Origin of the sequence: Mangrovibacterium sp., from assembly GCF_041596335.1 — a bacterium.
Taxonomy (GTDB): Bacteria; Bacteroidota; Bacteroidia; order Bacteroidales; family Prolixibacteraceae; genus Mangrovibacterium.
On the sequence record NZ_JBFHIT010000002.1, the window covers coordinates 57,672 to 115,342 of the forward strand.

Genomic DNA, 57,671 nt, shown 5'->3' on the forward strand with positions numbered 1-57,671 from the left:
GGCGCGATCTTGTAAAGGAATTGTCTGTCGCCTGCAAAAAACACGGCATTCGTTTTGGAACCTATTACAGCATTATCGACTGGAATCATTCATCGCACGATATTCCTGATGCTGATGCTGCAGAAGTTGACCGCAAACGCTGGCAAAACCCAACACTTGTTGAAGGCAAAAAAGCTGAATACGTTCAGTATATGAAAAATCAGATTAAAGAACTGATTGAAAAATACGATACTGATATTTTATGGTTCGATGGAGACTGGGCAGATTACTGGACACTGGAAGATGGCGATGATCTATACCAGTATATCCGCGAATTAAAGCCTGATATTATCATAAATAACCGGGTTTCAAAACGTAAAACTTTTAAGAAGGATTTTGGAACACCCGAGCAGAATCATCCGGGCGAATCGCTCGACCATTACTGGGAAGCTTGTTATACCATGAACGATTCGTGGGGATTCAAAACAAACGATGACGACTGGAAAAGCCCGGAAGTGGTCTATAATAAACTGAAAGACATTAACGGTAAAGGCGGTAACTTTTTATTAAATGTTGGTCCCGATGGAAATGGTGATATACCTGAAGTATCAGTTGACATTTTATTGGAAGTAGGTAAAATGTTAAAAAAGGAAAGATAAAGACTCTTTAACCCAAAAAGCACAAAGGCAAAGCGTCTATTAGTGCGGGAACAGTCCCACTGATGCTGTATTTGGGTTGATTTTTTCAACCTTAATCAATGAACGATTTGAGCAAGTTCTCTTGTAAATCATTGATAATATGCTTGTAATGTTTGCCCTACTCTTGCACATCAAATCAGCAATAATCTGGTTGATTTAAGAAACCAATTATGCTAGGATTTTCTGATGTTTACATCTAGTGAAATGAACCTGAGATTTTAATTCGATTAAAAAACCAAATGAAGAGAAAAAATTTGTCAATAGTATTACCGCTCTTTTTGCTATTTTTTGTTTCGTGTACTCCTTCAAAAGAAACGGTTGTTCATCAGGACCAAAATTTTTGGGTCGTTTTAAATTCCGGTGAAACTAAATCATTTGACGGGAAATATGCATGGGATTACATGCTTAATCGCGCAGGAAATTACGATCTGCAAATTATCTGCGACGGCGAGTTGAAAATCCCGCTTACCGAAGTTAAAGTTGAATCAGCCAGTTTAACCCTAACTGAATCGCCTAAAAAGGTTTTTGTTATTGGCGAAGAGGGAGCCAGGCAAACGGTGTTTCAATTCAGCAAAAATATCGTTTTAAAGGATACAGGTTTACAAACTCTTAAAATTGAAACGGGTTCGCCTTTTGTGCAGGTTCGTTTAACTCCAACCTATCGGAATACGCTTGGTTTTGGCTCGGGCAAGTATGATGCGGAGTGGCAGAGTATGCATAATTCAGCAGAGAAACAAGCCGCTTTGAAATGGCTAAAGGAGGCAAAATACGGAATGTTTATCCATTGGGGGCTTTATTCGCAGGCAGGCGGAATTTGGAATGGCGTTAAAATGGAAGATTCCGGAATTCCCGGCCCGGGAGTGTCTGAATGGCTGATGTATAAATTTCAAATTTCACGCAAGGAATATGCCGAGCTAGCGGCAACGTTTATTCCAGATAGATCATTTGCTCAAACCATTGCCAGGTTGGCCAAAGATGCCGGAATGAAGTACGTGGTGATTACTTCGAAACATCACGATGGTTTTGCTTTGTTCGACTCGAAATGTTCCACTTTCGATATGGTTGATGCAACACCGTATAAGGCCGATGCCGTTAAAGAATTATATGATGCCTGTTTGGCCGAAGGGCTTGATTTTGGCGTTTACTATTCGCACGGAAACGACTGGAACGACGGAACAGACGGCAATTACGCCAATGTGAAGCAAGTAAATGACTCGCTTGGAATTCGTTCGCATGCTCAGGGAAAAAATACTTGGGACCCTAGTTCGAACACACATGCAGAATACCTTGAAAGCAAAGCATTGCCACAAATTGAAGAACTTTTGCATTCGATGCCACAGTTGCGTTTAATTTGGTTCGATGGCGATGGATATATTACTGAAAAACAATCTTTTCAATTTTATAAAACCATATTCAATATCAATCCAAATGTAATTGTAAACCGCAGAGTGGGGTACGATTTTGGTGATTATCTCGATGCCGGCGACAATGTAATTCCATCAGGCGACGATAAACTTTCAAAGCACTGGGAAACCTGTGGTACAACCAATAACTCGTGGGCATACAAGTCATACGACGACGATTGGAAAAGTACTGGGGAGCTGCTTTATTACCTGGTTGACATCGCTTCGAAAGGAGGAAATTATCTCTTAAATATCGGTCCCGATGGCCTCGGTCATGTTCCTGAACTAAGCGCGGGCGGACTTCGCGAAATAGGACAGTGGCTTAAAATCAACGGCGATGCAATTTATGGTACTACCCGCTGGAAGATTTCGCACGAAGGGCAAAAGGAAACGCTTTTGGAGGGAACCGGGCACCGTGCAAAGGCAGGATTTTCGCGGACCTTTTCAGCAAACGATTTCTGGTTTACCACCAAAGAAAACAAAGTTTATACGATTTCATTGGCATGCGCTGCCTCGCAAATAAGTATTAAATCACTGAAGCTTGCGGCCGGGAAAGTTGAAAATGTAAGCCTTTTAGGAAATTCATCAACAATAGAATGGGAACAAACAGATACTGCCTTAAACGTTGATTTGACCGGAGTAAAAACCGGAAGTAAAGGTTATGTGCTGGAAGTGAGCTTTAAAAATTAGAACCTTAATGTTAAAACAAAAAACATATTATTTCTGTCTGATTGCAAGTATTTTTGCAGTAGTAACTTTTAGCGGTTGTAAGTCGCAAAAAGGCACAAGTCAGCAGGCTGAAAAAGTTCCTGCGAATGGCCCGCAATGGGTGAAAAATTCGTTGACCAATGTCGGGGTTTTTAACGTTCCTGAAGTAATATTTACCGAAAAGTTCGACGAACACAAACAACACGAAAATATAAAAGGGCTGTTTTTTAACGGACTAAATTTCCACGGAAAACAAACCAACGTTTTTTGCTGGTATGGCGTGCCCGAAACGTTAAAGGATGGCGACAAAGCACCGGCGGTTGTTCTTGTTCACGGAGGAGGAGGAACAGTGTTCCCGCAGTGGGTGAAAAAATGGACCGACCAGGGATATATTGCAATTTCAGTTGCACTGGAAGGACAGGTACCCGGTCCGAAAACCGAGAAAAGCCCGCTTGAAGCAGGACATCCAAATCATAAATTGTCAGGACCATTTCGCAAAGGCTTTTTTCTGGATTTGATGGAAGAAAAGCTGGAAGATCAATGGTTTTACCATGCTGTTGCCGACATAATTATGGCAAATAGTCTTTTGCGTAGTTTCCCCGAAGTGGATACCACAAAAATTGGAATTACAGGTATTTCATGGGGTGGAATCCTTACCAATGTGGTTACCGGAATCGATAACCGTTTTGCTTTTGCAATTCCTGTTTATGGTTGCGGCTTTTTACACGAAGCGCCAACATATATCGGCCAACTAGAGGCACACACTCCCGAATCGAAACAATTTTATCTTGAGAATTGGGAACCATCGCTTTATGCACCATTACAAAATCATCCGACACTTTTTGTAAATGGCACTAATGATGGGCACTTTTCAATGAACAGTTTTACTAAAACCTACAAAGCGTCAGGTGCTTACAAATACCTTCATGTTGAACACGAAATGCAACATGGGCACGGTGCGGGCTGGAATCCGGAAGAAATTTATCGGTTTGCCGATTATGTAGTGGGACGTGGAAAAGAGCAAGTGAAATTCAAATTCAATACAGAAAAAAATACGGTGAATTTTGATGGCGAATTAAGAGAAGCTTTTGCTTACTATACAAACGACACCGCAGATTGGAGTGCCAAAAGCTACAAATGGCTCAAAGCCGATGTTCTGCTTTCAAATTCAACCAATACAATAAAAGTTGAATTGCCGGAAAGTGCTGTTTACTACTTCGTTAATGGCATCGATACTGAGGGATTAATGCATAGTTCTCCAATGGTAAAAATAGAATGTAATGAACCTAAATAATTTAATGATATGATACAACTAAATGTTAAACGTATTCTTGTCGTTTTAATGGGACTGTTTTATTCCGTTTCGGTACTTGCCCAGGAAAAGAAAGGGCAGGGGATGGACGAAATGTGGGGCGTAACTTCGGTTACGGAAGATGCTTTAAAGGAGGAGCGTAGTAAGTTGTTCGATGAGAGCAACTTCGGGATGTTTATCCACTGGGGGCTTTTCTCAAATTTAGGTGGTAAGTGGAAGGGTAAAACCTATTACGGCATTGGCGAATGGATTATGAACCCGCGAATGGCCGGCATCCCCGTGGATGAATATAAGGAGATTGCTAACGATTTTAACCCAAGTGAGTTTGATGCAAAAGCGATTGCACAATTGGCAAAAGATGCCGGAATGAAATACATCATCATTACCAGCAAGCATCACGAAGGGTTTGCCATGTTTAAATCGGAAGCAAGTTCGTTCAATATTGTCGATGCCACACCTTTTGCACGCGACCCGATGAAAGAGTTATCTGCTGCTTGTCGTGAAATCGGACTCGGTTTTGGGTTTTATTATTCTCATTATCAGGACTGGACTAGTCCGGGAGCTCATGGCGGACCAGCGGTTGATCGCAACGGAGAACCAGCATCATTCAAAAAATATTTCGATGAAAAATGTAAGCCACAGGTAAAGGAAATTTGCAGCAATTATGGCGAAATTGATTTTGTTTGGTTTGATACCCCCGGAAACATGCCAAAGGAGTATGTGGTAGAACTGGCCGATATGGTCCGCAAAATGCAGCCAAACGCGATGCTCTGCAGCCGTATTGGTCATGGTATGGGCGACTATGCCAGTAAGGGCGATATGGAAGTGCCGCCACGCAACATTCCAGGATTATGGGAAACCTGCGATACCAACAACGATTCGTGGTCGTTTGCCTGGTACGACAATAACTTTAAAAGTCCGAAAGAAACTTTAAACCGACTAATTGCGACAATTGGCCGGGGAGGAACTTACTTGTTTAACGTTGGTCCCGATAGCCAGGGGAAAATTCCTGAAATTGGCGCGAAATTCTTGGAGGAAACTGGTTCATGGATTCGAAAATATCCGCAAGTAATTTATGGTGCTGGTGCATCTCCCTGGGGGCATGCTTTGGCATGGGGTGATGTGACGACCCAAGGAAATTCATTGTTCCTATCGGTTTTTGAGTGGCCACAAGATGGTAAACTGTATTTGCCGGGACTGCAAACAAAAATCGTTTCGGCTCAAATTTTAAACGGCCAGAAAATTTCATATACAAAGGAAAATGGATGGATTGTTTTTGACGTGCCTTGCAAACCTGCCGATTCACCCGTTTCTGTGATTGAGCTAAAACTGGACGCTGCTGCTGAATCGGCAAACGTAAATTCCAATCTTGGAATCTATCCAAATATTCGAACCACCTTATTGGCTGAATTTGCTGAAGTCTCAGACGCAGAAAAAAAAGAAGTAAAATGGATGGAGAAATTTGGCGAGTGGAAACATGTCAGTCAAATTAACAACTGGGGCGAAAATGGCAAAGCAGAATGGGTTGTTGAAGTTTTTGAACCCGGTTACTATTACCTCGATTTAGTTTATAATGGTGAAGATCGTCTGGTTTGGAGAACAACCACCGACGAGGGAGTGATGGTGCAGAACCAACAGGCTGCTACCGAAAAATACCAGGAATACAGCATGGGGATTTTAGAGTTTAAGACTGCAGGCAGCCACAAAATTTCGGTTTCGTTAGTGGAAGGTAATCCGTTGACTTCGAGTCTTAAATCGGTAGAATTTAAGCCCATTCACTAGATCCGACGCAGTCCTGTTTGTCCATTTTTCAAGTGGAATTAATAATTTGAAATAATTATTTAATTATGAAGAGTCCAACTATTCTATTCGCAATTGCTGCCGTGTATTTCGGAACAATTTCATGTACAAAAACTGAAGAAAAACAGCCGCCGAATATCCTTTTTATTTTTGCTGACGACTGGGGATTTGGAGATCTGGGCTGCTATGGTAGCACAGAAGTTGCAACTCCAAACCTTGATAAACTTGCCTCTCAGGGAACACGGTATACGCAGTTTCATGTTACAAGTGGTGTTTGTTCGCCAAGCCGGGCATCGGTAATTACCGGACACTTTCCGGCAAGGCATCGGGTGCACGGCCATTTTGCGGGCAATGAAGTAAATGCCAAACGAGGAATGCCTAATTGGTTGGATGAAAATCTGCCTGTTTACTTACCCCGTTTAATGCAGGAAGCCGGTTATACTACCGCTCATATCGGAAAATGGCACCTTGGTGGTGGTGGCGAACCCAATGGCGATCTATCGGCTCCCCAGCCAAAACTTTACGGTTACAATGAAACACGGGTGTGGAATGGGAATGGCCCAACCTGGAGCGGAGATCAGCTTTGGCCAACAACTCGTTATATGGATAGCGATACGCTTTGGGTGCAGAGCTCGAGTCGGATTGCGGTTGACGCAACCATCGACTTTATGAAACGAAATAAGGGCAAAAAGCCAATGTTTATCAACCTTTGGCTTAAAGACCCGCATACTCCGCTTTGGCCATCGGATGAACAACGTGAGCCATACAAAAACAAAAACCTGGATCCCGACAAAGAAACCTATTTTTCGGTGCTGACCGATGCCGATCTTCATATTGGACGATTGATGGATGCCTTAAGCGAAATGGGACTGGATGACAATACTCTGGTACTTTTTAGTAGCGACAATGGCCCGGCCCATTATCCACCCGCTTTAATAGCGGGTTCAACCGGTGGCTTAAAGGGACGTAAAGCCGATATTTTTCAGGGTGGGGTAAATGTGCCGTTTATTGTTCGCTGGCCGGGGCATGTTGATGCCGGTGAGGTTGAAAACGAAAGTGTGCTTTCAACAGTCGACTTATTGCCTACTTTTTGTGAGTTAGCACAGATCGATCTTCCTGAAAGCTATCTGCCCGATGGCGAAAGTTTTAGCTCGATATTTGAAAATGTACCTTTCGAAAGAACTAAACCGTTGTTCTGGGATTGGCATTTTGGTCGAGTCAGTGACAACCCAACTCAGGTAAATCAATGGCCCGAAAATGCTGTTCGCTATGGGGAATGGAAGTTATACTACAACTCGAAAATAGAGCGAACTGAACTGTATAATATTAAGTATGATCGATTTGAAGAGAATGATCTCGCTGGAAATAATCCTGAAAAAGTTGCCGAGTTGATGGAACTTTTGGTAAGCTGGAAGTCTGGTCTGCCGATGTAGTGTTTTGTCTTCTTCCGGCAATCTTCAAGTAACGAAATAGACAGAAACATAAGACTCTTGTCTGGGAAAGCAAAAAGCCGCAGTTCGTGTGGCTTTTTGTCAGTAGCGGGGGAATGTGGGAACGCTTTCGATCGCATGGTCGGTTATGATCCAACTTCCTTCGCTTTTATGGATTTGTGCCGATTGATGATATTCCAGGGTAGTTTGTAATTTCTCAAACATAATTGTTCCATAAAATTTACTAGTTACCAATAAAGTTCTATTTTTGGAGCGACTAAAAATAATAAGTAAGTTACGTTATGAAAGAACTTTTAGAAAAAATCAATGCTGAGATTGCTTCTTTTCAGGAGAATGCGAATTCTCAAATGGAAAATAGCAACAAAGCTGCTGGAACTCGTGCTCGTAAGAATAGTTTAGAGTTGACGAAGCTTCTGAAAGAATTCCGCCAGGTTTCTTTAGAAGAATCAAAGAAGTAAATCCATTAACTCCCTGCTTGTTTTTTTCGAATCAGGCGGGGAGATTTATTTTCAAGCTCCTGCCTGAGTTATTCTGCTCTTTTCCTTCAAATTCATAGCAACTCAGTAACCGAAAAATCTTTTCTCTACCCGTCCGTTTTTACCCACCGTTTAATCGGATATTAAAGTCCTGATATTGTCACAAAACCGAGGGGAAAATCCTGGCCGGAACAGAAGTGTTCTAGGCTCAATCCAGATGATTGATCCTGCAGAACGAGCTTCCTGGGCCATCTCTATAAGGTTAATTTTCACCTCTGGGAGGGCTCCCATAATACCGATTGCGTCATCTTCATTTTTTGCTGAAATGAAACGGAAACATCCGTTGGCTGCAACTATGTTTCACGCCGGGAGTCTACCAGTCAACCTATCTTTTAGCATGCGGAAGATCTAAGGTTTGCCTAATTATCAGCCTGATTTTTGCTCAATTTTCTTAAGTTTGTGCTTCAGAAAAATCGAAATTATGGCTGCTAAACATAAACCACTATCATCGGTATTAATTAAACCTTCGGGACCGGATTGCAACCTGAATTGTACCTATTGCTTCTATCTTGAAAAATCGGAACTGTTTGCGACCCAGAAAGTTCATCGGATGAGTGAAAAGGTATTGGAGGAAACCATTCGTCAGGTTATGCAACAATCGGGGCAAAGTGTATCCATTGCCTGGCAAGGTGGCGAACCTACTTTGATGGGACTCGATTTTTACCAGAAGGCAATTGATTTTGAGATGAAATACGGCCATAGTCAAACGGTTGGTAATGGCCTGCAAACGAATGGTTTATTGCTGAATCGCGATTGGGCCAAATTTTTGAAAAAGTATGATTGGCTGGTAGGTTTGTCGCTCGATGGTCCGAAGTTTATTCATGATCATTTTCGATTTGACCAGGCCGGCAAAGGGACACACCAAAGGGTGGAAGATAATGCCAAAATGTTGTTGGATGAGGGAGTTGCCACAAATGCCATGTGTTGCGTGACCAGCCATTCGGTGAAGTATCCCGAGGAGCTTTACAACTATTACAAGTCGCTGGGCTTAACTTTTATGCAGTTTATACCGGTTGTTGAAACGGATAAGAATGACCCATCGAAAGCGGCTGACTTTTCTGTCTCGGCACAAGATTACGGTCATTTTCTGAACAAATTGTTCGACTTGTGGCTCGCTGATTTCAAAGACGGCCAGCCGACAACCTCAATTCGACATTTTGAATCGGTATTTTACAGCTATGTGGGCTTGGAAGCTCCTGAATGTACAATGCATAAGGAGTGTGGTCCATATGTGGTGATTGAGCATAATGGCAATGTATATAGTTGCGATTTTTTTGTGGAGCCCAAATGGAAGCTCGGCAATGTGCAACACGATAAGCTGATCAATATGCTGAACTCGAAAAAGCAAACTGTATTCGGACAGGCGAAAGCGGTATTGCCGCGCGAATGTCGTCAGTGCACATGGTTAACCAAATGCTATGGCGGGTGTACCAAAGACCGGATCAAAGATCCCGAAGACAATAGGAAGCCTCGTTTCTGTACTTCCTATAAATTATTTTTCAAGCATGCCGATCCTGTTTTGAGTGATATGGCTGTGCAATGGCAACAAAATCAGCACGACATGAGTCAAGCGCAACAAAACAATGGTTATTACAACGCGTTCAACGATTTCATGAAGTAATATTTAATTGAAATCGGTTGACGAGATATAAAATTTATTGAGGCAAGCGGATCGAAAGCTTATTCGTTTGTTCCTCTTGCCTCAATGTTTGCACTTCGATTCCGAAATAAATAGTCGATTTTGGTTTTCACCGAACGTTGGACCTGAGGGAAAAACATCCTAAAATTTCAAGCCGACATGATTCAACAAAAAGAAATAACACTTCCCGGTTTTCGTCGTGGGTACCATTTAATTACCCGGACCATAGAAGCTGAATTGCCTAATTTGCCCGACGCTGGCTTGCTACACATTCTGGTTAAGCATACCTCGGCAGGAATTACTTTAAATGAAAATGCTGATCCGTCAGTACGTCAGGATTTTGAAGGTTTTATAAATGTGATGATTCCGGAAAATCATCGCGTTTACACACACACCTGCGAAGGGAGCGATGACATGCCGGCGCACTTAAAATCATCGGTAATTGGTGCCGAAATCACAATTCCAATCACTCGCGGACGGTTGAACCTCGGAACCTGGCAAGGCATTTATTTTTGCGAATTTAGAGACTACGGAGGCTCGCGTCGGTTGGTACTAACCGTGTACTCGTAGCGGCTGTTTGCATCAAGCAACTAGGCTTACGACTCTGTCGGGATTAATAAAATCCGGGGGTTGAATCTTCAACCAATACAATTACCTTTTTTTGGAACTTATTACTTTGTCTTTCAAGTGTCAGATGGAATTCACCTATTGCTGAAAATTATTTTCGGTGTTTGTGTTCGTTTCATTCATCGTTTTGGTGACACTGAATTTGTGACTGGGAAATCCGGCTGAAAGTTAGCCTTATTGGTTTAAGCTCTGCTGAATTTTAAGCGGTGTTCGTATCGTCGGATAAACTGCGTAGAAATGAGCGAACAACTTGCAATAAACGCTCCGGCAATAAAGGGAATCCGCCAGTCGATTGTCCAAAGTATACCACCAACAACCGGGAGCACAACTGCTGAGATGTGATTGATTGTAAAGCCAACAGCCATCGATGGTGCAATATCAGCGGGATCAGCATATTTTCTGAAGAAGCTGTTAATTGCAATCGCAAAGCTGAAAAACAGGTTGTCGACCAGATAAAGTCCGGTGGCAACATTACGGTTCTCCACCAACGCATAGCCCAGAAAAACGAAGATTAAGCTTGAATATTCAATGGTTAACATCTGTCGTTCGCCAAAGTGATTGATGGCTTTGCCGATGTAAGGAGCTATAAAATAGGTAATTATATTGTTCGCAATAAAGAGAGTAGTGATGTGGCCAACTGAGAAGTGGTATTTTTCAACCAAAATAAATACCGCGAAGACAACAAAAATCTGTCTGCGAGCTCCACTCAAAAAATTCAACACATAGAATAGCCAGTACTTTCGTTTTAAAATCAACTTTTTTTGTTGTGCGGGAAGGTTTTTATCTACCGGATTTCGGGTAAGTGCATATGTTCCAAGTATTATTACGATAGCACCGATGATGTAGAAAATAGTATGAAGCTCGAAGTATTTGGAGACGATCCAGATAAAGCCACCAACGCCAACGTTGGCCAGGGCGCCAAAACTCTTAAGTTTAGCGAGTACCTGCGGAACTCTGTCGCCCTGAAAATATTGCAGTGAAAGCGATTGGTTACAGGTTTCGAAAAAGTGAAAGCCGACCGACATAAGAACGATCGTAAACAGAAGCCCTCCAAAACTCGGGAATAAGCCGGTGAAAAAAACACCAACACCCAACAGGATGATTGACAAGGCTGCAAATCGGTGTTCGGCAAAAATTAGCAACAAATAGACTACAAAAAATGTCAGAAATCCGGGGATTTCACGAACCGATTGAATAACGCCGATTTGGAATGAATTAACTCCGACAACATCAACAGCGAAATTATTAAATAGGGTACGCCATCCTTGAAACCCCATAGCTGCAGCGGCAACCAATAAGATCAGATAATGATACATCGGGTTTTCCCGATAGGTTCGGTATGGGGTCATGATTGGAAATTTATCAAACTTAACAAACAAGATTGTGTCTGTTTGCTTTCAGTTTACTTTTGATAGAAAGCTTTATGTTTTGGAAATATGACGTACTGACCAGGCAGCCTAAAGATAAAACTGTGGTTCTTTCCTTTCGCGGCAATTGGTAAAAAGTCGTTCCCGTATCGATTGAATGATTTCATGGTCAAAGTGTCGGGCCTGCTCCGGACATTTTTTGACACAGGCACAGCACCAGATACATTTTTCGGGATCGGTCACGATTTCATCTTCCAGATTGATTGCTCCGGTCGGGCAGCATTCCACACATAGACCACATTGAGTACAGTCTGCATGACTTGTCTCCGGAATTATGAGCGGATATTGTTTTCGTTCGACAAAGGGGCGGTTGCCCGGAACTTGTATAGTGCTTGCCGCATTCTTGAGTTCCGTTTCATCCAGCTTTTTCCGAACTAAATCTGCGAAGGTCGCGATATGATTGAGATCTTGCTGGTCGGGACGACTGTGGGCAATTGGTCGATCGGTGGTGGAATAAGAGTGCTCGCCCACAAACGCAGCTGCAGCAATCACCCTGAAGTTTGCTTTTTGGGCCAGCTCAGTCAGTTCAAGCAATGCATCATCGAACTCTCGATTTCCATAAACAACGATAACAATTGCAAGCGATTGGTTCCCATTTATCGTCTCAAAACGACGAATGGCTTCCATAGGTAATCGTCCACTGTAAACCGGCATCCCAACAATTGATAGGGAACTGGAATCTATAGGTTCCGGTTTATTGCTGGTGCCCGGTAGAGTAAGATTGAAATTGCAGATCTTGACTGCTGGAAAATTAGCAGCCAGGTTATTCAGAATGGTTTCGGTAGTACCCGTTGGCGAAAAGTAAAAGGTGTTGATTTGTTCAGTATTCATGAAGGTAAAATTAAGAAAATATCCGGCGACCATTTGATCAGTTTTAACGTTTCTGATCGATCCAGTCGCCGGATAGTTCCGAAAAAAATGCATACGAATGAAGCGCTTATTTCTCTTTTTCAAAAGGCCAGCCGGCAATTCCACCTTCCATAACCTTCACGTTTTTGTAGCCATGAGCCTTTAGCAACATTGCTGCTTCGTAGCCACGCAGAGATATTTTACAATAGGTAACAATGGTTTTGTTTTTATCGGCAGGCAACTCATTCATTCGCTTACGGAGAACGCCCAGTGGAATTAAACTTTCGCCAATCCCGAGTCGTGTTTCTTCGTATTCGTCGGCACCACGAACGTCCAGTATAAATAGGTCTTTACCCTGATCCACCATACTTTTTAGGTCGAGTGCAGAAATGCCATCAAATAAGCCATGCATTTTATTCTGGATGATGTGAGCCGTTGCAATGCTATGATCAATGGCCAACGAAAATGGAGGAGCGTAAGGAAGATCCGCATTTACCATATCATCGACCGTGAGTTTTCCTTTAATTGCAGTTGCCCAAATTGCCAGTTGCTTGCTTACGTCGCCCGGCCCCAAACATTGTGCGCCTAACAAACGGCCAGTTTGTCGCTCGGCCAATAGTTTCGTAATTAATAGCTTTCCATTCATGAACCCAGGTTTGTCGGGACTGGCATTAACCGCTTTCACATAGTCGATTCCGGCTTCAATCGCTTTTGCTTCGGACAAGCCGGTTATTCCGACTTCGTAATCAAAAATTTTACACGCTCCGGTTTGAATTGTTCCCGGAAATATGGCTTTATGCCCATGAATAACGTTTTCGCCAACCACCCGGCCTTGAAGATTCGCCAGATCACCGTATGGAGCAAGAACATTTTTGCCGGTAATCAAATTAAGTATTTCGCAACAGTCGCCGGCGGCATAAATGTTCGGATCGCTGGTTTGCATATGCTCATCAACCAGAATTCCACCAAGCTTGCCGATTTCCAGACCTGCCTCTTTGGCCAGATCAACCCGAGGTCGAACACCAATAGCCACAACGGCCAATTCACACGGAATTTCGGTGCCATTCTGTAATTTTACACCAACTAATTTTCCATTTTCACCCAAAAATTCAGCCACGCCGTTTTTGGTAATCACATTTGCCTTGGTTTTCAAATAATTCTCAACCAATTTAGCCATTTTCCAGTCCAGAAAAGTTAGCAGTTGGGGCAGGAGTTCGATCATAGTTAGTTCTATTCCAGCCAAATGAAGGGCTTCCAGCGTTTCAATGCCAATTAATCCACCGCCAATTACAACTGCTTTGCGTATTATCTTTTCATCGTGTATTTTTCTCAGGTAGTCAGCATCTTGCATTGATTGCAACGTTGTAATTCCACTCAGATTTATTCCCGGAATTGGAGGCATATTAGCCGAAGCACCCGTAGCAATAACAAGCTTGTCGAATTCCTGAATCCCGGTTTCTCCAGTAATCAGATCCTTATATTCGATGCATTTTTGTTCCCGGTTAATTTTCGTGACTTCAGTATTGATTTTACAAACGATACCTTTTGCATTCCAGTAAAATTTTGGGTCGCGAACGACTCCGGCTGGAGTACAAAGCAATTTGTTCCGGTCGTCGAAAAATCCACCTACGTAGTACGGAAATCCGCATGATGCCATCGAAAGATCAGGGCCCTTCTGGAACATTGTAATTTCCGCGAATTCATCCATCCGGCGAGCTCGGGCCGCTGCTTTGGGGCCTGCTGCTGAGCCACCAACGACGATTATTCTTTTAGGAGTATTCATTTTCTTTATGGTTTTTGATTAGAATTGAAAAATCTGTCCGGTTTTTACGAATTGGGTTTGAAAGATGGGCTGGAATGCTGCCAGCGCAGGTAAATCGGTACAATGCGAGGGGAGAATGGTCGCAATGTTTTCGCGCTTAAAGTAATTAATGGTTTCTTGTGTTTGTGTATCATTGCGCTTGAGGTGAAAACCACCGATAACCGCTTTTATTTGTTCGATTCCGGTCGATTTTTTGGCGTATTCGCAAATGTTACAAATGCCTGAATGGCTGCAGCCGGTAACAACAACCAATTCGTTGTTTTGTATGAAAACCAAAGCCGAGTCATCCGGTACAAAATCATCCTGTCCGTTTTCGTCGACAAAAGCGGTTGTTTGCGCTTCGAACTCATTGGTCCGTGGAATTTCGCCTAAAAACAGAATGCGCTCGGTGATTTGCACTGGCTTTGCAGAGACTGTTACATCGAAGCGGAATTGAATTTTTGACTGCGAAAGGCAAAGACCCAAATTCGTTTGATCGCGTTTTCGAAAGCGTTTCATAAATGAAGCCGGGTGGGTGAGTAGCGGTTTATTCTCAATATATTTCAACCCATTTCCGTGATCCCAATGTCCGTGGCTCAATACAATCTGATCAACCTCTTTGTCGAGGTTTATTGCGAGACGTTCAGCATTCACTCTAAACACATCTGTATGCCCGGTGTCGAATAAAATGGTTTTGTCGTCATGTTGAATGAGATACGACAGACCATGTTCTGCGAGAAAATTCCCACCGGCAATATTTTCGGTCAGTACAGTTAGTTTCATACCATTGCAGCGATAAAAAGTTCGTCCATTTTCTCAGCGATGAATCGGGGAGTACGCATCGGTTTTCGACTTTGGCTATCGACAAAAACGACGGTTGAGTCAGCCGAACAAACCAGTTCGTTTTGTTCGTTTTTTACTTCAAACTGAAAATTAAACCGAGTAACGGGTTTTTCAGCAATCAGTGTTGTAATGCTCAGCAATTCATCGTATTGAGCAGCTTTATGATAGCGTAAATTCATGCTGATGACAGGCATCATGATGTTTTGAGCCTCCAATTTTCTGTCTTCAATCCCAAGTTCGCGCATGAGCTCGGTTCGGGCTTGGTGAAAATAGCTTACATAGTTTGCATGATACACATATCCCATCTGGTCGACCTCGCCGTAGCGTGGTCTTATCGTCATTTTTCCTTTAATCATACTTCGTCTCAGTTTTGTTTTACGTACCTGAATCCCCAGGCTTTGTCGCTCACTTTTTGCTGAATTGTTGTGGCCAGTTCCCGAAACTTTTCCGCCAGAATCGGATCTTTGCTAATACTAAATGTTTGAGGTGAGTCGACTTCGGTGTCGCAAATTAACGGTAGTTGGGCAAGCAAAGGCACGTTTAGTGTACCAGCCAATTGTTTGCCGCCACCAGCCCCAAAAACAAAATATTTTTCGTCGGGATGAAGAGCCGGTGTGAAATAAGACATGTTTTCAACAACACCCAGAATTGGCACATGGAGTTTATCCGTGCAAAACATATCAGCGGCTTTTTCAGCATCAGCCAATGCCAATTGTTGCGGTGTTGTTACGATCAAAGCTCCCGTAAGTGTTAATTTCTGAATTGTTGTAAGTTGAATGTCGCCGGTTCCGGGTGGGAAATCCACAATCAAAAAATCGGTTTCACCCCATTCTGTTGTCGACAATAGTTGAGTTAGTACGCCCGACGCAGCCGGTCCCCGCCAGATCATCGATTTTTTGGGCGTAACAAAGAAGCCGACAGACATGATGCTTACACCGTACTTTTTCACCGGAATGTATCGTTCGCCGGCTGCTGTCCTTACGATTTCAGGTCGTTCATTTTCAATATCGAAAAGAATTGGGGTTGACGGACCGTAGAGGTCGGCGTCGAACAAGGCCGTTTTGTAGCCTTCGCTGGCAAGCGCGACTGCCAAGTTTGCAGCCACAGTTGATTTTCCAACACCACCTTTACCCGATGCAACAACAATAATTTGCTTCACGCCATTGAGCTTAATTTTCTCAAAAGGGTTTTGATTATTCACGTGTAGATTTTTAAATTAAGTTATTGATTCTCTGTTTTTCATCTTGCCTAATACAATAGGCGTTCTGAAAGCATTCTCCTTTTATTTAGAATATTTAGAGAAGAAATATCCCCAATAATTATTGTCCTGAGTGAGTGTTGTATCGCTCAGGCTTGGGTTCATTTTTCATTAAATAGTTCCATATCGTTCTAATTTCATCGCTTAAATCTGACTCAGGAGCCCAGTCAACAATACTTTTGCAGTTGATCATTGCTTCAACCCAGAGCTTTGAAAAAGGTATTTTGCTAATTACAGGTATTTGCTTTTCCCGACTCCATCGTTCAATTTCATCGGATATTTCAGGATTAATATCCCACTTATTAATTACCAGAAATACCTGCAATTTATACTGACTGATCAGTTCAACAATTCGTTTTAAGTCATGCAAACCGGAAAGGCTTGGTTCTGTAACCAATAAAACTTTGTTTATTCCGCTCAAGGTAGAAATAACCGGACAGCCGATTCCCGGAGGCCCGTCTATTATAATTAGATCGGACTGAATATCGTGAGCTTCCCTGCGGGCATTGTCGCGAACAATATTGACCAGTTTGCCCGAATTATCTTCGCCCGGAGCCAGACGAGCATGGACCATTTTCCCGTTTATAATATCGCCGACAAACCATCGGCTTTTGTTTTGTTCAACCATTGTAATCGCGCCGTTCGGACATACTCTGGAGCAAAGTTTACAACCGTCGCAGGCTGTTTCAACAATTGAGTAACTGTTGGCTGTTTTGTTTATAGCATCGAACCGGCAATAACTTGCACAAATACCACAGTTGATGCACTTATCGGTGTCGATCCGAGCCTTTTGGCCCGAAATGTAAACTTCCTCGCGGTAGTCGTCGGGCTGAAGAATCAGGTGCAGGTTGGCTGCGTCGACATCACAATCGGCTACAACAACTTTGGCAGCTAAGCTTGCTAAAGCAGCACTAACACCAGACTTGCCGGTTCCTCCTTTTCCACTTAAAATAGCGACTTCGGTCATTGTTGATTTTGTTTGAGAATTTGGTGGTATAACGATTCAAATAATCTGAAATACTCCGGAAACTCGTCGGTAATAAGCTGTCCGGAAGCATATGCAGTTGCAATTTTTTTGTCGAAGGGAATTAATCCGAGCAGGCTAATTTCTTCCTGCTTCAAATAGTTTTCAATCATTGCATTACCCAACCCAAAACGATTAATGATCACTGTGAAAGGTTTGTTCAATTTTCGCAGTGTTTCAACCGATAGCTTTAAGTCGTTCAAACCAAAAGGTGTTGGTTCTGTTACAAGAATAACAAATTCAGCCCTTTCAACTGTTGCTATAAACGGGCAGGAAGTCCCTGGAGGTGAATCAAAAATTGTTACGGCATCATCGTCAGCCATAGCAATTGCTTGCCCAATAATTGGAACTGGAGAGTAGATTCCGATTTCAATCTGACTTTCCAGAACGTCTGCATTTGGTGCTATACGGTATTGCGTAATACTACCGGTAACTTTCTTATTTTCTGTGATTGCATCGTATTGGCACGCGTAAGAGCATGCTCCACAGTCGTGACAAAGATCTTCGATCACCTGAATTGTTTTTATGGCAGGGAGCATAATAATTGCATTATAACTGCAATACTCCTGACATTTTCCACAGAAAGTACATTTTCGTCCATCGATGACCGGAATGTGAGTGGTTGTAATAATTTCTTCCTCCAGGGTTCCGTGAAGAAACTGGCAAACGTTGGGCTCTTCGGAATCGCAATCGATTAGCCTTACGTTAGAGCCTTCCTTCTGGATGACGTTAAATAAATTTGTCGACACCAAGGTTTTTCCGGTGCCGCCTTTGCCACTTGCAATAGCTATTTTCATGAGTAAATGGTTCGATTTTATTGTCTCGCGGAACTCACATGTTGCTGAAAACTATTTTCATTTCGTGTTTGTGTTCGGAACAACATATTCGTTTCATTAATTTCGTTTATTCATTTTTACCACGAAGTCTCCTTTGTTTACCTCTAGTTTTTCTGCAATTACATGGCATTTTATCATTAGCAAAAAAGCAATGTTCGAACGGGGGTGATTCAAAAGTCCTTCAAGATTCCCTTGTCCTTTTGAGATTATCAGATCTGCCGTATCAAAATGCATTCTAAATTCGTCCGAACACAAATCAGGAAGGGTAGAAGGTGCATCATACCCATTCGAAATGATCGGCACAACTGTGTCCATTCCAACCGATTTGGCATCATCGATAGTGACATCGTTTATCACAGCTGCTCCCCGAACGGCAAAAATCAGATTGGGATGGTTAATCGTTTCAATGAATAGCTTGTCAAAAACCAGTTCGCCATTATTGTCTCCGATGTACAATATTTTAGTTGCTTTTGTAATTTCTTCGTTCAGCCTTGCTGAATCATTGATCGCAAATTCCGAGCTCAAAACATGGTCGATCGTGTCCTGCAAATTATACTCATCGCTAATTGCATAGTCAATAATATTTCCGGCAATTGCCAGACGTAAGGCAGTTTCAAAAGGATTCTTCGATTGCTTAACTTCCATTTGCAAGGAAGCATACATATCGAGAATCCTTTTGTTACTTTCTTCCTTTATCGCGCTATATGGATCAGAAACACCGGTTAAGTCCTTAATCCGGGCATGAAGTTCACGCGCAAAATGGGGTGTAGTGAACACCTCCTTGTTCTTGGCATAAAGGTCGATTAGTTCTTCTGTTAATGTGTTTGCCTGTTTCGTACTCAATTGCATTTGGTTAATGAGTTTACTGCAGGCATTGCTAAAACAGTAGAAACAACGATAGTCGAACGACATAATGACTAATGATCACATGCATTTACGCCGGTTATCAACTCGTTTTTTAACAGGTCGCTCACCAGTTCTTTGGCCAATTTGTTAGGCGCTCCCGAATGCACAACTATTTTATTCGCGTTGAATAGATTGATCGCTTTCTGTCCGATTCCACCGGAAATAATTTCAGAAACTCCTTTTTCTGCCAGCCATTTGGGGAGCAAACCCGGTTCGTGTGGCGGAGCTTCTACAACTGTTTCACTTGTAATTGAATTTTCACTAACGTCAATCAACGTAAATTGCTTACAATGACCAAAATGTGTGCTTAAAACACCATTTTCTGTTGGAATTGCTATTTTTCTCATTTTAAAATTTTTAATGACTAACATCGTCCTTTACCGCGTCCAAACCCACGACCATTTGATTGACCGCCTTGTCCACGTTGACCACCTTGACCACCTTGTCTTCTTCTGCCAAACAGAGGCCATAAACCGTCAGTTATTCCACCTTTTTGTTCGTCGGAAACTTCACTTTTAGTCGAATTTTCTGCGGTTCTTCTTCCGCATTGTCCCATTGAACGGCCAGTTCTTGGTCCTTCATTATTGGGTCCTTGTTTGTTAAATCCTGGCATGATAATTAATTTTTAATTGGAACTAATTTGTTTTAAAATGGCCTCGATTGTTATATCTGACTGACCATGGATGACCATTTGAATGTTGAGTTCGTTTAAGATGTTTTTCACTTTACCTCCAAACTCACCCGATATAATTCGCTCGACGCCCTGTGAGGCAATAAACTGAACCGATGCCGGTCCAGCACCTTCTTCATTTTCCTTCCCCGGATTGGAAAGAAAATCTGTTTTTTGCAAATCGGTATCGTAAATGGCAAAAAAGGAACAACGCCCAAATCTGTTGTCCATTTTCGATTTTACCGAATCTCCTAAAGCAGTTATTGCTATTTTCATAAATACTGTATTAATTTTTATTCTAACATATGATATTAATCTGCATGTTATAATGAACAATGGTTCATTACATGTTGCAAATATAAAGAACAATTGTTTACTATTCCGTAAATGAAATGTTAATTTTTATCTTTTACAGGTTATAAATCCGGAATGTAAGAATATGAAAAGTTGCTTGAAGAGTGCTGAATGATGAGACCGGCTCCAGCGATTAGACGGGAATGACTGCTGGTTCAGGGACTGGCAAAAGCGACCAGGCATTGATTTTCGAATGCGAAATCAATGTAAAAAAAGCGGTAATAAGAGCGATGGTTTATTTTTTTCGATTCGATGATTCCCGAACAATCAATTCGGTGGGCATCGTAATTGTCAAATGTTTACTTGAACGCGTTTTTCTTTCAATTTCCTGGATTAAAAGTTCACCTGCTTTAAGTCCCATCTTAAAAGCCGGTTGTTCGAGCGTTGAAATGGATGGTGTGACGACTTCAGAAAAAGGTTCGTTACTAAAACCGATCAATCCAAAATCCTCGGGAATTCTAACCCCAATTTTCTTAAGATACACCATCATACTTAATGCTGAAATGTCGTTACCACAAAACACAGCATCAGGAGGATGGGGCAGAGCAAGTAGTTGCTTTATAGCCTCTTGGCCGTCAATTCTGGTCAGCCTGTTGAAAATAATCAGACTATCATCAATGGGGATGTTATTCTTTTCAAGAGCTGAACGGTAACCGGCCATCCGGTCCCGATAAGTATGCAATACGGTGGGACCTGCCAAATGGGCTATTCGCTTGTATCCCTGACTAATAAGATGTTCGGTGGCTTTTACACCGACCATGAAATCATCCACGACTATTTTGTGGGCTTCCAATTCAGGGACAACACGGTCGAAGAATACGATAGGAATATTCTTTTTCGAAAATAATTGAAAATGATCGAATTCGTTTGTCTGCATGCTCAACGATGCAATTAATCCATCGACCCGGTTCGAAAACAACGAATGAACAATTTGCTTTTCCTTTTCCAATAAGTCATTCGATTGTGAGATGATAACGTTGTAACCAGATGTCGATGCCACCTCTTCAACGCCACTAATGAACGACGAGAAAAAATGGCGGTTGATTAGCGGAACCACGATTCCGATCGTATTCGTTTTTTGATTGCGCAAATTTGAGGCAATGGTATTGGGCTGATAGCCCATTTTTAAAGCCATTTCCTTTATCTTATCCTTGGTGGCCTTACTAATACGCGGGTTGTCATTTAACGCGCGTGATACCGTTGATGCTGAGATTTTTAATTCTCGCGCGATATCATGTATTGTAACTGATGCTTTGTTGTCCATAACTTACTAATCCGCTACAAAGGTGCGAATCTTTTTTTTAATCATGCGAATTTAATTCTTTTTGCGCAATCGATTGCATCTTTGTTGGAATAATTTTATATTTGCCTTGCATTAAAATAGAGTTTGGGTAAAACTGAGTTCTCTTCCGGCAAATATTTACTGAATAGATAGCGCTCGGAAGTTGAATTTTTGTTAATCGAATTTCACAACATGATTTTACCCATACTAAATATTACCAAATTTTTAAAATTAACATCTTATGGCAACTATTTTTGAAGAACGTTACGCGTATAACCCAGAGGACTTTAAAACTTATGATACCCAGCGGATTCGCAAAGAATTTCTGGTAGAAAAATTGATGGAAGCGGATACCGTTCATATGGTTTACTCGCATATTGAACGTTACATAACCGGTGGAGCTGTTCCCGTAAAGGAAGCTCTGAAACTGGAATCTGTTGACGCGTTGAAATCAGAGTTTTTCTGCAAAAGACGCGAAGTCGGTATCATGAACGTTGGAAACACAGGGTCAGTTACTGTTGACGGAAAAGAATATGTACTTGAATTTAAAGACGCTTTGTATATCGGCCGCGGTGCAAAAGAAGTAATTTTCTCATCTAAAGACGCTTCAGCTCCAGCTCGGTTTTATTTCAACTCAGCACCTGCTCACAAAGAGTATCCCACTAAGCATGTGACCTTGAAAGATGCCAATGTTCTTCATCTGGGATCGTTGAAAACATCAAACGAACGTGATATTAATCAGCTGATGATCAACACTGTTGTTGATACTTGTCAGTTGCAAATGGGAATGACCGAACTAAAGCCGGGAAGCGTTTGGAATACCATGCCAGCACACACGCACAGCCGTCGGAATGAAGTTTATTTTTACTTTAATGTACCGGAAGATCAGGCAGTATGCCACTTTATGGGACAACCAACTGAGACCCGCCACTTATGGATGACTAACGAACAGGCGGTTATTTCACCATCCTGGTCAATTCACTCAGCAGCGGGAACCAGCAATTACATTTTTATTTGGGGTATGGCAGGCGAAAACCTGGATTATACCGATATGGATGTAATTAAACCAACCGAACTAAAATAATCTCAACTGAATAATCTATCAACAACAACAACAACAACAAAATTTTAAACAATGAATGAATTATTTGATCTTTCAGGTAAAGTGGCGCTGATCACAGGCGGAACGCATGGAATCGGTATGGCTATTGGTAAAGTATTGGGAAAAGCAGGTGCAAAAATTTGCGTCAACGACCTTTCTGATGAAAAATTGGCTCAATGTAAAGAAGAATACAAAGCGGAAGGAATAGACGTTTTTACTGTGAAATTCAACGTAACCAGCGAAGAGGATGTTGAATACGGTATTACAGAAATTGAAAAAAATGTAGGAACTATTGACATTCTGGTTAACAACGCCGGTATCATCAAGCGTATTCCAATTTTGGATATGCCGGTTGATGATTTCAAACAAGTGATTGATGTTGACTTGGTTGCACCACTAATTGTTGCCAAACGTGTTGCTCCTAAAATGATTGAGAAACGCTTCGGTAAAATCATCAACATGTGTTCTATGATGAGCGTCTACGGTCGTAACTCCGTTTCAGCTTATGCTGCTGCCAAAGGTGGTTTGAAATTGTTGACAGCCAACATGTGTTGCGAGTGGGCGAAGTACAATGTACAAATCAATGGTATCGGACCCGGTTACATTGCAACCTCTCAAACTGCTGCAATTCGTGAAGGCGGACATCCGTTTAACGATTTAGTGATGACCCGTACGCCAGCTGCCCGTTGGGGTGAACCTGAAGATGTAGGTAACGCTGCTTTGTTCCTGGCATCAAAAGCTGCAGATTTTGTAAATGGTCACGTATTGTACGTTGATGGTGGTATTTTGGCCAACTTCGGATACGTAAAAGGCGAAAACGACTTATAATAGTTGGCTATGAAAAATAAACTATTCATAGCAATGGCTGTCGGCTCTCTTTTAGTGAGCTCATGTGCAAAGGAAAAACAACTTCTTGTGAACAATCCTACCAATCTCGATCGGAATGATGAGGTATTGGTGCTGGACCGTCAGGAGATTGAACTGTCTTTTCCTTCAGCAAAAGAAGGAATGCTGCCTGTGTTATTGCATGGATCTGATACCTTGGCCTCGCAGTTCGACGATTTGGATGGTGATGGTTCATGGGATGAAATGGCTTTTCTGATCAATTTAAAAGCCAATGAGCAAGCGGCTCTTAGGGTAAAATACATACCCGAAAGTGCTTTTCCTGAATTTGAGAAGCGCACCAATCTGCGTTTAGGCATCAATCAGGGAGATCACACCTATAAAGAGGTTGACTATTATATGGCTCCCCCGGCGAACGAGCCATTTAAGATCATCGCTCAGGGTGAGAGTGTTAGCTGGGAAAATGATAAGATCGCATTCCGGAATTATTTTGACTGCCGGAACGTGAAAGACCTTTTTGGGAAATTGCAACCCGGCTTAATCATCGATAAAATCCATACGGCTGAAATTGAAAACTACCACAAGCTTTCAGATTGGGGAATGGATGTTCTGCATTGCGGTAATTCACTGGGAGCCGGTGGTTTGGCGATATTGGAAAACGATTCGCTGTATCGTCTGGGTTCTACTGAAACTTACGAGTATCAGAAGATTATTGAAGGTCCGGTTCGTTCTGTGTTCGACCTGAAATACGGTGGATGGAATGTTGCCGATCAGAATCTGTCAGCAACTGAGCGGGTAAGTATTTATCCCGGGAAGTATTGGTTTCAGTCAGATGTAACAGTGTCTGGTTTCGAAGGTGAAAAACAGTTGGTTACCGGAATCGTAACGAGCTATTTGACAACCGAACCTGTCCATTTTGAAGCAGATGCAGAATATGAGGCAATTGCAACTTTGGATAAGCAATCGGAAAATAAGGATGAACTGGGAATGGCCATAATGCTTAAATCCGATGAAGTAACAAAAGTAGCCCGGGCAACTGATGTAAACTACTTCGATCAGCATCCAACGGTACCCGAGAAGAGATTCAGTAACGTGATTTCGGAGACCTATTATGTAGCTCAAAAAATTATGAATGACAAACCTGCACGGCACTATTTCTCTGCCGTTTGGGGACTTGAAAATCCGAAATGGAAAGATATGGAAGAATTTAAAGCCTATCTTTCTGTCGAGGCCTATAAAATGAGTAATCCGATTGTTTTTACGATTCAATAATTACTTTTTTCTTGAAAAATGGAGAGGTCACCGTAATGGTGGCCTTTCTTGTTTTGATGAACTTCTTTTCTTCTCTCATTTTTTGTAGCTTCACGGCTCGAATAATCAGCTGAAACCCCTGCTATGGCTTTAAATTACATTTGGATATTCTTTTTCCTGATTGCTTTTGTTGTTGGTTTGGTTAAACTCGTTTTCATGGGCGATACGGAGATTTTCACGACGATGATGAACTCCACTATGGAAATGGCGAAAACAGGTTTTGAAATCTCACTCGGCTTGACGGGGGTTTTAACCTTGTGGATGGGAATCATGAAAGTCGGCGAAGAGGGCGGTGTTGTTAGGGTTTTCTCAAAGTTGATCGGTCCGTTTTTCAGAAAATTATTTCCGGAGTTGGGGGAGAATCATCCGGCTCACGCGTCAATTATGATGAACATTGCAGCCAATATGCTGAATCTGGATAATGCAGCTACACCAATGGGATTGAAAGCAATGCAAGAGATGCAGCAAACCAATCCGCGAAAGGACACAGCTTCCAACGCCCAAATTATGTTTTTGGTGCTAAATACCTCCGGATTAACCTTATTGCCGATCAGTATTATGGTTTACCGGGCACAGCTGGGAGCTGTCAACCCGAGCGACATTTTTATTCCGATCATGCTGGCAACCTTCTTTTCAACCCTGGCAGGATTGCTCGCTGTCGCTTACTACCAAAAAATAAACTTACTCGATAGAACCATTCTCTCATACCTGGGAGGCTTGACCGCAATTATTGCCGGTATCATCTGGTACTTTTCATCGATCGAAAAGGATCAGATAACCGTGATCTCCAGTGTAGCCAGTAATCTGATCCTTTTTAGTGTGATTGTATCATTTATTCTGCTGGGTATTCGCAGTAAAATCAATGTCTACGAAGCATTTATTGACGGTGCAAAAGATGGGTTTAACGTAGCGGTAAAAATCATCCCGTACCTGGTGGCTATTTTAGTCGCAATAGGCGTTTTTAGGACCTCTGGCGCAATGGATTGGTTCATCCAGGGAATTACCTGGATTTTGGTTCATCTTGGTGTAAATACCGATTTTGTGGATGCACTTCCAACAGCTTTGATGAAGCCACTAAGCGGAAGCGGTGCACGCGGAATGATGGTAGACGCGATGACAACTTTTGGCGCAGATTCGTTTGTCGGCAGAGTCGCCAGCACCGTGCAAGGAGCTACCGACACTACCTTCTACATCTTAGCCGTATATTTTGGTTCAGTTGGGATCAAAAAAACCCGGCATGCTTTGGTTTGCGGCCTCTTCGCCGATTTTGTCGGCATTGTTGCTGCCATCTCAATGGCCTATTTATTTTTTCATTAGTCATTTTGTCGCGGAGTAACAATCAGCAGCGAATTCTCACTTTTTAGTGTTTCCAGCGTGGGCAGAAGTTGGTCTATTTCATGAGTGTACGATACTGAATTCTTTCGGGCCTTAATTAACACAATAAGATCGCTCGGAATAGTACTAATGCTTTGTAATTCGCTGGCATTTAATGACTCCATCCGTATAAAATCAATTTCAGGTTTTGCCTGAAGATTCGTCGAAACATTTTCCACTGCCAGTGCAAGATTTTTATTTCCGTAGAAGGTACATTTCAAATTTAAGTTGAAGGCAAAAATGGTGAGTTTATGGAACCACCTGGCAAATCCTGTTTCCATTTCGGAATAAGCAGGGCACAGAATTCGAAGGTGGGTCAGATTCATTACAGGTACCATTGGTTTGTAAACGAATATCTCCTGGTTTGTATTCGCCAGAATATTGTTGATCAGGTTCCCAAAAATCAAGTCAGCGAAACGCGATTTAGGGGATGATCCAATCACCAGGTCGGTCGCTGAGACCTCTTTGATTACCCTCCGAATCCCGTTTGAAATATTCTGATCAATGGTGCTAATAATATCAATTTTTCGCTCTGTCTCTGATGCGTGTTTAATCAGCTTTCCTAAAATTTCACGCGATTCGGCGAGCTTAGCCATTACTTTTGTGTCGTCGTCAACAACCGTTAACGCAAATACCGGTTCGTGCTTTTTATGCTCAGTTAAATTGAGGGCCAAATCCATCAGGTCGGTCATTGTTTGAGGATTCGAAATTGGAACTAAAATGCGATCTTCGGGTACAGTCGCATCTGGAGTCAATTTTGCTTCATGGCTTATAATCATTGCTTTACCGGCGCTTTCGGTGACCAACGACCCAATGATGCAGGTAACCAGAATTAGAAGAATAGTTCCGTTCATAATCGGCTGATCAATCAACCCCATCTCATATCCAACAGTAATTACAGCCAATGTTGCAACAGCATGAGAAGAACTCAACCCAAAAATGAGGTTGCGTTGATTGGTGCTATATTTTAAAACCTTAGAGGTGATTTGGGCAGCGAAGAATTTTCCTAAAAGTGCCGTCGTTGTCAGCGCAACAGCCACAATCAATGTTGCACTGCCAGCAAACAAGCTATTCAAATCAATGACCATTCCAACACTAATCAGAAAAAACGGGATGAACAAGGCATTACCGGCAAATTCGATTCGGCTCATCAGAGGAGATGTTTTCGGGATCAACTTATTCACAACCAAACCAGCCATAAACGCGCCTATAATTGCCTCCAATCCGGCTAATTCTGCCACAAACGCGGAACAAAACACCGTACCCAATACAAATATAAAATGCGAGTATCGTTCGTTCTCAACCCGTTTTAAAACCCAATGGGCAACCATTGGAACAAGTTTGAAAATGAAAACAAAGAAGACCGAAAAGGAGAACAGTATCGGAAGCCAATGCGTCCATCCGGATGCTCCCGAATGAGTGCCATTGATGATAGCCAAAATAACCAGGACTGCGGTATCTGTAATAATTGTTCCACCAACAGTAATTGCAACAGCTTCATTTTTAGTTAAATCCATTTTGCTGACAATGGGATAGGCGATCAGCGTGTGTGTCGAAAACATGCTGGCAGTAAGAAGGCTGGTCATGAATCCATAGCCTAAAAGATTGTAACATACCGGAAAGCCGATTAGCAGCGGAATAATGAACGTGAAGAATCCGAACAGATAACTTTTGTGTTTATTTCTGGCAAACTCTGTTAAATTAAGTTCTAAGCCGGCCAAAAACATGATGTATAGTAATCCGATCGTTGAAAAAAGCTTAACCGCATCACCTTTTTCAATCAAATTAAACCCATGAGGTCCAATTATTAATCCACACAAAATCAAGACAATAATGCTTGGAATTTTGATTTTGCGAAGTAGCAGCGGCGAAATAAAAATGATGAGTAAAATGATCGTGAAAATGAGTACCGAATTACTAAATGGCGGTGTGAATTCGTGAAATAAGCGGTCGATGATCAGTTCCATAGCTACAATTAATTTGTATAAAGTAAATTTAAATTCGCGAAACTCCGAGTTGGGATATTCGAAAATAATTAACGAAAACAATGTTTTGTTGGTTCAGTTTCAGCGTGAATCATTTTCTTTTAAAATATTGGGACAACATCACATCCTTTTTTTACTATATTTCGCTTCCTTATCAACTACAATAATGACCAATTACAGATTCAGTGCGCTTTTAATCATTTTGCTAAGTATATGCATTTCAGCACACAGTCAATATTATTCAACCGGTTCCGATCCGGCAAGTATTAAGTGGTCTGAAATAAGAACGCCTGGTTTTCAGCTTATTTTTCCTGCCGATTACGAGGCAAACGCGAAAGAGCTTGCAGGCATTCTTGATCAGGTTTATCGAACAGGCTATAAAAGTTTGGGTAAAGAGCCTCGAAAGATTTCGATCATTCTGCACACCAAAACAGTAAATTCGAATGGGTTGGTTGCCTGGGCACCGAAGCGGATGGAGTTGTTTCCAACGCCAAACCAGCAGGTTTATGCGCAGAATTGGAGCGAGCAGTTGGCCATTCACGAATTTCGACATGTTGTGCAGATGGACAAAATACAGACTGAGTTACCTCTGGTTTTTAAGCTGATATTGGGCGAACAGGCCGCCGCTGCTGCTGTTGCGGCATATGTGCCCTTTTGGTTGCTCGAAGGTGATGCGGTAATTTCAGAGACTGCTCTCACCAAAACGGGCCGCGGACGAAACCCTTCTTTTTTGATGGAAAATAAAGCTCAGGCTATTCAGAAAGGTTTGTTTTCGTACGACAAAGCGAGTTTGGGATCGTACAACGATTTTGTGCCAAACCGCTACAAGTTTGGATGGTGGATGGCAGGAGGAATCCGGGCACGATATGGTAAAATGATCTGGTCGGATGTTTTTGCGGAAGTGGCACAAAAACCACTTTCTGTTAATCCGATCAACCGAGTGCTGAAACAGCAAACCGGTAAAAATAAAGAACAATTGTACTCGTCCATATTCGATGACTATCTGAACGACTGGAAATCGGAACTAGCGCAATTGGATCTGACCAACAGTCATGCATTAATGAACGCTGAAGATTCATATCAGAATTACCTATATACGGGCTTTTCATCCGATCATGGATTGATAGCATACAAACAAAGCCGCGATGATATTGGACGAATCGTTCGTATTGAAGCTGGGCAGGAGGAAGTGATTTTCACGCCGGGGACAATTCTTGATGAATCCTTTTCTGTTGAAGGAGACTTTTTAATTTGGTCAGAACGAAGACCAGATTTGAGATGGACTCATGCAGATCGTTCAGTGATTGTTGTTTACGATTTGAACCGGAAACAAAAACGCGAATTAAAGATCGAAAACAAACTATTTGCACCGGTAATTTCTGCATCGGGCGAAGCATTTGCGGCAGTTGAAGTTGATGACCAAAATCAATATTTCATCAGTGTTTATAATCTGGCAGATGGAAAAATAAATCAACGTCATCATCAGCAACAGAATGATTTTATGATGTCGCCGGCATGGAGCGACGATTCTAAAGTGATCTATTTCATCGGATTAGCGAAGGACGGTAAGTATTTAGGAAAACTGGATTTGGGGTCAGGTGAATGGAGCCAGCTAACAGAGCCTGCGTATTTCGACTTGAGGAATTTAACGGTAAGTAACAATCAATTGTACTACACGTCGGCGGAAACGGGGATCGATAATATCTTTCGTTTCGACATTGAGACCGGCATTGCCTATCAGCTAACCAGTGTGCCTTTCGGAGCCGATTATCCGGAAGTTGATGGTAATCAGCTTTATTTCAGCAGTTACTCGGCAGATGGTTATCGCATCGAGCGATTGTTAAGTGAAGATTTCAAAAATAAAAAATCGGGGAATAAACAGCTTGTATCTAACGCATTGGCCGACACGCTATCCGTTCAGGAGGGAACAACCTTCGAATTTACACCAGCGGTAAAAAGCTACCAGGCAAAAAAATATTCGAAACTTGCCCATCTTTTAAATTTTCACAGTTGGGCGCCGGCTTATATTAATGTGGACGACTATGAGCTAAAGCCGGGCATTTCAATCTTATCTCAAAACAAACTGGGAACGGCAACGGCTGATCTCGGTTACGAGTATTTGCCTTCGGAACGGTCGGGAAAAGTTCGGGCCAAATTTGAATATACTGGCTTGTTTCCGGTTTTTAATGGTGAAGTGAGTTATGGAAACCGAAAATCAAATTACCGTCTGATTCAACAGAATGGCGATACAGTCGTTCGTTCTTTTTCGTGGCGGGAACTTTCTTATGAATTGGGAACCAGCGTACCGCTCAGTTTTAGTCAGGGAAAATACAGCCAATTAATTCAGCCGCAAATTGAATACGGGTACACGCGGGTTAGTCACAGTTCAACCACACCAGACCAATTTTATTCCGGTTTTTATCATGCACTTTCTTACCGTCTATATTTGCAGAATGTGCTCCGGCAGTCAGAATTTGATCTACTGCCAAAGTGGGGACAGATAGTTGAATTGACGTATAAAAATAGTCCTTCGGGAGGCACACAAATTGGTGATCTAAAAGCGTTGCAAACTTATTTGTATTTTCCCGGATTCGCCGGAAATCAGGGTATTCGCATCTATAATGGGCTACAAAAAAAGCACACAGATTTGGATATTTCGTTTTCTGATGTCGTTCGATTTCCTCGCGGAATTCAGCAACTAAGCAACACCGATTTATACACTTTTGGCGCCGACTATATGTTTCCGCTGGCTTATCCGGATTTAAATTTAGGGCGCCTGTTTTTTATGAAACGGCTTCGGACTTCTTTATTTTACGACTTCTCGTCGCTGAAAGGAAACGTGTATAATGAAGACGGAACGGTGTACAGTATTTATGAAAAATATCTCACTTCAACCGGAATTGAACTAAAGGCAGATGGACATATTTTACGAACAGCAGCACCTGTTTCGGTTGGACTGCGGTCGATGTATTTACCCGATACGAAAAAGTTTAGTTTCGAATTTTTATTTACGATCAGCTTTGATGCTATTTGATCGCAGCGTGAGAACTGTAATCTCTGGATTCATATCAATGCGTCCCGGAAATCCGACGCATCCGAAGCCCTGGTTCACGTATAAATACTGGTTGCCATTTTGGTACAATCCAGCCCAAAGTGGTTGAATAAAGTACATGGGACTAATGCTGATACCGGCAAGTTTGAATCCAAATTGTGCGCCATGAGTGTGCCCTGAAAGGGTCAGTGGTATTGAGGTCTCTGGAACAACTTCCGACTCCCAATGTGCCGGATCGTGCGACAACAAAATCATAAAGGCGTTTTCCGGAACGTCTGTCAGTGCCGAATCTAATTCAGCATATTGCGGAAAAGGTCTGTGTCCCCAGTTTTCAACTCCAACAATGTATAAACTGGTATCTGCCAGCTTGAGTTTTGATGATTGATTACGCAAAAGCTGAAATCCAGCGGCTCTGATCTTGTCAATTATCAGCAGGTGATTCGCTTCTTTATCGGCAGGATTTTGCCAGTTAGAATAATCGCCATAATCGTGATTTCCGAAAATGGCAAACTTACCATAGTTCGCAGTCATCCTTTCCAATGCCTCTTCAAATCCAATCATTTCCTGATGGTAGTTGTTCACCATATCGCCCGTAATTACTAAAATATCTCCGTCAAGTTCATTGATTTTCTGTTCTGCTTTCCGAAGAAATTGATCGTCATCGAAACCACCCAAATGTAGATCTGAAATCTGAATCACGCGAAGTCCATCCAATTTTTCCGGCAAATCATCCAGCCAAATTTCGAGATGATTCGTTTGCAGGTTTTTCTTGCCGACGCTTAAACCATATCCAATCGTTAGGATCATTCCAAAACTTATTATTACACTCGACAATAAAATTATTTGCGGCAATTGTTTCGAACGTAACAATTTTAGCGGTGCTGAAATAATCGTAGCGATTGCGATTAAGCTTTTGGGAAACAAATTCAGAACCGACAGGGAGATTACAAAATAGAAAAAGCCATAATCAGTTGTTTGTCTGATTTTATCCGGATTTAAAAAAGCACTTAACCAGATTAGCAAAAACGTTACCGATACCAAGCCATAAATAAAAGAAACAAGACGACGAATTTTTTTGCCATTTACTAATTGTACAATTCCCCAATAGGCAAACAACTCGATTAAAAATATAACGATAAAAAACAGGATGACACCTGAAGCTGGAATTCCTCGCATAATCGTATTTGAAAGGTTTAATCACAAATTTAGCATTCCCATTCGTGAGTTTGGCGTATTTCATCGAAACTTCACTGGAATTCGGTGAAATTTTTTTTTTCAACATCACTGTGTTTTGACTGTAACTATCAGTATTTGTGGTTACTATAAGTAGAATTTGCTTGATTTAAGTCCTTGAGAATCGCATGAATGAAATTGTGTTGCCACATGGCAGCAAATATTTAAAAATAATCGCTGGTTCCATGCCGGCAAAGATGAAAATACCGATTAGAATTTTTACCCTCGACAAAAAAACGAAGTGGATTGATTACAGTTCAAAAATCGATCAACATTTTAAATGCAAATACAGTGGGGTAAACTAATCTGTAAAATGGTATAAGAACGATTCATTTAAAGGAACGCAAATCGACAAAGATAATTTTGACAGAATTGTGAATTCTAAAATGTGAATTACAATAAAGAGGTTGTTTTATCAGTGCATTTACAAGTGTATTCATTGAAAAGGGGAGGAGTGATGACAAAAATAAACACAAAATCCTTTTCAACGGAACTATCGAATTAATTTCTGTAAACACAAATATCCCCGTTTTTAAACACATCATATCGAATCTTAAAGTACTGAATACTAGTTCGTTAACATGATTATATAAACATTTTTGCATGAAGACTGGCTGCTTTTAGTAATAAAGTAACAAATACACCAGTAATCGAATGTTTAAATAACTAATAACTAGTATTATACACGAATTAACTCAAGTTTATTTAGTGTTTATTATGGGTTGATTGTAGGATGCATGCTGTCAAGGATGTCGCACGGATTACAAATGTATATTGCCATAATTTACTTATGTGTTTTGTGAAATCAACTTTGTACTTTATATTTGTAAATAATTAAAGTTGACATAAATGAACAGCAGGATTAAGCACTTTATGGATTACAAAGGAATTAGCTCATCAGAATTGGCTGATACCATTGGTGTGCAACGATCAAATGTTACCCATGTGCTTCAGGGCCGGAACAAGCCAGGATTTCAGTTTATCAGCAAACTGCTCGAGACCTATCCGGACATAAATGCCAAGTGGCTTATTACCGGCGACGGTGAAATGCTGGTGGGACCACCGGTTAAAAAGCCTGATTTATTCGATGCTGTGCCCAAAATTGATTCAGCTCCAACGGAAATTCAACAGCCGCAGACACCAGTTGAACCGCAAAAAACAAGTGAAATAAACACGAATATCGTTCCAGAGCCTAAAATAGACGATCTCCTTGTTGCGCCCACCGATAGGGAAATTGAGCGCATTGTCGTATTTTATACCGACCAAACTTTTAAACAATACTTACCTTCGAAGTAATTTTTCTTCTATATTTGCGGGCAAATTCAACTTGGAATGAAAAAAACGATCCAAGAGCTTTTGCTCGTTGAGAATAAGAAATTAAATCATGATAATTTCCGGCTGGTATTACAAGCCGAAAATGAATTACCACCGATTTTCCCCGGTCAATTTGTAAATGTTGAAATTAAAAAGGCTACCGAGATTTTTCTTCGCAGACCTTTTTCTGTTCTGGACGTTGATCCGGAAAAGAAGCAGTTTTCACTATTGGTTAAAATATTGGGGCGAGGGTCAAAAGTATTCACCGAATACCAGGCTGGAGATAAAGTCAGTGTAATTTTTCCACTTGGAAATGGATTTTCAATGCCTGAACCAACCGACAAAGTGCTTTTAATTGGAGGAGGCAGCGGTGTCGCTCCAATGCTTTTTTTGTCGAAAATTTGCGGTCTTAAGGCAGATCAGGTGCATGTATTGCTTGGTGCACGGAGTTCGAATGACCATGTAGATGTGAGAGAATATTTGCCAAATGGCCATTTCTATTTTACAACAGAGGACGGCAGCCTTGGAGAAGAAGGTTTTGTGACAAATCACTCTGTATACAAAAGTGAACTAGCTGATTTCGATAAAATTTACACTTGTGGACCCAATCCGATGATGAAAGCTGTGGCTGCAGATGCTGCCAAAGCCGGCGTGTTTTGCGAAGTTTCGCTCGAAAACATGATGGCTTGCGGATTTGGAGTGTGTTTGTGTTGTGTGGAAAAAACAACATCGGGACATAAATGCGTTTGTACCGACGGTCCGGTGTTCAACATTAAAGAATTGACATGGCAGATTTAAGTATAAAGATTAAAGACCTTCTTTTTAAAAATCCCGTTTTAACCGCATCGGGAACTTGCGGATTTGGTCAGGAAATCGCTGATTTTGTCGACCTCTCCAAATTGGGAGGAGTCGTAATGAAAGGAACCACTTTAAAGCACCGTGAAGGGAATAACTACCCTCGGATGGCCGAAACTTCATCTGGTATGCTAAACGCGGTTGGCCTGCAAAATAAAGGGGTGGATAATTTCGTTAAGAATATATATCCAACGATAAAAGATGTCGATTCTAATTTTATCGTAAATGTCAATGGGTCTACCATTGAAGAATATGTAGAACTGACAGAGCGCATAAATGAGTTGGACAAAATACCGGCAATTGAGCTGAATATTTCTTGTCCAAACGTTAAAGAAGGTGGAATGGCCTTTGGGGTTAGTTGCCCGTCAGCTGAGGCAGTGGTAAAAGCGGTTCGTGCCGTTTATCACAAACCGCTGATTGTAAAGCTTTCACCCAATGTAACCGATATTGCTGAGATTGCTAAAGCAGTTGTGGGCCAGGGAGCCGACAGTGTGTCTCTTGTAAACACTTTTTTAGGAATGGCAATTGATGCGGAGAAACGCAGGCCGGTTCTATCAACTATAACCGGTGGGCTGTCTGGCTCGGCAATAAAACCAATTGCATTGCGTATGGTTTGGCAAGTTGCACAGGCTGTGAATGTACCGGTTATCGGTATGGGGGGTATAATGAATGCTACCGACGCTATTGAATTCATGCTGGCCGGAGCAACTGCCGTTCAGGTTGGAACTGCAATATTTATCGATCCATCGATCCCGGTTCAAATCGTGGATGGGATTCATGACTATTTAGAACGTCATCGACTAAGTTCGGTCAATGAAATTATTGGAGCTTTACAAGTATAAACTGAATTAACAATTGTAACGTGCGGTATATCAAGTATCTATTTATTATCATGGTTTTGGTTTTTAGCTACAGCTCAAAAAGCTACCATACGCGTAAGCAGATACCTCCATATTACCAACTCGAAATTCAAGGGTTGAATAACCGGGTTAGCAATGAGCTATCCAACTTCTCTTCTTCGCCATATATTGAAAGGCAAATCGAAAGGTTTATGCGGCAATGGGGGCTGGAAGGAGTTTCCGTTGCTGTTGTAAAAGATGATAAATTGGTATATGCCAAAGGTTTGGGTATTGCGAATGATCGGAACGAACCAGTAACTCCCGGCAACTTATTTCGGGTGGCCAGTGTTTCAAAATTGCTTACTGCCGTTGCTGTAATGAAATTGGTTGAAGAGCAAAAGTTAAGCTTGGATGACCGTGTTTTTGGCCCCGATGCAATCATTAAAGATTCTGTTTTCAATAACGTTCGCGATAAAAACATCTATAAAATAACCGTCCGCCAGCTATTGGCGCATTCCGGAGGATGGTCTCAACGATATGGCGATCCTGCCTTTAATTCATTGGCTATTGCTCAGAAAGTTGGTGATAAGGCACCGACTACAATCCAAAGTTATTACAAGTACATTGCCAATCGACGATTGTCATTCCCTCCCGGAAGTCAAACATCGTATTCAAACATGGGCTACATGTTCCTGGGAGAAGTTATTGCCTCGGTTAGCGGAAAATCCTACGAAAGCTATATTCAGGATAATATATTGATCCCCAACGGAATTGTGGATATGCATCTGGGAAACAGTTACCAGAAGAACCGTCGGGAAAATGAAGTTTGTTACTTTGAAACGGAAGGTAGCAGTTTGGTTCCGGAGTATAACGGTTCTGAAAAAATGGTCAGAAAATCGGATGGAGGTAATCCGATCGAATTGCTTGGTGCCGCTGGCGGCTGGATTTGTTCGTCGATTGAGTTAGCCCGCTTGCTAACCTACATCGATGGTAAAACCGGTGTTCAGGATATTCTGTCCTCGTCGAGCATATTGGAAATGACAGACAATACTTATGCTAAAGGCCCTTTAGGCTGGAAAACGACTTCAAACTACGGTAGCTGGATTCGAACAGGAAGTATGGCCGGAACATCTGCAATGATAAAACGCACAGAAGATGGTCTTACCTGGGTTTTCATTTCGAATACCAGCAGTTGGAAAGGATCGCTGTTGGCGAATGACATAAATTCGTTAATGCATAAGATCTGTTCACGGGTGAAAGACTGGCCGGAGCAAGATCTTTTCAACTATTATCCGATTCAAAATTTACAGGTTATCGCTGCAAATTAAACTCGTTTAATAAATTTTAACGTCACTATTTTTTCATCTTTCATCATTCTTGCTAATTTAGGAGGGTAATTCATGAAGGTTGAGATGAGGGTAACGATTTTATTTTGTTTGTTGAGCTTTATGACCGTTTGCACCGAGGCGCAAGAAAAATGGGTCTATGAAGCCACTCCGCTTAGTTTAGCACCGATCGCTGAATGCGAGCAAAATCAATACCTCAGCGAAGACGTACGAATGTTTCTCTCGAAGTTTAATCAGGTGTATTCCAAAAAGGTAAATATGGGAGCACCCGACTTTCAAACCTCCATCGAAATTATCAAACCAGATCTCTATTACTCAGTTCAAAAGTTGTCGAAGTATTTTTGTAAATGCATGAAAAAAGGCACGCTGGAAAAAAACGTAGCAGAGGATGAGTTTAGAAATATCCTGAAAAAATGCCTTCAAATTGTACAGAGAGATACATCACCAATCGAGGCCGAATTGAGAGCCACTAATAACCCAGCCGATATTGTAGGAGTTTTTGATAGAATAGTTATCGAGAACTGATTCACGGGTGTAATTTATCAAGAAAACATTTCTTCATTTTTTTCTGCGGAAGTATCGTTTTATCAGACAACATTTACTCTCTGTGAAGTCTGATTTTACTTGAACATTTCGAATCGCTGTGTGTTTAATGTGGTGAAAATTCCAGATAATAAAGTGTTAAACAAATAAATTGGAAAATGTCAGATTTTAAAATCCAAATGCCCAAGATGGGCGAAAGTGTTCAGGAAGCAACTATTACAAAGTGGTTTGTGAAAGAGGGAGACAGAATTGAAGAGGATGATATGCTTTTCGAAATCGCTACGGAAAAGGTTGATTCGGAAATCCCTTCACCGGTAGACGGTGTGATAAAAAAAATACTTTTCGAAGTTGATTCAATTGTGCCAGTAGGAGAAATAGTAGCCATCATCCAAACTGATGACGACGATGACGATTCCAGTTCAGCTAATGACGAAAAAACGGAACCTGCCGATACAAAAGAAAAAGCTTCAACTACAAAAACAGAAACTGTTTCTGCTGACTTTAAAGAATCGACTCGTTTTTATTCCCCTCTAGTGCGATCGATTGCAAAAGAAGAGAACATTTCTTTGGAGGAATTGGAGAAAATAGAAGGCAGCGGCACCGGTGGCCGGGTTCAAAAACAAGACGTATTGGATTATCTGGCCGGTAAAGGGGAGCAAAAAGAGACTCCTTCCAAGCCTGCAGCACCAGTAGCTGTAGCCTCGAAGCCAGCAGCACCAAAGGTTAATATTACCGTTGGCGGAGATGATAAAGTGATTGAAATGGACCGCATTCGAAAAATTATTGCTGAGCGCATGGTTCAATCGGTCACAACTGCACCTCATGTAACCTCGGTTGTTGAAACAGATGTGACAAACGTTGTCCTTTGGCGAAATAAAGTTAAAGATGAATTCCTCGCCAAATACGGGCAAAAACTGACCTTCATGCCAGTATTTATAGAAGCTGCAGCGACCGCACTTCGTGAGTTCCCAATGTTGAATGCTTCGGTTGACGGAGATAAAATAATTTTGCGTGGCAAAGTAAATATTGGTGTTGCTGTAGCCAAGCCAGACGGTAACCTGATTGTTCCCGTAGTCCGCGATGCTGATCAGAAAAACCTCGTTGGCCTGACTTCATCGATGAATGATTTGGCTAACCGTGCACGTGCAAACAAATTAACACCCGATGAAATATCTGGAGGTACCTTTAGTATAAGTAATTTCGGGACATTCAAAAACGACATTGGTACACCAATCATCAATCAACCCGAGGTTGCTATCCTGGCAACAGGAAACATCACTAAGAAACCAGCCGTGATAGAAACACCGGCCGGAGATGTGTTTGCTGTCCGTCACAAAATGTTCTTATCGCTATCGTACGATCACCGGATTATTGACGGTGCACTAGGTGGCGCGTTCATTAGACGAATTGCCGATCTTCTCGAAGAATTTGACGTTAACAGAAAAATTTAATCCAAATGAGCAGCATTTATCCCAAAATTTATACAATTAAGAACGTAGACAAGGATGTCCTTCGCCAGTGGTATACAACCTTGGTTGTAGGACGTAAGCTTGACGAACGAGCTCCAAATTACCTCAAACAAGCCATTGGTTGGTCGTATCATGCGCCTTATGCCGGGCATGATGGAATTCAATTTGCAATCGGACAGGTTTTCGATCGGAATACCGATCACTTGTTTCCTTATTACCGAGATATGATGACTTGTTTCTCGGCCGGACTGACAGCTGAAGAGATCATCCTCAATGGTATTTCTAAAGCGACTGATGTAGCCGGCGGAGGACGGCATATGTCGAACCACTTCGCGAAGCCCGAGTGGAACATTCACAACGTATCAAGTTGTACCGGAAACCACGACCTGCACGCTGTTGGGGTGGCTCGTGCATTGAAGTACTACGGACAGAAAGGTGTTTCAATCACTTCTCACGGTGAATCTTCAACTTCGGAAGGTTACGTATATGAAGCGATTAACGGAGCTTCCAGAGAAAAACTACCGGTAATATTTGTGTTGCAGGATAATGGGTATGGTATATCGGTCCCTAAAAACATGCAAACAGCCAATCGAAAAGCAGCTAACAATTTCAGCGGTTTTAAGAATCTACGGATTATTCATTGTAATGGGAAAGACATATTCGACTCAATGAATGCCATGGCCGAGGCCAAAAAACATGTCTTGGAAGCCGGGGAACCGGTTATTGTTCAGGCAAATTGTGTACGAATGGAGTCACACTCCAATTCAGACCGTCACGAATTGTATCGTAGCGAAAACGAACGTAACTATGTTCGCGTTTACGATCCGCTTGCGAAATTCACACGCATGTTGCTGAAATACAATCGTTTTACGGAGGAAGAATTACAGTCGATTGAAGATGACGCGAAAGCGATTGTAAAAGATGCTCACAAAAAAGCGATGAAGGCTCCGGATCCGGATCCGGCAACAATTTTCGACTTTGTGATGCCTGAGCCTTACGAGGCTTCCAAGTATCCGGATGGAACACATAACAACGACGGTGAAAAGATCAAATTGGTTGATGCCATTAATAAAACGTTGAAAGAAGAATTCCGTGAGAATCCGGACACGTTTATCTGGGGGCAGGATGTGGCCAATAAAGAGAAAGGTGGAGCATTCAACGTAACGAAAGGAATGCAGCAAGAATTTGGAGACCAACGCGTTTTTAGCGCACCAATTGCTGAAGATTTCATTGTTGGTACCGCGAACGGAATGAGTCGTTTTAATGATAAAATAAGGATTGTTATTGAAGGAGCTGAATTTGCTGACTATTTTTGGCCGGCAATGGAGCAATACGTAGAGTCGAGTCACGATTACTGGCGCTCGAACGGACAGTTTGTGCCGAACATGACCATCCGGTTGGCTTCTGGTGGGTACATTGGTGGAGGTTTATATCACTCTCAAAATATTGAAGGAGCTTTAGCTACCATTCCGGGGGTTCGGATCGTTTATCCGACTTTTGCTGATGATGCTGCCGGTTTATTACGTACGTCTATGCGTTCGCGCGGGATGACTGTATTTATGGAGCCAAAAGCATTGTATAATGCACCACAAGCAGCATCGTCGATACCTGACGATTTTGAAGTTCCATTTGGCAAATGTCGAATTCGCCGCCCTGGTAAAGATGTCACTCTGGTTACTTATGGAAACACACTGATTCACAGTCTGGAGGCAGCCGATAAGCTGGCAGAGGATGGTATTGATGTTGAAGTGATCGACTTGAGATCCATTGTTCCGCTGGATAAAGAAGGGATCTTGAATTCGGTGAAAAAAACCAACAAAGTACTTGTTGTTCACGAAGATAAGGTATTTGCTGGCTTTGGAGCAGAAGTTACATCGATGATCATGGAAGAAGCTTTTGAATATCTGGATGCCCCGGTTAAGCGGATTGGTTCTCCATATACTCCGGTAGGTTTTAATCGGATTCTGGAAAAAGCCATTCTACCTAATACCGAGAAGATTATGGCAGCAGCAAAAGAATTAATCGCATATTAAAAAGGATAATCATGAGCAAAACAGGTATATTTTACAGTTTCCACACCAACAAAACCTCAAAAGTCAGTGAGAAAATTGTGGAAGCCTTTGGCAGTGAAAATCTAGAAATAATCAATGCCGAAGAAGTAAACGAAGAATCGTTCTTAAAATTTGACAACTATATTATTGGTGTAGCGACTTGGTGGGATGGAGAATTACCAAATTACTGGGATGAGTTCGTACCAGCACTTGAAGACATGGATTTGTCGGGTAAAAAATTTGCCATTTATGGTTTGGGAGATCAAAAAGGTTACCCGGAAAATTTTAATGATGGTGTTGGTATTTTTGCTGAACTAATTGAATCGCTCGGAGGTAAAATAGTTGGTTTCACGTCAAACGAAGGATACAGCTATGAGTCTAGTCGTGCCGAACGTGGAGAGCAATTCTGCGGCTTATGCATCGATCAGGAAAATCAAGCTCGTTTGACTAAAGGGCGAGTTGAAAAATGGGTTGAGCAACTCAAAAGTGAATTTAAATAGATAATCTACGATAATTTATTTTAGCGAAGAGCACGATATTTTTATCGTGCTCTTTTTTATTTCTTCTGGACAACACGACCTGAGACAAGCATGCTCCCTGTCAAGCACATTTCCCGGGAGGAAAGCTCTTTCTGAATGCCCCGAGCAACGTGGAAACAGATGTTTATATTTAACTGTGACTTTACAGTTTCTTAAGAATGACATAATTTGGGATTAATCGGTCGATTGACAACAAGTTCGTATTTTTAGTTAAAAACATCGCGAGCTATGGAACAAGAAAGGTTACGAAAAATGATCAAAGCAATGTATCTGCTAAAAGATGCGCTGTTGAAAAAGCGAGATGACGACAAGGCTTTTCGCCTGAGATCAAAATCAAAAGTTGTGAGAGAAGTTCAGGATATTATCAATTTGAGTCTTGAGGAGTTCTATACTTTGAGAACAAATTAATGCACAAAATACCAAAAACCGCTCGTTTACATATGTGTATTAAGTGGTGTCAGATTTGTGGCTTCGCTAGTTTGGAATTAGATGTGATGCGATTGTATGCTATGGAACTAACTGTTTAAATGCGGTTTGTGTAGTTGCTAAATGTAAACACAGTTAGATTTACATTTGTTATCTTCATTCTTTACAGGTCGGTTTACATTTCTCTGCAAACATTTTATAAAGTGGAGTGTATAATCTGATGTCCCTTCCATATTAATCTCTTAAATGAATGATTATTCTGTATCAGCACTCACCGGATGCTAGTCGTGCTTATAGTTCCCAATCACTTTATTCTGGCTATAAAGTTGCATGAACCACCAATCTCTTAATAAAGTCGATATTGATATTACGGAAAATGAACAAAACATAATTAACTTAAAATCTTCGGCATATTTGAAACGTGGTTGCATATCGGTCGAAAATAAGAGAATATGCAGTAACTGGAAAAACGCTCAATTTCCAGGAGCAATGTCAATAAATTCGGATGCATCGAAATCAGAAGAATATTAGTAAGTTCAAAAAAGCTGGTTAAGTTCGTGGATATATCGAAGCCGTTTGTAGGTAAACATTGCCTAGAGCTAGGTAGCGCAAGGAACAATAGAGGTACGGAAAATGCAGTTGGAATAGAAACGAAGAGTAACTGGAGATTAGCCAATTTACTCAAATATACTTGTCCTATAGTTGATATTATGTTATTTTTATGTGGATAAAAAAAGAGGGAATTTAATCCCTCTCATTCTTATTTAAGATCTTCCAGTTTCTTATTTACTTCATCAAACTTGTCCATCATTTTCAAGCGATAGTACAATTGTTTTAATGATTCTAAAGAGTAAGTGTCTTCAGCATTTATCTCAGAAGCTTTTTCCATGAATGGAATTGCTTTTGTGAACTCAACATCAGCTTTTGCTTTTTCAGCTTCATACTGGTCTGGTTTGTTCGTTGGAACTGAATTTGCTACATCCAACTGCTTAACGCCTTTGTTGTAATAAATTGCTCCCAGATTATAGTATGCATCGAAATAATCGTCTTTAAGTTCGATTGCTTTTTCATAAGCAGAAATCGCTTTTTCAGTATCGCCCAATTTATCATTTAAAGCTCCTTTTGCGAAATAAAAAGATGCATTTTCCGGATCCTGCTCAATTGCTAATTCCAAATATTTCATGGCTTCATCCGTCTTGTTGGCAGTCATGTAAATGTTAATCATTTGCACTAGGATTGCACTGTTCTCCGGATATTTTTCGAAACCTTCCTGCAAAGTAGTCAATGCGCTAACCGTATCTTGCTTATTAATATAGCTTGAAGAAATAAGCTCGAAAGTACGTGCACCATTGTAACCATATTTTGCGGCTTCTTTGTAATATTCAATTGCTTTGTCGTACTTTTCAGCGTTGTACGCTGCTAAGCCAGCATTGAAAATAATTACAGTATCAACTGTTGCAGGTTCCTCAATCATTACTGGTACTTTTTGCACCTCTAAAATATCTTCAAAAGACTTCAGAGCCAGGTCATAATCATTGTCATTAAAGCCTTTAACTGCTTGATCTGTGAAGTCATTGATCAATAAAGTCAAATTGATTTTAACTGCATTTTTCATGGATCCTTTGGTGTCCAACTCAAGAGCTTTCTTAAATGATTCCAATGCCGTATTCAATGGATCTTTAGCTAATTTCTTAACATTAGCATCTTTTGATTTGTATATGGCATGGTAAATTTCACCACGAACAGCCCATGTTTTAGGCCACGGAATTGATTTTTCTGATTTTGGATTATTCGGATCAATCGCTTCGTTGATCACATCCAACGCCTCACTTAGTTTCCCTGCGTCTTTCAACGTTTGAGCGCTGGTGACTTTCCCTTTTTGGGCGTAAGAGCCAGCCACAGTAGTAATTAGTATGGCTAACAATAAAATTGTCTTCTTCATCATCATAGTTAATTTAAGATACTTTTTTGCTACAAATTTAATTTTTAATGTTATGCGAACAAATTTCAAGATATTCTTTAATCTTCATTTTCAGAAGTTTCAGCTTCATCTTCACCTTCAATCAGGTCTGAATCGCTTTCCTGAAATTCTACACGGGCAATTGACGCAATAGCATCGTCACCGCGAAGATTAATCAGACGAACTCCCTGGGTCGCGCGTCCCATAACACGCACTTCCGAAATCGGTAAGCGGATAATAATTCCATTTTCAGTAATTATCATCAAGTCATTAGAGTCAACAACACTCTTGATTGCAATCAAATTTCCGGTCTTTTCGGTTATGTTAAGCGTCTTAACTCCTTTTCCTCCGCGATTCGTAACGCGGTAGTCTTCGATACTGGAACGTTTTCCATAACCTTTCTCCGATACAACGAGCACATCCTCTGACTGGTTTTCTACAGATATCATGCCAACTACCCGATCTTGCTCATTTGCAAGGGTTATACCCCTTACTCCGGAGGCCGTACGACCGATGGCACGAACGATGTTTTCGTGGAAACGAATGGCTTTGCCGGATTTCACTGCGATGATAATTTCATGGTTCCCGTTGGTTAAACGAGCTTCAAGCAATCGGTCTCCATCGCGAACGGTAATCGCGTTGATTCCGTTTTGACGTGGGCGTGAGTAGGCTTCTAGTGAAGTTTTCTTGATGATACCATTTTGAGTACAAAGAATAATGAAGTTGTTATTGATATACTCCGGATCATCTAAACGTTTTACATTGATATAAGCCAGGACCTGATCATCTTGCTCAATGTTCAGCAGGTTTTGAATTGCCCGGCCTTTTGATGTTTTCGTTCCTTCCGGAATTTCATATACTTTGAGCCAGAAACACCTTCCTTTTTCAGTAAAAAGCAAGAGGGTGTTGTGCATTGTGGCGATAAATAAATGCTCCAGAAAATCTTCATCGCGTGTATTACTTCCTTTTGAGCCAACTCCTCCTCTGCCCTGGGTCTTAAACTCAGTTAATGGTGTCCGCTTAATGTAGCCGAGATGCGATATCGTAATTACCATATCTTCATCAGCATAGAAATCTTCCGGGTTAAATTCTTCTGCGTTTGGAACAATTTCCGTTTTACGCTCATCGCCATATTGTTCTCTGACTGCAATCAACTCGTCTTTGATGATTTGCATCCGAAGCTCCTCGTTTGCGAGGATTTCTTTACAGCGTTCGATGAATTTAATAATATCTTCATATTCAGAATGAAGCTTATCTTGCTCTAGTCCGGTTAATTGACGGAGGCGCATTTCAACAATTGCACGGGCCTGAATTTCAGACAAGTTGAATCTGGCGATTAAACTTTCCCGAGCTTCATCGGGCGTTTTCGAACCACGAATTATGGCAATCACCTCATCGATATTATCCGAGGCAATTATCAATCCTTCCAGAATATGTGCTCTTTTTTCGGCCTGCTCCAATTCATATTTTGTTCGGCGAACAACCACATCGTGACGGTGTTCAACAAAATAGTGAATCAATTCTTTTAGGTTTAGCAATTTTGGCCGCCCTTTAACCAAAGCAATATTGTTTACACTAAACGAAGTTTGTAACTGCGTGTACTTAAACAACTTATTGAGAACGACATTTGATATTTCATCTTTTTTCACATCAATCACAATCCGCATACCATCACGGTCCGATTCGTCGTTGATATTAGAAATACCTTCAATTTTCTTTTCATTTACGAGTTCTGCAATTTTTATGATTAACTCGGCTTTGTTAACCATATACGGAATTTCGGTCACAATAATTCGTTCACGACCATTTCCATGCGTTTCGATGTGTGCTTTTCCACGGATAACAACTCTTCCGCGTCCTGTTTCAAAGGCCTCTTCAACCCCTTTGTAGCCGTAAATAATACCACCAGTAGGAAAATCAGGGGCTTTGATAATTGGAATTAAATCAGCGATTTCAATCTCCCTATTTTCAATATAGGCAATTGTTGCGTTGATGGTGTCTGTTAAGTTGTGTGGTGGCATATTGGTTGCCATACCAACAGCAATACCTGAAGCTCCGTTTACTAATAAGTTTGGAATTCGTGTTGGAAGAACGGTTGGTTCATTCAGCGATTCGTCAAAGTTAGGTTGAAAATCGACGGTATTTTTATCCAAATCGCTTAAGGTTTCTTCAGCAATTTTAGCCATTCTCGCTTCGGTATAACGCATTGCCGCAGGGCTATCTCCATCAATTGAACCGTAGTTTCCTTGTCCGTCGATTAAAGGGTACCGCAATGACCAATCCTGGGCCATACGTACCATCGTCATATAAACTGACGAGTCGCCATGCGGGTGATACTTACCAAGAACCTCACCCACGATCCTGGCTGATTTTTTATATGGTCTATTGGATAAAATTCCTAACTCGCTCATTCCGAACAATACTCGGCGATGAACCGGCTTTAAACCGTCACGAACATCTGGCAGAGCACGGGATACAATTACCGACATTGAGTAGTCAATGTAGGCAGTTTTCATCTGCTCTTCAATATTAATCTTAATAATTCTTTCGCCTTCAGTCATTTAATGCTCCTTTTAAAGATTTTTACTTGTAAAAAAAACGACTTACAAAATTAAAAAAATACTGTTAAAAGCCGTGTGATTAAACGCTTTTTAATGGGGCTTAGTCAATTAAATTTCAACAAAGCAATGTTTAAAAATTACCCGGGTGCAAATAGTTGCACTAAGGGCATTTGTGTATATTTAAAAGGATAAATGCTATTTTTACATTTCAGATTGAAACAACTTTTTGGGATTGTTTTTTGTTACAGAAAAAACCACAACAATATAACTTAAATGCGTATGGATTCTCAATTCTCACCAAGAATAAAAGATGTACTTTCCTACAGTCGCGAGGAGGCGATTCGTTTAGGGAATGAACAAATTGGGCTAGAGCATATTTTTCTGGGAATTTTGAGAGATGGTGAAGGTATTGCAATAGACATTTTAAGCGGTTTAGGGATTAATTTATCAGAAGTTAAAATCGCCGTTGAAAATGAGCTCAGGACCGATAAGGAAATTGATCCGCAAGCTTCGGTACAACTCTTAAAATCAGCCGAAAAGGCGCTTAAATTAGTCTATTTAGAAGCGCGTGCTTTGAATAGCCAAACAATTAGTACAGGACACTTGCTGCTTGCCATTTTGAAAGATAAGGACAGTCAGATAGCAACAATTTTGAACGACTATCACATTAACTACTATATTTTGAAGTCGCGTCTGGAAGACTATAAGCAGCCGGAAGCGAAATCTGAATTTGGTGGTGATGATGACGACGACGCTGATGATCCGTTTTCGAAATCGCCATCGTCAGGTGCACCGAAAAAAACAGGATCGAATAAATCGGAGACTCCGGTGCTCGATAATTTCGGTGTAGATATCACTAAAGCTGCTGAAGAAAACAATCTGGATCCGATTGTCGGACGAGAAAAGGAAATTGAACGTCTGGCGCAAATTCTTTCGCGCAGGAAAAAAAACAATCCGATTTTGATCGGTGAGCCAGGTGTCGGTAAATCGGCAATCGCCGAGGGACTGGCTCTTCGCATCATTCAAAAGAAAGTTTCTCGAGTTTTGTTTGACAAGCGAGTCGTTAGTTTGGATATTGCGTCAATTGTGGCCGGAACAAAATACCGGGGACAATTTGAGGAACGAATGAAAGCCATCTTAAACGAGCTTTCAAAAGTGAATAACGTGATACTTTTTATTGATGAGATCCACACGATTGTAGGAGCAGGCGGCGCGACTGGTTCGCTGGACGCTGCCAATATGCTAAAGCCGGCTTTGGCCCGGGGCGAAATTCAATGTATCGGTGCAACAACTCTTGACGAATATCGTCAGCAGATTGAAAAAGATGGTGCTCTGGAAAGACGCTTCCAGAAAGTGATGATCGAACCAACCACTGTTGACGAGACGATTCAAATTCTGAATAATATTAAAGAGCGGTACGAAGATCACCACAACGTAATCTATTCACAGGAAGCTATTGATGCCTGTGTGAAGTTAACCTCCAGGTATATCACCGATCGTTTTTTACCGGATAAAGCAATCGACGCTTTGGATGAAGCTGGTTCAAGGGTTCATATTTCGAATATCAATGTACCGGATCGGATTGTGAAACTGGAACAGAAAATTGAAACAACCCGCGAAGAAAAAATTAAGGCCGTAAAAAGCCAGAATTTTGAGCTTGCAGCAGGTTTTCGCGATAAAGAAAAGAATTTGCTACAATTGCTCGATGACGAAAAAGAAGCTTGGGAGAAAGAACTTCTGAGCCATCGCGAGCGAGTTACTGAGGATAAAGTAGCCGAAGTTGTAGCCATGATGTCGGGAGTGCCGGTTCAGCGTATTGCACAGGCAGAAGGAAAACGCCTGATGAATATGGGGCAGAAACTCAAAGGAAGTGTTGTCGGTCAGGATGATGCGATTCAGAAAATAGTAAAGGCAATTCAACGCAACCGTGCCGGATTGAAAGATCCGAACAAACCAATTGGATCATTTATCTTCCTTGGCCCTACTGGTGTTGGAAAAACTCAGCTGGCTAAAGTTATTGCCAAATACTTGTTCGACAGCGTCGACTCTTTAATTCGAATCGACATGAGTGAATACATGGAAAAATTCTCTGTTTCACGATTGGTTGGTGCTCCTCCCGGATACATTGGGTACGAAGAAGGAGGACAGCTAACCGAGAAAGTTCGTCGCAAACCCTATTCAGTGATACTATTGGATGAGATTGAGAAAGCTCACCCGGATGTTTTCCATTTGATGTTGCAAGTTCTTGATGAGGGGCGATTGACTGATAGTTTAGGTCGGAATATCGACTTCAAAAACACCATTATTATTATGACCTCAAACATTGGTTCGCGCCAGTTGAAAGATTTTGGTCGTGGTGTTGGATTTTCGACCTCCAAGTCAGTCGAGGACGAGTCGGATCACGCGAAATACATTATTGAAAAAGCGCTAAAAAAAGCTTTTGCTCCTGAATTCCTGAACCGTATTGATGACGTGATCATGTTCAACACGCTGTCGAAAGAAGACATCTATAAAATTATTGATATCGAATTGAAAGGGCTGTATGACCGTGTTGCGTCCTTAAATTATAAACTGAAGATTTCGAAAGCGGCGAAAGAATTCATTGCCGATAAAGGTTACGATACGCAATATGGTGCACGTCCGCTGAAGAGAGCCATTCAGAAATATTTGGAGGACGAAATGGCGGAGGTGATTATTCGGGCGTCGATAACTGAGGGCGATACAGTCTCAATTGGTTTCGATAAAAAGAATGAGAAAATTAAGGTTAAAATTTTGGGCGCAGCCGAAAAAGCATAAATTGAATAAAAAGCCGGTTTTATACCGGCTTTTTTGTTTCCACTAAGTTGGGTAAAACGACACGAGTTTTTGGTAAATACTGCGGGTATTTTTCTTGTACAAAGCGAATCAATTCCTCTCTTACTTTTACGCGAAGATCCCATGCTGCGGGAGAATTGGCGGCACTCACCAGTGCTCTAATTTCCATGGTCAGTTCTTTGGCATCAGTCACTTGAAGTACATTTACTTTCCCATCCCACTCTTTGGTTCGTTCTAATATTCGAGTTAATTCTTCTCGCATCGCATCGACAGGAAATCCATAGTCAACATAAATAAAAACGGTTCCCATAATCTCAGCGGAGGTTCTGGTCCAGTTCTGAAATGGTTTGTCGATAAAAAAAGTAATTGGAACGATCAGGCGTCTTTTATCCCAAATACGCACGACAACATAGGTCAGCGTAATTTCTTCAATCCATCCCCACTCTCCTTCTACAATCACAACATCGTCGAGTCGGATGGGCTGGGTAAATGCAATCTGAAAGCCGGCAAGAAACAGTGCAATACTTCGCTGTGCAGCAAAACCGATGATAATTCCGGCGATCCCTGCACTAGCCAATAAACTCATTCCAACTTGTCTTATTTTCGGAAAACTCAGCAGCGAAACGGCAAAGGCAATCAAAAGAACAATGACGATTAGAATGCGCTCGATGACAATAATCTGAGTCTGTATTTTTCGGGCTTTCAAGTTATTTTCGATGGAGAGATCGTACTTGGCCAACACAATAAGTCTCAGACTTTTAATCGCAACAATTAGCAGCCAACAAATTATAATATTGAATGATATAGAATGCAAAATATGAAGGTCGAGTTGCAAACCAGCTAATTTATCGAAGGGAAAAAGTACGGTTATAAAGCTGAAGGTAATTAGCAAACTTAAAGGCAGACTGATTCGCTTTACAATTTTAAGCCATATATATTCATTATTCTCTTTTTTCGCTAAGCCGCGCAAAATTCGAATAACAATGATCGTTACAAGTACACTAATTAATATACTTGCCACACCGAGTGAAATACTTTGAAAATATGTCATACTTTTTGGTTTTAGATAGCACCAGAACTAAAGTTACACACCTGATTTTATTTCAAGCTGCCGATGTAACGCATGGAGGGGCGTTCAATAAAAGGTTGATAAAAAGATAATCTATAGTGTTGGTTTACCTTTGTAATGGATAACCATCAGGCTTATATCATCCGACTGATCTGCATCGCCTCTAAAATCAACTATATGATTCAGAATAATCTGAACTGACTTCTTGGCTGGAGAGTCAACCGGAATCTGATTAATGCATTGTTGCAGACGTTTAGCTCCAAAAAATTCACCATCTTCGTTTTTACAGTCGGTTATTCCATCCGAATAAAGGATCAAACTATCCCCGCTTTTTAAAAAGCCAGTATCGCCATTGTATCCTTTGGAGGAGTAGACCCCGATTGGCAGGCCGTGTGTTTTTTCGAGTGCTGTAACTTGTTGATCGGTACTAAGTATGTAGGGATAATTGTGTGCTGCATTGCAATAGTTTAACTCCCCGGTCTCAATATTCAGAATCCCCAGAAAAAGGGTAAGGAAATTCTGATTGGCGTTTTGCAAACACAATTCATTGTTAACCTGCTCTATAATTTGATGTGGCTGCAAACCGACCGATTTGCTTTTTACTAAGGTGTGCGCAACAGCCATAAATAAGGCTGCCGGAATACCTTTACCCGACACATCGCCAATGGTAAATAGCAGATGAGTTGAATCGACAAAGAAGTAGTCGTACAAATCGCCCCCAATCGTTTCTGCCGGATGGAGACTTGCGTACAAATCAATTTCTGGATGCTTCTTACTGGGTTTGAATTCAGGCGGAATAATCGCTGTTTGGATTTCCTTGGCCGATTTCAGATCTTTTTCAATTTTTCGTTTATCTTTTTTACTTTGGTTTTGTTCGTTTAAAAGCTTTGTGTACTGTGCCTGTAGGTCATTGAGGCTGGAGGCCAAAATTCGAATTTCATTTTTCTGATCGCTCAGGAAAGTACCTCCTGAACTAAGACGTTTTATTGACTTGGCCACGGCTGCCAACGGAGAGAGCATTCGCCTAAATATCAAGTATATAATCAGCAAAATAACGAGTAAGCCGACAACCGAAATCAAAATAATATTTCGCAACAATAAATCCAGTTCTGCAAACAACTGCTTGGCCGGAATAACAATGACGATTGTCCAATAGGTGTATGGTACGGTGGAAAAGTGGAACCATGCTTTTTGATAGTTGAACACAGACGGATAAGCAAATCCGGATCCCTCTTGGTGTGAGCGAATTAATGACTCGTATTTTTCTCGGTTTTCCGGGAATATTTTTTCTTGAATTTCGTAGATATTTTGGTTCATAACCCACGTTGAATTGGGATGAGCCAGAAATATTCCATCTTTGCTTAAAATAAATGAAAAACCTCCTTTGATAATATTAAGGCCTGAAACGGCCTCATTCAGGAAATTTAAGTTGATCTGTCCTGATAAATAACCAAGCAATTTTCCTTCGCCAGAATGGATTGCTTTCGTAAAACTAATCACCAACAATGACGTATCTAGCGGGCAGTAGAATGGTTCGGACCACAGACCTTCCTCTTGATTTTTTACAATTTCCTTAATCTCTTCCATTTTAGGAGAGCGACAAAACTCATCGTCATTCATAACCAGGAATTCGCCATTGCCTTTATTAAAAATTGAGAGGTATTCATTCTCCGTTTCCCCCAGTAGCTCTAATCGGTAACCCGATAGAATTGGATTTCGATGGAGGACTTCTCTTAGAAATGTTTCGAGAGTGCCGTGGCTTTTGTAATAGCTTACCTGATAGCTGACGTTTCGTGTAACTTCCTGCGCCGTAGCAACATAATGCACAATACTCCTCGTCACTTTGTCAGACTGATGAACAGCATTTTCTTCAATTTTTTGCATCAGAAGCTTATTACTGTAGTTGTAGTTTAGATATACAACTATAGCTACAATTATGGTAACTGTAGCTAAAATATAGATACTGAGCTGAAATGCAATACTTCGATTATTCATCATTCTGCCTAAAAGTCTATGGTACTACAAATTATGAAAAAATATCGATTGGAACTTCTTCCGATCCAGTTTATTGTAAAAAGCTCTCGTTCCTTTATATTGGCAAGTCGCTGACGCAAACTGACTGGCTAAATGAAGACTTTCTTTGAAATTCCGGGATTGAAGCCAGTAATAACAAAACGCCCCGTGTAAAAAATCACCGGCACCCAGGCTGTCAACGATCGGATGCCTACTCACCTGAATCTCGCTAACGACGCCATCTTCGCAACATATAATTGGCCGTTCTCCCCTACTTATAGCAATTTTTCCGATATTGTTTTTCACGAAAAAATCCAGGACTTCTTTTTCTGTATTCGTATTTGGCGGACGAAAATCTGCGGAACAAATTGCAATATCCAGATAGGGAATTACCTCAATGAGATGATCCTTCCAACTTCCCCCATCAAAAATGATTGGAATACCGATCCGTTTAGCCGCCTTGCACAATTCTACCGTCATATGCGGATAAAATCCGTCGACGAATACTAATTCCGGCTTGATTTTGTTTAATATCTCAGCTGGATTATAGTCAACGCAATGGTTTTTAGGATGGTGCGAGAGAATTGTTCGTTCACCGTTGAAATTTGTTACAACCGAAGCCATAACCGGTTCGACTTCGATTCCCGATATGAAATCAATTGTTTGAACGCCGAAATTCAAAAAATCGTTTTCAAAATATGGTCTAAATGGATGATTGCCGATAGCTGTGAGAAGATGTGAATCCCCGTTGAGATAAGAAAAAGCGACAGCAGCATTTGCTGCAGGACCGCCCACTAGTATTTCCGGCGGATCACATTTTACTTTTTGATTTGATTCCGGATATTTGTCTACAAAATATTGAATATCAATTGTAGACAATCCGGCTAAAAGAACTTGGGGCATGGTTCTTTAGTTGATTGTTTCCGGTAAAAATAGAACAAATAAGCCGGATCGAAAATCAATCCGGCTTATTTTATAAAATAGCGAAGCTAATTTTAAGTATTCATTGCTCCACAAACAGCAATTGTTTGTCCGCTAACATACGATGATAAATCTGAAGCCAGGAACAAAGCCACTTTTGCAACTTCTTCGGGTGTACCTCCACGTTTCATCGGAATGCTCGCTTCCCATGCTTTGCGGGATTCTTCCGGAATAGCGCCTGTCATTTCGGTAATGATGAAGCCTGGCGCGATTGCATTACTGCGAATGCCCCGTGAGCCAAGCTCTTTGGCAATTGATTTAGTGAAGCCAATTATGCCGGCTTTTGACGCTGAGTAGTTCGACTGCCCCGCATTTCCACTCACCCCTACCACTGAGCTAAGGTTTACAATTGAGCCACTGCGTTGTTTCAACATCACTTTTTGGGCTGCTTTGGTAAAGTTAAATACCGATTTTAGGTTGACATTGATAACCGCGTCCCACTGTTCTTCGGTCATTCGCATCAATAAAGTATCTTTTGTAATACCGGCATTGTTTACCAATACGTCAATCCGTCCAAAATCTTCAACTATTCTAGTGACTACTTCATCAGTGTCAGCAAATAGAGCTGCGTTTGACGCGTAACCTTTTGCTTTTACACCCATTGCTGCCAATTCCGCTTCGGTTGCTTTCATGGCTTCATTTTCAAATAAGTCAGTGAATGCAATGTTGCAGCCTTCTTCGGCAAATTTCATAGCAATAGATTTACCAATACCTCTGGAAGCACCAGTTACAATAGCTGTTTTACCTTCAAGTAATTTCATGTGTTTAAAATTTATTTTATTGGTTATTGAATCCTTTTTATTGGATTATTCCACTTCTATCGATTGATAAAGTAGGACTTCAATCGCCCAATTTTATTTTTGCTCGACAAATATAGTGCTTTGAGCAATGTGAGTATCAACTTGCTCTTTTTTTTTCGAGAATGTAAATACTCCAGGTTCAAATTAATAGAATCTTTGACCAAATAGTTTCAATTGTTGGCGAATGTCATCGTAAATCACTAAAAAGGATTGGTCAGTAAAAAGTTCGTTGCTTTTTGCTGAAAGAATTCAATACTTTTGCTGAAAACTTAGAATATGTTGGATCAATCGACCATTTGTGCAATCGCTACTTCTCCCGGAATGGGGGCAATTGCCACTATCCGCCTTTCGGGTGAAACTGCCATTGAAATCGCTGACCGTGTTTTTCAATCCCCAAAATCCGGAAAAAAACTTGCGACTCAAAAAGCCAATACACTGCATTACGGAAGCCTTGTCGAGGGAGATGAAATAATTGACGAGGTGGTCATCTCGTTATTTAAAGCGCCACACTCATTCACCGGCGAGGATATTATTGAAATTGGGTGTCATGGGTCGGTTTATATACAACAACGTATTCTCCAACTTCTAATTGGGCAGGGAGCCCGAATGGCACGTCCTGGCGAATTTACGCAACGGGCTTTTCTGAACGGAAAAATGGATCTCTCGCAGGCCGAAGCGGTAGCCGACCTGATTTTTTCGAGTAATGCGGCGAACCATAAAATGGCTTTGAAACAAATGAGAGGAGGCTTTTCAAAAGAGATCAGCAAATTGCGCGGGCAACTCTTGCATTTTATTGCCATGGTGGAACTTGAGCTCGATTTTAGTGAGGAAGACGTTGAATTTGCAGATCGCAAGCAACTGGTTAACCTCACAACCGAAATCGAAACGGTGCTAAGCAAGCTTGCCAACTCGTTCAAGCTTGGAAATGTACTAAAGAACGGTGTTCCTGTAGCCATTGTTGGCGAAACAAATGTTGGAAAATCAACCTTGCTCAATGCCTTATTAAAAGAGGAGAAAGCCATTGTATCAGACATACATGGAACTACCCGTGATGTGATTGAAGATGTAATTACAATTGAAGGGACAGCCTTCCGGTTTTTTGATACGGCTGGATTACGAGAAACAACCGATCAAATAGAGAATCTTGGTATTGAGCGGAGCTATAACAAGTTAGAACAAGCTGAAATTGTTTTGCTGGTAACTGATTTAACCAACCCTATCGACCTTATCAGCCAAAGAATAGAAAAGATCAGGGAACGTATTCAAAATCAATCGTTAATCATTGTCGGAAACAAAGCCGACCTGGCCGGACGCGATAAGCTGAAAGAAATGCTTAGCAACATCGACGTTGCTGATAATGAAAATCTGGTGTTTATCTCAGCCAAGCAGCAGCAAAATCTTGATGCACTGATAGATCTGCTGAAAGAAAGCATTGAGCTACAGCAAGCAGAGGGAACAGATGTCATTGTTTCCAATATACGCCATTATGAAGCTCTAACCCTCGCCCACCAAGCAGTCGTTCGCGTTATTGATGGGCTGAATAACGGTATCAGCGGCGACTTTCTAGCACAGGACATTCGCGAATGTCTTCACTATCTGGGCGAAATAACCGGTGAAATATCGAACGATGAGATTCTGGGACATATCTTTAAGAATTTTTGTATCGGCAAATAAATAACCTTCTAATATTTTCTATCAGCCTGTTTTTCTTTGAATTACAGGCTTTTATTTTGCTCTTTTTTGTTGCCCATGTACTCTTTTTTCAATAACTTTGTTGCCCAGTCGTTGCCCAATGGGCTTTTTTGGTGCCCAAAATTTGCACTTAACAATCAAAGAGAAATATTGCACCATTAAGCACCGCATGGCACCATTAACTAACTTGGAGCACAAATATGAGTAGTAATTTGCAAATTCCGAAAGTCTGTCAACTCTGCGGGAAAGCATTTGTTGCCAGAACCACCACCACAATGTACTGTGGAGGCGCATGCTCAAAAAGAGCTTATAAAATCCGAATCCGGGACCAAAAGGTTCAAGCCGCTCTCGAACAATCCCATCACGAAATGCAAAGCTTGCAAGACCCGCAATCTCTGCAGTCTTTGCAAAAATCAAAGGCGATCCCACTAAATGCGAAAGAATTTCTAAGTATCAAGGATGCCGCTAATCTAATCGGAGCAAGTCGCTGGACGATCCAACGGCTTATCAGCAGCAATAAAATAAAAGTGACCAAAATAGGCCGAAGAACCATCATTAGCCGTTCCGAAATTGACAAACTCTTTAACTAACAAACCATGAAAGTAGCACTAAGACAACGCAAGAAGGGCAACAAAATAAGTCTGTATCTCGACTACTACCATAAAGGCAAACGAGAATATGAATACCTGGGCTTGTACCTGATTCCTGAACCGGAAAAAGGCTCCCTGACCAAAGCTCAAAAAGACGAAAACAAAAAAATTGCCGAGCTTGCCGAGACTATCCGATCCAAAAGGTTCATGGAAATTCAAAATGAAACTTACGACTTCAGGGACAAAGAAAAAATGAAAGCCAGCTTTCTGTTCTATTACGATGCGCTCGCTGAAAAGCGAAAAAACAGCGCCGGTAATTATGGCAATTGGCTAAGTGCGGGCAATTATTTGAAAGCCTACGCCAAAGGGAAAGCAACTTTTAGCGCCATCAATAAACAATGGGTGCAAGGTTTCAAAGACTATCTGGATACGGAAGCAATACAAAAAAATAGTACTAACGCCCCCCTATCCCAAAATTCTAAGTATTCCTATTTCAATAAGCTACGGGCAGCTTTAAGGCAAGCGGTAAAAGACGGATTATTAAAAGCAAATCCTGCTGAGCAAATTTCCCCATTCAAACAAGGAGAACCTCAGCGCGAATTTCTAACACTCGAAGAGTTGCAACGGCTCGCCAAAACCGAATGCGAAAGCCCGGTATTAAAAAAAGCGTTCCTATTTTCTTGTTTAACCGGGCTACGTTGGTCCGACATTCATAAGCTAACCTGGTCAGAAATACAACATTCCACCGAACTAGGAAACTACATCCGCTTTCGACAGAAAAAAACGAAGGGAGCAGAAACCCTGCCTATTTCCGAACAAGCCCGTGAAATGCTTGGCGAAGCTACCATACCGGAAGAATTAGTCTTCATCGGCCTAACATACAACATCTGGTACAATGCAAAGCTCACAAATTGGATCGCCAAAGCTAAAATAAACAAGAAAGTCACTTTCCATTGCGCCCGACACACCTATGCAACACTCCAGCTAACTTTGGGTACCGATATTTATACCGTTTCCAAACTGCTCGGCCATAAAGAATTAAAGACAACCCAGATTTATGCCAAGATAATCGACGAGAAAAAAGTTGAAGCCGCCAATCGAATCAAGTTGGATTAATTTGTACATTTAACAAAATAACTAACAAAACATGACCGCCACAGACAATCAACCATTATTCGTCGAAGAGTTTGAAATGCGTTTTATCGAAGAGGCCGCTGAACACCTAAAAAAAATGGAAGAAAAATCTTCGACCTACAAATTTCACCCTAACCACATCGATGTATTCATGAAAGGGAGGCTGCTAAACGAAATGACCAAAAAGACACTTTTCAGAATGAAATCGATGACCAGCGAAGAAATTCGGCAATATCTCACCGCATCGTCAGAACAATTTATTTCCCATATGCCTTGGCCTAGAGTCGAGATTGTGAGAGAACTGTTCTGGGAAAAGTTTTGGCACCCAAAAACTCCCCCAACGTCATTCTCGGAGATGGGCCGGATGCACCA

General features: G+C 41.4%; 48 protein-coding genes (2 of these 48 cut by a window edge). 27 read left to right on the top strand and 21 right to left on the bottom strand.

What is annotated here, in order from left to right; genetic code table 11:
• From ABZD21_RS01305 to ABZD21_RS01340, 8 genes are all read left to right on the top strand, one after another.
• A protein-coding gene (locus tag ABZD21_RS01305) for an alpha-L-fucosidase (protein ID WP_372772280.1) crosses the window boundary here: on the top strand, positions 1 to 638 show its 3' portion. The gene continues 418 nt to the left of window position 1, outside the view; only the last 638 of its 1,056 coding nucleotides appear in the window; its start codon lies beyond the left edge, outside the window; it ends in the stop codon at positions 636 to 638.
• Between the two features lie 278 nt (positions 639 to 916).
• Positions 917 to 2,770, top strand: coding sequence for an alpha-L-fucosidase (locus ABZD21_RS01310; RefSeq protein ID WP_372772282.1), 1,854 nt, complete (start codon positions 917 to 919; stop codon positions 2,768 to 2,770).
• A gap of 7 nt (positions 2,771 to 2,777) precedes the next feature.
• Complete coding sequence (locus ABZD21_RS01315; protein ID WP_372772284.1) at positions 2,778 to 4,082, top strand: alpha/beta hydrolase family protein; 1,305 nt, start codon at positions 2,778 to 2,780, stop codon at positions 4,080 to 4,082.
• A 9-nt stretch (positions 4,083 to 4,091) separates the two neighbouring features.
• Positions 4,092 to 5,882, top strand: a complete 1,791-nt coding sequence (locus tag ABZD21_RS01320; RefSeq protein ID WP_372772286.1) for an alpha-L-fucosidase — start codon at positions 4,092 to 4,094, stop codon at positions 5,880 to 5,882.
• A 65-nt stretch (positions 5,883 to 5,947) separates the two neighbouring features.
• On the top strand, positions 5,948 to 7,333 hold the full coding sequence (locus ABZD21_RS01325; protein WP_372772287.1) for a sulfatase: 1,386 nt from the start codon (positions 5,948 to 5,950) through the stop codon (positions 7,331 to 7,333).
• A gap of 299 nt (positions 7,334 to 7,632) precedes the next feature.
• Complete coding sequence (locus tag ABZD21_RS01330) at positions 7,633 to 7,809, top strand: histone H1 (RefSeq protein WP_372772288.1); 177 nt, start codon at positions 7,633 to 7,635, stop codon at positions 7,807 to 7,809.
• A gap of 499 nt (positions 7,810 to 8,308) precedes the next feature.
• The gene (locus ABZD21_RS01335; protein ID WP_372772290.1) at positions 8,309 to 9,508 is read left to right on the top strand and encodes an anaerobic sulfatase maturase; all 1,200 of its coding nucleotides are present in this window, start codon (positions 8,309 to 8,311) and stop codon (positions 9,506 to 9,508) included.
• Between the two features lie 177 nt (positions 9,509 to 9,685).
• Positions 9,686 to 10,096, top strand: a complete 411-nt coding sequence (locus ABZD21_RS01340; RefSeq protein WP_372772291.1) for a secondary thiamine-phosphate synthase enzyme YjbQ — start codon at positions 9,686 to 9,688, stop codon at positions 10,094 to 10,096.
• A gap of 239 nt (positions 10,097 to 10,335) precedes the next feature.
• On the opposite strand, the gene ABZD21_RS01345 is transcribed toward ABZD21_RS01340, so the two are convergent.
• The 13 genes from ABZD21_RS01345 to ABZD21_RS01405 all read right to left on the bottom strand — a co-directional run bounded on the left by ABZD21_RS01345 (position 10,336) and on the right by ABZD21_RS01405 (position 21,385).
• Positions 10,336 to 11,502, bottom strand: coding sequence for an MFS transporter (locus tag ABZD21_RS01345; protein ID WP_372772293.1), 1,167 nt, complete (start codon positions 11,500 to 11,502; stop codon positions 10,336 to 10,338).
• Positions 11,503 to 11,610: 108 nt separating this feature from the next.
• Complete coding sequence (locus ABZD21_RS01350; RefSeq protein ID WP_372772294.1) at positions 11,611 to 12,411, bottom strand: EFR1 family ferrodoxin; 801 nt, start codon at positions 12,409 to 12,411, stop codon at positions 11,611 to 11,613.
• A 106-nt stretch (positions 12,412 to 12,517) separates the two neighbouring features.
• Complete coding sequence (locus tag ABZD21_RS01355; protein WP_372772295.1) at positions 12,518 to 14,212, bottom strand: FAD-dependent oxidoreductase; 1,695 nt, start codon at positions 14,210 to 14,212, stop codon at positions 12,518 to 12,520.
• An 18-nt stretch (positions 14,213 to 14,230) separates the two neighbouring features.
• Positions 14,231 to 15,013, bottom strand: coding sequence for an MBL fold metallo-hydrolase (locus ABZD21_RS01360; RefSeq protein ID WP_372772297.1), 783 nt, complete (start codon positions 15,011 to 15,013; stop codon positions 14,231 to 14,233).
• A complete protein-coding gene (locus ABZD21_RS01365) occupies positions 15,010 to 15,429 on the bottom strand; it encodes an acyl-CoA thioesterase (protein WP_372772298.1) in 420 nt (139 codons plus the stop codon). The genes ABZD21_RS01360 and ABZD21_RS01365 overlap by 4 nt, the downstream gene beginning before the upstream one ends.
• Before the next feature lie 8 nt (positions 15,430 to 15,437).
• On the bottom strand, positions 15,438 to 16,274 hold the full coding sequence (locus tag ABZD21_RS01370) for an Mrp/NBP35 family ATP-binding protein (RefSeq protein WP_372772300.1): 837 nt from the start codon (positions 16,272 to 16,274) through the stop codon (positions 15,438 to 15,440).
• 118 nt (positions 16,275 to 16,392) lie between these two features.
• On the bottom strand, positions 16,393 to 17,298 hold the full coding sequence (locus ABZD21_RS01375) for a 4Fe-4S binding protein (RefSeq protein WP_372772302.1): 906 nt from the start codon (positions 17,296 to 17,298) through the stop codon (positions 16,393 to 16,395).
• Positions 17,295 to 18,152: a P-loop NTPase gene (locus ABZD21_RS01380; RefSeq protein WP_372772303.1), complete on the bottom strand. Its 858-nt coding sequence runs from the start codon at positions 18,150 to 18,152 to the stop codon at positions 17,295 to 17,297. Before ABZD21_RS01380 ends, ABZD21_RS01375 begins: the two co-directional genes overlap by 4 nt.
• Positions 18,153 to 18,248: 96 nt before the next feature.
• Positions 18,249 to 19,103, bottom strand: coding sequence for a DUF89 domain-containing protein (locus ABZD21_RS01385; protein WP_372772305.1), 855 nt, complete (start codon positions 19,101 to 19,103; stop codon positions 18,249 to 18,251).
• A 5-nt stretch (positions 19,104 to 19,108) separates the two neighbouring features.
• Complete coding sequence (locus ABZD21_RS01390) at positions 19,109 to 19,444, bottom strand: NifB/NifX family molybdenum-iron cluster-binding protein (RefSeq protein WP_372772306.1); 336 nt, start codon at positions 19,442 to 19,444, stop codon at positions 19,109 to 19,111.
• Between the two features lie 17 nt (positions 19,445 to 19,461).
• Positions 19,462 to 19,710, bottom strand: coding sequence for a DUF5320 domain-containing protein (locus ABZD21_RS01395; protein WP_372772307.1), 249 nt, complete (start codon positions 19,708 to 19,710; stop codon positions 19,462 to 19,464).
• Positions 19,711 to 19,722: 12 nt separating this feature from the next.
• A complete protein-coding gene (locus ABZD21_RS01400; protein ID WP_372772308.1) occupies positions 19,723 to 20,043 on the bottom strand; it encodes a NifB/NifX family molybdenum-iron cluster-binding protein in 321 nt (106 codons plus the stop codon).
• Positions 20,044 to 20,356: 313 nt separating this feature from the next.
• Positions 20,357 to 21,385, bottom strand: coding sequence for a LacI family DNA-binding transcriptional regulator (locus ABZD21_RS01405; RefSeq protein ID WP_372772310.1), 1,029 nt, complete (start codon positions 21,383 to 21,385; stop codon positions 20,357 to 20,359).
• Between the two features lie 259 nt (positions 21,386 to 21,644).
• Here ABZD21_RS01405 and kduI point away from each other — a divergent pair, with 259 nt between their 5' ends.
• The 4 genes from kduI to ABZD21_RS01425 all read left to right on the top strand — a co-directional run bounded on the left by kduI (position 21,645) and on the right by ABZD21_RS01425 (position 25,976).
• A complete protein-coding gene (kduI, locus tag ABZD21_RS01410) occupies positions 21,645 to 22,487 on the top strand; it encodes a 5-dehydro-4-deoxy-D-glucuronate isomerase (protein WP_372772312.1) in 843 nt (280 codons plus the stop codon).
• 51 nt (positions 22,488 to 22,538) lie between these two features.
• Positions 22,539 to 23,333 (top strand): gluconate 5-dehydrogenase, encoded by a 795-nt coding sequence (locus ABZD21_RS01415; RefSeq protein WP_372772314.1) that lies wholly within the window; start codon positions 22,539 to 22,541, stop codon positions 23,331 to 23,333.
• Positions 23,334 to 23,342: 9 nt separating this feature from the next.
• A complete protein-coding gene (locus ABZD21_RS01420) occupies positions 23,343 to 24,620 on the top strand; it encodes a DUF4861 domain-containing protein (protein ID WP_372772316.1) in 1,278 nt (425 codons plus the stop codon).
• Positions 24,621 to 24,743: 123 nt separating this feature from the next.
• The gene (locus tag ABZD21_RS01425) at positions 24,744 to 25,976 is read left to right on the top strand and encodes a nucleoside recognition domain-containing protein (RefSeq protein ID WP_372772318.1); all 1,233 of its coding nucleotides are present in this window, start codon (positions 24,744 to 24,746) and stop codon (positions 25,974 to 25,976) included.
• Here ABZD21_RS01425 and ABZD21_RS01430 read toward each other — a convergent pair.
• Positions 25,973 to 28,000 carry a cation:proton antiporter gene (locus tag ABZD21_RS01430; protein ID WP_372772319.1) on the bottom strand — a complete coding sequence of 676 codons (2,028 nt, stop codon included), beginning with the start codon at positions 27,998 to 28,000 and terminating at the stop codon, positions 25,973 to 25,975. The two genes, ABZD21_RS01425 and ABZD21_RS01430, sit on opposite strands and share 4 nt — an antisense overlap.
• A 184-nt stretch (positions 28,001 to 28,184) precedes the next feature.
• Between ABZD21_RS01430 and ABZD21_RS01435 the strand changes: the two genes are divergently transcribed.
• Complete coding sequence (locus tag ABZD21_RS01435; protein ID WP_372772321.1) at positions 28,185 to 31,052, top strand: TolB family protein; 2,868 nt, start codon at positions 28,185 to 28,187, stop codon at positions 31,050 to 31,052.
• On the opposite strand, the gene ABZD21_RS01440 is transcribed toward ABZD21_RS01435, so the two are convergent.
• Positions 31,023 to 32,246, bottom strand: coding sequence for a metallophosphoesterase (locus ABZD21_RS01440; protein ID WP_372772323.1), 1,224 nt, complete (start codon positions 32,244 to 32,246; stop codon positions 31,023 to 31,025). The genes ABZD21_RS01435 and ABZD21_RS01440 overlap by 30 nt on opposite strands.
• A 906-nt stretch (positions 32,247 to 33,152) precedes the next feature.
• Between ABZD21_RS01440 and ABZD21_RS01445 the strand changes: the two genes are divergently transcribed.
• From ABZD21_RS01445 to ABZD21_RS01485, 9 genes are all read left to right on the top strand, one after another.
• Complete coding sequence (locus tag ABZD21_RS01445; protein WP_372772324.1) at positions 33,153 to 33,599, top strand: helix-turn-helix domain-containing protein; 447 nt, start codon at positions 33,153 to 33,155, stop codon at positions 33,597 to 33,599.
• 36 nt (positions 33,600 to 33,635) lie between these two features.
• Positions 33,636 to 34,415, top strand: a complete 780-nt coding sequence (locus ABZD21_RS01450; RefSeq protein WP_372772326.1) for a dihydroorotate dehydrogenase electron transfer subunit — start codon at positions 33,636 to 33,638, stop codon at positions 34,413 to 34,415.
• Positions 34,403 to 35,314 carry a dihydroorotate dehydrogenase gene (locus ABZD21_RS01455; protein ID WP_372772328.1) on the top strand — a complete coding sequence of 304 codons (912 nt, stop codon included), beginning with the start codon at positions 34,403 to 34,405 and terminating at the stop codon, positions 35,312 to 35,314. The genes ABZD21_RS01450 and ABZD21_RS01455 overlap by 13 nt, the downstream gene beginning before the upstream one ends.
• A 20-nt stretch (positions 35,315 to 35,334) precedes the next feature.
• Positions 35,335 to 36,639 (top strand): serine hydrolase domain-containing protein, encoded by a 1,305-nt coding sequence (locus tag ABZD21_RS01460; protein WP_372772330.1) that lies wholly within the window; start codon positions 35,335 to 35,337, stop codon positions 36,637 to 36,639.
• A gap of 72 nt (positions 36,640 to 36,711) precedes the next feature.
• Complete coding sequence (locus ABZD21_RS01465) at positions 36,712 to 37,182, top strand: hypothetical protein (RefSeq protein WP_372772332.1); 471 nt, start codon at positions 36,712 to 36,714, stop codon at positions 37,180 to 37,182.
• A 176-nt stretch (positions 37,183 to 37,358) separates the two neighbouring features.
• Entirely contained in the window at positions 37,359 to 38,651 is a 1,293-nt protein-coding gene (locus ABZD21_RS01470; RefSeq protein ID WP_372772334.1) for a dihydrolipoamide acetyltransferase family protein, read from the top strand.
• Positions 38,652 to 38,656: 5 nt separating this feature from the next.
• Positions 38,657 to 40,702: a thiamine pyrophosphate-dependent enzyme gene (locus tag ABZD21_RS01475; RefSeq protein WP_372772335.1), complete on the top strand. Its 2,046-nt coding sequence runs from the start codon at positions 38,657 to 38,659 to the stop codon at positions 40,700 to 40,702.
• A gap of 11 nt (positions 40,703 to 40,713) precedes the next feature.
• Positions 40,714 to 41,220, top strand: coding sequence for a flavodoxin (locus tag ABZD21_RS01480; protein WP_372772337.1), 507 nt, complete (start codon positions 40,714 to 40,716; stop codon positions 41,218 to 41,220).
• A gap of 267 nt (positions 41,221 to 41,487) precedes the next feature.
• Positions 41,488 to 41,667, top strand: coding sequence for a hypothetical protein (locus ABZD21_RS01485; RefSeq protein WP_372772339.1), 180 nt, complete (start codon positions 41,488 to 41,490; stop codon positions 41,665 to 41,667).
• Positions 41,668 to 42,445: 778 nt separating this feature from the next.
• Here the strand turns inward: ABZD21_RS01485 and ABZD21_RS01490 are convergent.
• Both ABZD21_RS01490 and gyrA read right to left on the bottom strand, forming a co-directional pair.
• Positions 42,446 to 43,627 carry a tetratricopeptide repeat protein gene (locus ABZD21_RS01490; RefSeq protein ID WP_372772341.1) on the bottom strand — a complete coding sequence of 394 codons (1,182 nt, stop codon included), beginning with the start codon at positions 43,625 to 43,627 and terminating at the stop codon, positions 42,446 to 42,448.
• A 77-nt stretch (positions 43,628 to 43,704) separates the two neighbouring features.
• The gene (gyrA, locus tag ABZD21_RS01495) at positions 43,705 to 46,206 is read right to left on the bottom strand and encodes a DNA gyrase subunit A (RefSeq protein WP_372772342.1); all 2,502 of its coding nucleotides are present in this window, start codon (positions 46,204 to 46,206) and stop codon (positions 43,705 to 43,707) included.
• 279 nt (positions 46,207 to 46,485) lie between these two features.
• Between gyrA and ABZD21_RS01500 the strand changes: the two genes are divergently transcribed.
• On the top strand, positions 46,486 to 49,002 hold the full coding sequence (locus tag ABZD21_RS01500; RefSeq protein ID WP_372772344.1) for an ATP-dependent Clp protease ATP-binding subunit: 2,517 nt from the start codon (positions 46,486 to 46,488) through the stop codon (positions 49,000 to 49,002).
• 19 nt (positions 49,003 to 49,021) lie between these two features.
• On the opposite strand, the gene ABZD21_RS01505 is transcribed toward ABZD21_RS01500, so the two are convergent.
• The 4 genes from ABZD21_RS01505 to fabG all read right to left on the bottom strand — a co-directional run bounded on the left by ABZD21_RS01505 (position 49,022) and on the right by fabG (position 53,844).
• Positions 49,022 to 50,071 (bottom strand): mechanosensitive ion channel family protein, encoded by a 1,050-nt coding sequence (locus ABZD21_RS01505; RefSeq protein WP_372772345.1) that lies wholly within the window; start codon positions 50,069 to 50,071, stop codon positions 49,022 to 49,024.
• Between the two features lie 111 nt (positions 50,072 to 50,182).
• The gene (locus ABZD21_RS01510; RefSeq protein WP_372772347.1) at positions 50,183 to 52,087 is read right to left on the bottom strand and encodes a SpoIIE family protein phosphatase; all 1,905 of its coding nucleotides are present in this window, start codon (positions 52,085 to 52,087) and stop codon (positions 50,183 to 50,185) included.
• A 21-nt stretch (positions 52,088 to 52,108) separates the two neighbouring features.
• On the bottom strand, positions 52,109 to 53,005 hold the full coding sequence (locus ABZD21_RS01515; protein WP_372772348.1) for a PfkB family carbohydrate kinase: 897 nt from the start codon (positions 53,003 to 53,005) through the stop codon (positions 52,109 to 52,111).
• 92 nt (positions 53,006 to 53,097) lie between these two features.
• Entirely contained in the window at positions 53,098 to 53,844 is a 747-nt protein-coding gene (fabG, locus tag ABZD21_RS01520; protein ID WP_372772349.1) for a 3-oxoacyl-[acyl-carrier-protein] reductase, read from the bottom strand.
• Between the two features lie 315 nt (positions 53,845 to 54,159).
• Here fabG and mnmE point away from each other — a divergent pair, with 315 nt between their 5' ends.
• From mnmE to ABZD21_RS01540, 4 genes are all read left to right on the top strand, one after another.
• Positions 54,160 to 55,557 carry a tRNA uridine-5-carboxymethylaminomethyl(34) synthesis GTPase MnmE gene (mnmE, locus tag ABZD21_RS01525; RefSeq protein WP_372772351.1) on the top strand — a complete coding sequence of 466 codons (1,398 nt, stop codon included), beginning with the start codon at positions 54,160 to 54,162 and terminating at the stop codon, positions 55,555 to 55,557.
• A gap of 386 nt (positions 55,558 to 55,943) precedes the next feature.
• Positions 55,944 to 56,165 (top strand): helix-turn-helix domain-containing protein, encoded by a 222-nt coding sequence (locus tag ABZD21_RS01530; protein WP_372772496.1) that lies wholly within the window; start codon positions 55,944 to 55,946, stop codon positions 56,163 to 56,165.
• A 6-nt stretch (positions 56,166 to 56,171) separates the two neighbouring features.
• Complete coding sequence (locus tag ABZD21_RS01535; RefSeq protein WP_372772353.1) at positions 56,172 to 57,281, top strand: phage integrase SAM-like domain-containing protein; 1,110 nt, start codon at positions 56,172 to 56,174, stop codon at positions 57,279 to 57,281.
• 31 nt (positions 57,282 to 57,312) lie between these two features.
• A protein-coding gene (locus ABZD21_RS01540; protein ID WP_372772354.1) for a hypothetical protein crosses the window boundary here: on the top strand, positions 57,313 to 57,671 show its beginning. The gene runs 409 nt beyond the window's last position; the window shows 359 of its 768 coding nt (coding positions 1–359); the start codon lies at positions 57,313 to 57,315; the stop codon falls past the right edge of the window.

What these genes read in the sequence shown, in the direction of transcription:
- ABZD21_RS01310 (WP_372772282.1), top strand. Translation starts at nt 917, where the DNA reads ATGAAGAGAAAAAATTTGTCAATAGTATTACCGCTCTTTTTGCTATTT.
- ABZD21_RS01315 (WP_372772284.1), top strand. Translation starts at nt 2,778, where the DNA reads ATGTTAAAACAAAAAACATATTATTTCTGTCTGATTGCAAGTATTTTT.
- ABZD21_RS01320 (WP_372772286.1), top strand. Translation starts at nt 4,092, where the DNA reads ATGATACAACTAAATGTTAAACGTATTCTTGTCGTTTTAATGGGACTG.
- ABZD21_RS01325 (WP_372772287.1), top strand. Translation starts at nt 5,948, where the DNA reads ATGAAGAGTCCAACTATTCTATTCGCAATTGCTGCCGTGTATTTCGGA.
- ABZD21_RS01330 (WP_372772288.1), top strand. Translation starts at nt 7,633, where the DNA reads ATGAAAGAACTTTTAGAAAAAATCAATGCTGAGATTGCTTCTTTTCAG.
- ABZD21_RS01335 (WP_372772290.1), top strand. Translation starts at nt 8,309, where the DNA reads ATGGCTGCTAAACATAAACCACTATCATCGGTATTAATTAAACCTTCG.
- ABZD21_RS01340 (WP_372772291.1), top strand. Translation starts at nt 9,686, where the DNA reads ATGATTCAACAAAAAGAAATAACACTTCCCGGTTTTCGTCGTGGGTAC.
- ABZD21_RS01345 (WP_372772293.1), bottom strand. Translation starts at nt 11,502, where the DNA reads ATGACCCCATACCGAACCTATCGGGAAAACCCGATGTATCATTATCTG.
- ABZD21_RS01350 (WP_372772294.1), bottom strand. Translation starts at nt 12,411, where the DNA reads ATGAATACTGAACAAATCAACACCTTTTACTTTTCGCCAACGGGTACT.
- ABZD21_RS01355 (WP_372772295.1), bottom strand. Translation starts at nt 14,212, where the DNA reads ATGAATACTCCTAAAAGAATAATCGTCGTTGGTGGCTCAGCAGCAGGC.
- ABZD21_RS01360 (WP_372772297.1), bottom strand. Translation starts at nt 15,013, where the DNA reads ATGAAACTAACTGTACTGACCGAAAATATTGCCGGTGGGAATTTTCTC.
- ABZD21_RS01365 (WP_372772298.1), bottom strand. Translation starts at nt 15,429, where the DNA reads ATGATTAAAGGAAAAATGACGATAAGACCACGCTACGGCGAGGTCGAC.
- ABZD21_RS01375 (WP_372772302.1), bottom strand. Translation starts at nt 17,298, where the DNA reads ATGACCGAAGTCGCTATTTTAAGTGGAAAAGGAGGAACCGGCAAGTCT.
- ABZD21_RS01380 (WP_372772303.1), bottom strand. Translation starts at nt 18,152, where the DNA reads ATGAAAATAGCTATTGCAAGTGGCAAAGGCGGCACCGGAAAAACCTTG.
- ABZD21_RS01385 (WP_372772305.1), bottom strand. Translation starts at nt 19,103, where the DNA reads ATGTCGTTCGACTATCGTTGTTTCTACTGTTTTAGCAATGCCTGCAGT.
- ABZD21_RS01390 (WP_372772306.1), bottom strand. Translation starts at nt 19,444, where the DNA reads ATGAGAAAAATAGCAATTCCAACAGAAAATGGTGTTTTAAGCACACAT.
- ABZD21_RS01395 (WP_372772307.1), bottom strand. Translation starts at nt 19,710, where the DNA reads ATGCCAGGATTTAACAAACAAGGACCCAATAATGAAGGACCAAGAACT.
- ABZD21_RS01400 (WP_372772308.1), bottom strand. Translation starts at nt 20,043, where the DNA reads ATGAAAATAGCAATAACTGCTTTAGGAGATTCGGTAAAATCGAAAATG.
- ABZD21_RS01405 (WP_372772310.1), bottom strand. Translation starts at nt 21,385, where the DNA reads ATGGACAACAAAGCATCAGTTACAATACATGATATCGCGCGAGAATTA.
- kduI (WP_372772312.1), top strand. Translation starts at nt 21,645, where the DNA reads ATGGCAACTATTTTTGAAGAACGTTACGCGTATAACCCAGAGGACTTT.
- ABZD21_RS01415 (WP_372772314.1), top strand. Translation starts at nt 22,539, where the DNA reads ATGAATGAATTATTTGATCTTTCAGGTAAAGTGGCGCTGATCACAGGC.
- ABZD21_RS01420 (WP_372772316.1), top strand. Translation starts at nt 23,343, where the DNA reads ATGAAAAATAAACTATTCATAGCAATGGCTGTCGGCTCTCTTTTAGTG.
- ABZD21_RS01425 (WP_372772318.1), top strand. Translation starts at nt 24,744, where the DNA reads ATGGCTTTAAATTACATTTGGATATTCTTTTTCCTGATTGCTTTTGTT.
- ABZD21_RS01430 (WP_372772319.1), bottom strand. Translation starts at nt 28,000, where the DNA reads ATGGAACTGATCATCGACCGCTTATTTCACGAATTCACACCGCCATTT.
- ABZD21_RS01435 (WP_372772321.1), top strand. Translation starts at nt 28,185, where the DNA reads ATGACCAATTACAGATTCAGTGCGCTTTTAATCATTTTGCTAAGTATA.
- ABZD21_RS01440 (WP_372772323.1), bottom strand. Translation starts at nt 32,246, where the DNA reads ATGCGAGGAATTCCAGCTTCAGGTGTCATCCTGTTTTTTATCGTTATA.
- ABZD21_RS01445 (WP_372772324.1), top strand. Translation starts at nt 33,153, where the DNA reads ATGAACAGCAGGATTAAGCACTTTATGGATTACAAAGGAATTAGCTCA.
- ABZD21_RS01450 (WP_372772326.1), top strand. Translation starts at nt 33,636, where the DNA reads ATGAAAAAAACGATCCAAGAGCTTTTGCTCGTTGAGAATAAGAAATTA.
- ABZD21_RS01455 (WP_372772328.1), top strand. Translation starts at nt 34,403, where the DNA reads ATGGCAGATTTAAGTATAAAGATTAAAGACCTTCTTTTTAAAAATCCC.
- ABZD21_RS01465 (WP_372772332.1), top strand. Translation starts at nt 36,712, where the DNA reads ATGAAGGTTGAGATGAGGGTAACGATTTTATTTTGTTTGTTGAGCTTT.
- ABZD21_RS01470 (WP_372772334.1), top strand. Translation starts at nt 37,359, where the DNA reads ATGTCAGATTTTAAAATCCAAATGCCCAAGATGGGCGAAAGTGTTCAG.
- ABZD21_RS01475 (WP_372772335.1), top strand. Translation starts at nt 38,657, where the DNA reads ATGAGCAGCATTTATCCCAAAATTTATACAATTAAGAACGTAGACAAG.
- ABZD21_RS01480 (WP_372772337.1), top strand. Translation starts at nt 40,714, where the DNA reads ATGAGCAAAACAGGTATATTTTACAGTTTCCACACCAACAAAACCTCA.
- ABZD21_RS01485 (WP_372772339.1), top strand. Translation starts at nt 41,488, where the DNA reads ATGGAACAAGAAAGGTTACGAAAAATGATCAAAGCAATGTATCTGCTA.
- ABZD21_RS01490 (WP_372772341.1), bottom strand. Translation starts at nt 43,627, where the DNA reads ATGAAGAAGACAATTTTATTGTTAGCCATACTAATTACTACTGTGGCT.
- gyrA (WP_372772342.1), bottom strand. Translation starts at nt 46,206, where the DNA reads ATGACTGAAGGCGAAAGAATTATTAAGATTAATATTGAAGAGCAGATG.
- ABZD21_RS01500 (WP_372772344.1), top strand. Translation starts at nt 46,486, where the DNA reads ATGGATTCTCAATTCTCACCAAGAATAAAAGATGTACTTTCCTACAGT.
- ABZD21_RS01505 (WP_372772345.1), bottom strand. Translation starts at nt 50,071, where the DNA reads ATGACATATTTTCAAAGTATTTCACTCGGTGTGGCAAGTATATTAATT.
- ABZD21_RS01510 (WP_372772347.1), bottom strand. Translation starts at nt 52,087, where the DNA reads ATGATGAATAATCGAAGTATTGCATTTCAGCTCAGTATCTATATTTTA.
- ABZD21_RS01515 (WP_372772348.1), bottom strand. Translation starts at nt 53,005, where the DNA reads ATGCCCCAAGTTCTTTTAGCCGGATTGTCTACAATTGATATTCAATAT.
- fabG (WP_372772349.1), bottom strand. Translation starts at nt 53,844, where the DNA reads ATGAAATTACTTGAAGGTAAAACAGCTATTGTAACTGGTGCTTCCAGA.
- mnmE (WP_372772351.1), top strand. Translation starts at nt 54,160, where the DNA reads ATGTTGGATCAATCGACCATTTGTGCAATCGCTACTTCTCCCGGAATG.
- ABZD21_RS01530 (WP_372772496.1), top strand. Translation starts at nt 55,944, where the DNA reads ATGCAAAGCTTGCAAGACCCGCAATCTCTGCAGTCTTTGCAAAAATCA.
- ABZD21_RS01535 (WP_372772353.1), top strand. Translation starts at nt 56,172, where the DNA reads ATGAAAGTAGCACTAAGACAACGCAAGAAGGGCAACAAAATAAGTCTG.